Annotated in this window: 57 protein-coding genes and 1 pseudogene (2 of these 58 only partly in view); 39 read left to right on the plus strand and 19 right to left on the minus strand. The window is 41.7% G+C overall.

Annotated features, from left to right (window positions below):
* A protein-coding gene (gene thrS / locus ACQY1Y_RS08640; protein ID WP_430014400.1) for a threonine--tRNA ligase crosses the window boundary here: on the minus strand, positions 1–309 show its beginning. The gene continues 1491 nt to the left of window position 1, outside the view; the window shows 309 of its 1800 coding nt (coding positions 1–309); the start codon lies at positions 307–309; its stop codon lies beyond the left edge, outside the window.
* A gap of 134 nt (positions 310–443) precedes the next feature.
* On the opposite strand from thrS, the gene ACQY1Y_RS08645 reads away from it, so the two are divergent.
* Positions 444–1364, plus strand: a complete 921-nt coding sequence (locus ACQY1Y_RS08645) for a metal ABC transporter solute-binding protein, Zn/Mn family (protein WP_042791092.1) — start codon at positions 444–446, stop codon at positions 1362–1364.
* Between the two features lie 302 nt (positions 1365–1666).
* Here ACQY1Y_RS08645 and ACQY1Y_RS08650 read toward each other — a convergent pair whose 3' ends face one another.
* Together ACQY1Y_RS08650 and ACQY1Y_RS08655 are read right to left on the minus strand one after the other, a co-directional pair.
* The gene (locus ACQY1Y_RS08650; protein WP_069474780.1) at positions 1667–2770 is read right to left on the minus strand and encodes a CobW family GTP-binding protein; all 1104 of its coding nucleotides are present in this window, start codon (positions 2768–2770) and stop codon (positions 1667–1669) included.
* A gap of 102 nt (positions 2771–2872) precedes the next feature.
* A complete protein-coding gene (locus ACQY1Y_RS08655) occupies positions 2873–3310 on the minus strand; it encodes a DUF4079 domain-containing protein (RefSeq protein ID WP_045362843.1) in 438 nt (145 codons plus the stop codon).
* Positions 3311–3314: 4 nt separating this feature from the next.
* Here ACQY1Y_RS08655 and ACQY1Y_RS08660 point away from each other — a divergent pair, with 4 nt between their 5' ends.
* Complete coding sequence (locus ACQY1Y_RS08660) at positions 3315–5951, plus strand: M1 family aminopeptidase (RefSeq protein WP_430014401.1); 2637 nt, start codon at positions 3315–3317, stop codon at positions 5949–5951.
* Positions 5952–5982: 31 nt separating this feature from the next.
* On the opposite strand, the gene ACQY1Y_RS08665 is transcribed toward ACQY1Y_RS08660, so the two are convergent.
* Positions 5983–6600, minus strand: coding sequence for a 7-carboxy-7-deazaguanine synthase QueE (locus ACQY1Y_RS08665; RefSeq protein ID WP_123231030.1), 618 nt, complete (start codon positions 6598–6600; stop codon positions 5983–5985).
* Between ACQY1Y_RS08665 and ACQY1Y_RS08670 the strand changes: the two genes are divergently transcribed.
* The 10 genes from ACQY1Y_RS08670 to ACQY1Y_RS08715 all read left to right on the plus strand — a co-directional run bounded on the left by ACQY1Y_RS08670 (position 6577) and on the right by ACQY1Y_RS08715 (position 13127).
* Complete coding sequence (locus tag ACQY1Y_RS08670) at positions 6577–7134, plus strand: Ycf51 family protein (protein ID WP_002789277.1); 558 nt, start codon at positions 6577–6579, stop codon at positions 7132–7134. The genes ACQY1Y_RS08665 and ACQY1Y_RS08670 overlap by 24 nt on opposite strands.
* Positions 7135–7153: 19 nt before the next feature.
* Positions 7154–8263: an iron-containing alcohol dehydrogenase family protein gene (locus tag ACQY1Y_RS08675; RefSeq protein WP_430014402.1), complete on the plus strand. Its 1110-nt coding sequence runs from the start codon at positions 7154–7156 to the stop codon at positions 8261–8263.
* A 171-nt stretch (positions 8264–8434) separates the two neighbouring features.
* Positions 8435–8644, plus strand: a complete 210-nt coding sequence (locus tag ACQY1Y_RS08680; protein WP_002750184.1) for a type II toxin-antitoxin system HicB family antitoxin — start codon at positions 8435–8437, stop codon at positions 8642–8644.
* 22 nt (positions 8645–8666) lie between these two features.
* Complete coding sequence (locus ACQY1Y_RS08685; protein WP_223210750.1) at positions 8667–8741, plus strand: type II toxin-antitoxin system HigB family toxin; 75 nt, start codon at positions 8667–8669, stop codon at positions 8739–8741.
* Between the two features lie 28 nt (positions 8742–8769).
* Entirely contained in the window at positions 8770–8991 is a 222-nt protein-coding gene (locus tag ACQY1Y_RS08690; protein WP_430014403.1) for a hypothetical protein, read from the plus strand.
* Between the two features lie 289 nt (positions 8992–9280).
* On the plus strand, positions 9281–10414 hold the full coding sequence (locus tag ACQY1Y_RS08695) for a HetZ-related protein 2 (protein ID WP_430014404.1): 1134 nt from the start codon (positions 9281–9283) through the stop codon (positions 10412–10414).
* Between the two features lie 110 nt (positions 10415–10524).
* Positions 10525–10683, plus strand: coding sequence for a hypothetical protein (locus tag ACQY1Y_RS08700; RefSeq protein WP_287232087.1), 159 nt, complete (start codon positions 10525–10527; stop codon positions 10681–10683).
* A 2-nt stretch (positions 10684–10685) separates the two neighbouring features.
* On the plus strand, positions 10686–12200 hold the full coding sequence (locus ACQY1Y_RS08705) for a cryptochrome/photolyase family protein (protein WP_430014405.1): 1515 nt from the start codon (positions 10686–10688) through the stop codon (positions 12198–12200).
* A gap of 108 nt (positions 12201–12308) precedes the next feature.
* Positions 12309–12650, plus strand: coding sequence for a translation initiation factor (locus ACQY1Y_RS08710; protein WP_002740237.1), 342 nt, complete (start codon positions 12309–12311; stop codon positions 12648–12650).
* Positions 12651–12659: 9 nt separating this feature from the next.
* Entirely contained in the window at positions 12660–13127 is a 468-nt protein-coding gene (locus ACQY1Y_RS08715; protein WP_002739978.1) for a TspO/MBR family protein, read from the plus strand.
* A gap of 365 nt (positions 13128–13492) precedes the next feature.
* On the opposite strand, the gene cobM is transcribed toward ACQY1Y_RS08715, so the two are convergent.
* Positions 13493–14281 (minus strand): precorrin-4 C(11)-methyltransferase, encoded by a 789-nt coding sequence (cobM, locus tag ACQY1Y_RS08720; protein WP_002750163.1) that lies wholly within the window; start codon positions 14279–14281, stop codon positions 13493–13495.
* A 178-nt stretch (positions 14282–14459) separates the two neighbouring features.
* On the opposite strand from cobM, the gene dnaB reads away from it, so the two are divergent.
* The 3 genes from dnaB (at position 14460) to ACQY1Y_RS08735 (ending at position 19205) form a co-directional block, all read left to right on the plus strand.
* Positions 14460–16217, plus strand: coding sequence for a replicative DNA helicase (dnaB, locus tag ACQY1Y_RS08725; RefSeq protein WP_430014657.1), 1758 nt, complete (start codon positions 14460–14462; stop codon positions 16215–16217).
* Between the two features lies 1 nt (position 16218).
* Positions 16219–17796: a glycosyltransferase family 39 protein gene (locus ACQY1Y_RS08730; RefSeq protein ID WP_430014406.1), complete on the plus strand. Its 1578-nt coding sequence runs from the start codon at positions 16219–16221 to the stop codon at positions 17794–17796.
* Positions 17797–17888: 92 nt separating this feature from the next.
* Positions 17889–19205 carry a family 10 glycosylhydrolase gene (locus ACQY1Y_RS08735; protein ID WP_430014407.1) on the plus strand — a complete coding sequence of 439 codons (1317 nt, stop codon included), beginning with the start codon at positions 17889–17891 and terminating at the stop codon, positions 19203–19205.
* Between the two features lie 371 nt (positions 19206–19576).
* On the opposite strand, the gene ACQY1Y_RS08740 is transcribed toward ACQY1Y_RS08735, so the two are convergent.
* On the minus strand, positions 19577–21997 hold the full coding sequence (locus ACQY1Y_RS08740) for a phosphoketolase family protein (RefSeq protein WP_002739607.1): 2421 nt from the start codon (positions 21995–21997) through the stop codon (positions 19577–19579).
* A gap of 554 nt (positions 21998–22551) precedes the next feature.
* On the opposite strand from ACQY1Y_RS08740, the gene gap reads away from it, so the two are divergent.
* The 3 genes from gap (at position 22552) to ACQY1Y_RS08755 (ending at position 25140) form a co-directional block, all read left to right on the plus strand.
* On the plus strand, positions 22552–23586 hold the full coding sequence (gene gap, locus ACQY1Y_RS08745) for a type I glyceraldehyde-3-phosphate dehydrogenase (protein WP_045362416.1): 1035 nt from the start codon (positions 22552–22554) through the stop codon (positions 23584–23586).
* Between the two features lie 175 nt (positions 23587–23761).
* Entirely contained in the window at positions 23762–24130 is a 369-nt protein-coding gene (locus tag ACQY1Y_RS08750) for a hypothetical protein (RefSeq protein ID WP_002743680.1), read from the plus strand.
* On the plus strand, positions 24127–25140 hold the full coding sequence (locus tag ACQY1Y_RS08755; protein WP_430014408.1) for a YgfZ/GcvT domain-containing protein: 1014 nt from the start codon (positions 24127–24129) through the stop codon (positions 25138–25140). The genes ACQY1Y_RS08750 and ACQY1Y_RS08755 overlap by 4 nt, the downstream gene beginning before the upstream one ends.
* Before the next feature lie 383 nt (positions 25141–25523).
* On the opposite strand, the gene ACQY1Y_RS08760 is transcribed toward ACQY1Y_RS08755, so the two are convergent.
* From ACQY1Y_RS08760 to ACQY1Y_RS08785, 6 genes are all read right to left on the minus strand, one after another.
* The gene (locus ACQY1Y_RS08760) at positions 25524–27182 is read right to left on the minus strand and encodes an NAD+ synthase (RefSeq protein ID WP_430014409.1); all 1659 of its coding nucleotides are present in this window, start codon (positions 27180–27182) and stop codon (positions 25524–25526) included.
* Between the two features lie 12 nt (positions 27183–27194).
* Positions 27195–27923 carry an NrtR DNA-binding winged helix domain-containing protein gene (locus tag ACQY1Y_RS08765; protein ID WP_430014410.1) on the minus strand — a complete coding sequence of 243 codons (729 nt, stop codon included), beginning with the start codon at positions 27921–27923 and terminating at the stop codon, positions 27195–27197.
* Positions 27920–28486: a nicotinate-nucleotide adenylyltransferase gene (locus ACQY1Y_RS08770; protein WP_316577873.1), complete on the minus strand. Its 567-nt coding sequence runs from the start codon at positions 28484–28486 to the stop codon at positions 27920–27922. The genes ACQY1Y_RS08765 and ACQY1Y_RS08770 overlap by 4 nt, the downstream gene beginning before the upstream one ends.
* 557 nt (positions 28487–29043) lie before the next feature.
* Positions 29044–30252 (minus strand): RNA-guided endonuclease InsQ/TnpB family protein, encoded by a 1209-nt coding sequence (locus tag ACQY1Y_RS08775; RefSeq protein WP_430014411.1) that lies wholly within the window; start codon positions 30250–30252, stop codon positions 29044–29046.
* Positions 30253–30582: 330 nt separating this feature from the next.
* Entirely contained in the window at positions 30583–31023 is a 441-nt protein-coding gene (locus ACQY1Y_RS08780; RefSeq protein ID WP_430014412.1) for a hypothetical protein, read from the minus strand.
* A gap of 2 nt (positions 31024–31025) precedes the next feature.
* On the minus strand, positions 31026–31262 hold the full coding sequence (locus tag ACQY1Y_RS08785; protein ID WP_016515387.1) for a hypothetical protein: 237 nt from the start codon (positions 31260–31262) through the stop codon (positions 31026–31028).
* A gap of 210 nt (positions 31263–31472) precedes the next feature.
* Between ACQY1Y_RS08785 and ACQY1Y_RS08790 the strand changes: the two genes are divergently transcribed.
* The 3 genes from ACQY1Y_RS08790 (at position 31473) to ACQY1Y_RS08800 (ending at position 34623) form a co-directional block, all read left to right on the plus strand.
* Positions 31473–31622 (plus strand): hypothetical protein, encoded by a 150-nt coding sequence (locus ACQY1Y_RS08790; protein ID WP_016515388.1) that lies wholly within the window; start codon positions 31473–31475, stop codon positions 31620–31622.
* A gap of 386 nt (positions 31623–32008) precedes the next feature.
* A complete protein-coding gene (locus ACQY1Y_RS08795) occupies positions 32009–32509 on the plus strand; it encodes a hypothetical protein (RefSeq protein WP_430014413.1) in 501 nt (166 codons plus the stop codon).
* 41 nt (positions 32510–32550) lie between these two features.
* Positions 32551–34623, plus strand: coding sequence for a pentapeptide repeat-containing protein (locus tag ACQY1Y_RS08800; protein WP_430014414.1), 2073 nt, complete (start codon positions 32551–32553; stop codon positions 34621–34623).
* A gap of 78 nt (positions 34624–34701) precedes the next feature.
* Here ACQY1Y_RS08800 and ACQY1Y_RS08805 read toward each other — a convergent pair whose 3' ends face one another.
* Positions 34702–34908, minus strand: a complete 207-nt coding sequence (locus ACQY1Y_RS08805) for a hypothetical protein (RefSeq protein ID WP_002740011.1) — start codon at positions 34906–34908, stop codon at positions 34702–34704.
* Between the two features lie 230 nt (positions 34909–35138).
* Between ACQY1Y_RS08805 and ACQY1Y_RS08810 the strand changes: the two genes are divergently transcribed.
* On the plus strand, positions 35139–35750 hold the full coding sequence (locus tag ACQY1Y_RS08810; RefSeq protein ID WP_002793139.1) for a Uma2 family endonuclease: 612 nt from the start codon (positions 35139–35141) through the stop codon (positions 35748–35750).
* Positions 35751–35867: 117 nt separating this feature from the next.
* Here ACQY1Y_RS08810 and ACQY1Y_RS08815 read toward each other — a convergent pair whose 3' ends face one another.
* Complete coding sequence (locus ACQY1Y_RS08815) at positions 35868–36122, minus strand: hypothetical protein (RefSeq protein ID WP_002776534.1); 255 nt, start codon at positions 36120–36122, stop codon at positions 35868–35870.
* A complete protein-coding gene (locus ACQY1Y_RS08820; RefSeq protein WP_002739886.1) occupies positions 36119–37825 on the minus strand; it encodes a potassium channel family protein in 1707 nt (568 codons plus the stop codon). The genes ACQY1Y_RS08815 and ACQY1Y_RS08820 overlap by 4 nt, the downstream gene beginning before the upstream one ends.
* Before the next feature lie 150 nt (positions 37826–37975).
* Here ACQY1Y_RS08820 and ACQY1Y_RS08825 point away from each other — a divergent pair, with 150 nt between their 5' ends.
* From ACQY1Y_RS08825 to ACQY1Y_RS08880, 12 genes and pseudogenes are all read left to right on the plus strand, one after another.
* Positions 37976–38914 (plus strand): DUF4351 domain-containing protein, encoded by a 939-nt coding sequence (locus ACQY1Y_RS08825; protein ID WP_103111508.1) that lies wholly within the window; start codon positions 37976–37978, stop codon positions 38912–38914.
* Between the two features lie 85 nt (positions 38915–38999).
* The gene (locus ACQY1Y_RS08830) at positions 39000–39371 is read left to right on the plus strand and encodes a hypothetical protein (RefSeq protein WP_430014415.1); all 372 of its coding nucleotides are present in this window, start codon (positions 39000–39002) and stop codon (positions 39369–39371) included.
* A gap of 201 nt (positions 39372–39572) precedes the next feature.
* Positions 39573–39832, plus strand: a pseudogene (locus ACQY1Y_RS08835) (element excision factor XisH family protein); the annotation flags it as partial.
* A 161-nt stretch (positions 39833–39993) separates the two neighbouring features.
* Positions 39994–40380 carry a hypothetical protein gene (locus ACQY1Y_RS08840; RefSeq protein WP_430014416.1) on the plus strand — a complete coding sequence of 129 codons (387 nt, stop codon included), beginning with the start codon at positions 39994–39996 and terminating at the stop codon, positions 40378–40380.
* Positions 40381–40850: 470 nt separating this feature from the next.
* Entirely contained in the window at positions 40851–41543 is a 693-nt protein-coding gene (locus tag ACQY1Y_RS08845) for a PEP-CTERM sorting domain-containing protein (protein ID WP_430014417.1), read from the plus strand.
* Between the two features lie 85 nt (positions 41544–41628).
* The gene (locus ACQY1Y_RS08850; RefSeq protein WP_002750124.1) at positions 41629–41850 is read left to right on the plus strand and encodes a DUF433 domain-containing protein; all 222 of its coding nucleotides are present in this window, start codon (positions 41629–41631) and stop codon (positions 41848–41850) included.
* Positions 41850–42182, plus strand: coding sequence for a DUF5615 family PIN-like protein (locus tag ACQY1Y_RS08855; RefSeq protein ID WP_271992614.1), 333 nt, complete (start codon positions 41850–41852; stop codon positions 42180–42182). The genes ACQY1Y_RS08850 and ACQY1Y_RS08855 overlap by 1 nt, the downstream gene beginning before the upstream one ends.
* A 276-nt stretch (positions 42183–42458) precedes the next feature.
* Positions 42459–43268, plus strand: coding sequence for an ATP-dependent sacrificial sulfur transferase LarE (gene larE, locus ACQY1Y_RS08860; RefSeq protein WP_430014418.1), 810 nt, complete (start codon positions 42459–42461; stop codon positions 43266–43268).
* 278 nt (positions 43269–43546) lie between these two features.
* Positions 43547–44557: a permease gene (locus tag ACQY1Y_RS08865; RefSeq protein ID WP_002793150.1), complete on the plus strand. Its 1011-nt coding sequence runs from the start codon at positions 43547–43549 to the stop codon at positions 44555–44557.
* A gap of 24 nt (positions 44558–44581) precedes the next feature.
* Positions 44582–45373, plus strand: a complete 792-nt coding sequence (locus tag ACQY1Y_RS08870; RefSeq protein WP_430014419.1) for a TIGR03943 family putative permease subunit — start codon at positions 44582–44584, stop codon at positions 45371–45373.
* 39 nt (positions 45374–45412) lie between these two features.
* Positions 45413–46891: a hypothetical protein gene (locus ACQY1Y_RS08875; RefSeq protein ID WP_430014420.1), complete on the plus strand. Its 1479-nt coding sequence runs from the start codon at positions 45413–45415 to the stop codon at positions 46889–46891.
* Between the two features lie 31 nt (positions 46892–46922).
* Positions 46923–48299 carry an aldehyde dehydrogenase gene (locus ACQY1Y_RS08880; RefSeq protein WP_430014421.1) on the plus strand — a complete coding sequence of 459 codons (1377 nt, stop codon included), beginning with the start codon at positions 46923–46925 and terminating at the stop codon, positions 48297–48299.
* 11 nt (positions 48300–48310) lie between these two features.
* On the opposite strand, the gene ACQY1Y_RS08885 is transcribed toward ACQY1Y_RS08880, so the two are convergent.
* From ACQY1Y_RS08885 to ACQY1Y_RS08895, 3 genes are all read right to left on the minus strand, one after another.
* Positions 48311–49720: an isochorismate synthase gene (locus tag ACQY1Y_RS08885; RefSeq protein ID WP_430014422.1), complete on the minus strand. Its 1410-nt coding sequence runs from the start codon at positions 49718–49720 to the stop codon at positions 48311–48313.
* A 236-nt stretch (positions 49721–49956) separates the two neighbouring features.
* A complete protein-coding gene (locus tag ACQY1Y_RS08890; RefSeq protein ID WP_002739790.1) occupies positions 49957–50361 on the minus strand; it encodes an NIL domain-containing protein in 405 nt (134 codons plus the stop codon).
* Positions 50362–50393: 32 nt separating this feature from the next.
* Positions 50394–50660 (minus strand): hypothetical protein, encoded by a 267-nt coding sequence (locus tag ACQY1Y_RS08895; protein ID WP_430014423.1) that lies wholly within the window; start codon positions 50658–50660, stop codon positions 50394–50396.
* A gap of 103 nt (positions 50661–50763) precedes the next feature.
* On the opposite strand from ACQY1Y_RS08895, the gene ACQY1Y_RS08900 reads away from it, so the two are divergent.
* From ACQY1Y_RS08900 to ACQY1Y_RS08910, 3 genes are all read left to right on the plus strand, one after another.
* Entirely contained in the window at positions 50764–51315 is a 552-nt protein-coding gene (locus ACQY1Y_RS08900; RefSeq protein WP_002750106.1) for a thioredoxin family protein, read from the plus strand.
* 111 nt (positions 51316–51426) lie between these two features.
* Entirely contained in the window at positions 51427–51780 is a 354-nt protein-coding gene (locus ACQY1Y_RS08905) for a hypothetical protein (RefSeq protein ID WP_002739676.1), read from the plus strand.
* Positions 51749–53665: a hypothetical protein gene (locus ACQY1Y_RS08910; RefSeq protein WP_430014424.1), complete on the plus strand. Its 1917-nt coding sequence runs from the start codon at positions 51749–51751 to the stop codon at positions 53663–53665. Before ACQY1Y_RS08905 ends, ACQY1Y_RS08910 begins: the two co-directional genes overlap by 32 nt.
* A 266-nt stretch (positions 53666–53931) precedes the next feature.
* On the opposite strand, the gene ftsH is transcribed toward ACQY1Y_RS08910, so the two are convergent.
* Positions 53932–55896: an ATP-dependent zinc metalloprotease FtsH gene (ftsH, locus tag ACQY1Y_RS08915; RefSeq protein WP_287232125.1), complete on the minus strand. Its 1965-nt coding sequence runs from the start codon at positions 55894–55896 to the stop codon at positions 53932–53934.
* A 132-nt stretch (positions 55897–56028) separates the two neighbouring features.
* Between ftsH and ccsB the strand changes: the two genes are divergently transcribed.
* Together ccsB and ACQY1Y_RS08925 are read left to right on the plus strand one after the other, a co-directional pair.
* Positions 56029–57015: a c-type cytochrome biogenesis protein CcsB gene (gene ccsB / locus ACQY1Y_RS08920; protein ID WP_002750103.1), complete on the plus strand. Its 987-nt coding sequence runs from the start codon at positions 56029–56031 to the stop codon at positions 57013–57015.
* A gap of 128 nt (positions 57016–57143) precedes the next feature.
* A protein-coding gene (locus ACQY1Y_RS08925) for an aspartoacylase (protein ID WP_430014425.1) crosses the window boundary here: on the plus strand, positions 57144–57161 show its beginning. It continues 876 nt past the right edge of the window; only the first 18 of its 894 coding nucleotides appear in the window; its start codon is at positions 57144–57146; the stop codon falls past the right edge of the window.

The raw sequence follows: 57161 nt of genomic DNA on the forward strand, positions 1-57161 counted from the left end.
TTCATTAATCGCTTTAATGCGCTTTTCCGCCTCTTCCCGAGAAACTTGCTCGCGAATCACCGGCAGTTTTTTATTGATAATTTTGACCATCTCTTTTTTGATGTCCTTGAGATCCTTATCGGTAAAAGGTTCCGGCACATCAAAATCGTAGTAAAATCCGGTTTCAGTCCAAGGCCCGATAGTAACTTGGGCTTTCGGGAATAATTTCTGCACCGCCATGGCCATAACATGGGAGGTGGTGTGACGAATGCGCTTGAGGTGGTCGGATTCGCTGGTTTTCGGTAGTTTAATCGGGGCTTGGTTATCCATATCTCTTCAATTTACACCTTCTCTATTCTCTATTTTAATGGTAAAAGGAGTCTTTAGTCAGGAAAAAAATCAAGATAGATATCAATGCCATTTACCCTCATCTCTAACCCCTAAACCCTCATCTCTATTTCTCGATGAAAAAACTAATTTTATCCTGTTTATTTTTGGTATTGGTTGCTTGTCATGCCTCGGTTAATACTACTGATAACCAAAAACCCAAGGTAATCTCCACTAGCACAATTATCGCCGATTTAACCGCACGAGTGGGCGGTGAAGAAATTGACCATCAAGACATTTTAAAACCCGGGGATGATCCCCACGTTTATGAACCAGTTCCCGCCGATAGTGTGGCTTTAGAAAAAGCCGATTTAATTCTCTATAACGGTTATAATCTCGAACCGGGGTTAATTAAAATGATCAATTCTACGGGAATTAAAGCTAAAAAAGTGGCTGTGGGAGAAGCAATCAAGCCTTTACAATTGGAAAAAGAGGGGCAGAAAGTCCCCGATCCCCACGTTTGGGGTTCAGCAAAAAATGGTATAATCATGGTGGAAAAAATCCGAGATCAATTGATTGAATTAAGTCCCGAAGATAAAGAGATTTTTACCCAAAATGCCGCCCAATTAATCGCAGAATTAGAAAATCTTGATCGCTGGATTACTGTGGCTATTGAAACTATCCCCCCTTCCCAAAGACAATTAGTCACCACTCATGACGCTTTTCAGTATTATGCTCATGCCTATGGTTTAAAAGTATCGGGAACTTTAATTGGTATTAGTACCGAAGAACAACCAAGCGCCCAAACGGTGAAAAATTTAGCCGATGCTATTAAAAATCTCAAGGTTGCTGCTATCTTTGCCGAGACGACTATTAATCCCGCTTTAATTACCACTGTAGCCGAAGAAGCGGGGGTGAAATTAGCACCACAACAATTATATTCTGATTCGATCGGTGCGGTGGGTACTAGAGGGGATAGTTATGTAAAAATGCTCAGGGAAAATACTCGCTCGATCGTGGAATCTTTAGGAGGAAAAGTACCTCAAGAAGGTCAATAGACCTCTTGTAAAAATCAAAAAATTGTCCTTAGAGTCAGGAGTTAGGAAGGCAGAAATACCGACAATCAGCAATTATCGGTGACTTTTAGATGATGACAAATAGATCAGCAGCTGCCTGTAAGCATCCCACCGAAAAGCTAATGCGCGGGGGGTTTGGGGGCGGCGCCACGCCCCCAACGGGGGGTTTGGGGGGTAGAACCCCCCAAAAGCTTGGATTGAGGGAAAAAATCGAAAGTAACGCCCGACTTTAGCAGAGAGTTTCCCCTTAAAAATCCCAACTTAGTAGATTTACAAAGCGGGGTTTATTTCCCAAATCCTTTACCGCGATTGACAGCAGGTAAACTGAGACAATTGTTAATCTGTTCTTTTAGGGTTTCATGATCGAGATTTTGACCGATAAGAACTAGCTGATTTTTGGGAGTACCTTTCCATTCGTCATCTTCGAGAGTGAAACGCTTACCACTGAGGTGGAAAATATGACGTTTAGGACTTTCATCAAACCAGATAATACCCTTAGCGCGGAAAACGCTTTCTGGTAACTGATTATCGAGGAAATATTGGAACTTCCGAATCGAAAAAGGTTGGTCACTAGCAAAGGAAATAGAAGTAAATCCATCCACCTCTAAATGATTGGAATGGTCGTGATGATCATGATCGTGATCGTGGTGGTGATCATGGTCGTGATCATGATCGCAATGCTCGTGATCGTGGTCGTGGTGATCATGGTCGTGGTGTTCTTCTTCTGTGTCGAAATATTTATCCGATTCAAATAGTCCGACGCTGAGAATTAAGGGTAAAGGGACTTGACTTTTGCTAGTACGAAGAATTCTCGCTCCTTCCTTCATGTCCCGGATTCTTATTTCTAAAGAATCCACATCCGCTTCATCCACTAGATCGGTTTTATTGAGAACAATAATATCACCGTAGGTGATTTGACTTAAGGCCGCTTGCGAGTTGAATAAATCAAGACTAAAATTGGCACAATCCACCATAGTGACAATGGAATCTAAACGGGTCATTTCCCGTAATTCCGTCCCTAAAAAGGTTAAAGCTACCGGTAAAGGATCGGCCAATCCCGTGGTTTCTACGACTAAATAATCGATTTTTTCGGGACGTTCGAGAATTTTATAAACTGCTTGAATTAAATCCTCGTTAATCGTGCAGCAAATACAGCCATTATTTAATTCTACCATGCTGTCATCACTGCTGATAATCAGTTCGTTATCGATACCGATTTCACCGAATTCATTGACAAGAACAGCAGTTTTTAATCCCTGTTGATTGCTGAGAATATGATTGAGGAGAGTAGTCTTACCACTACCAAGAAACCCAGTAATAATTGTTACCGGTAGCCCTTTTTTTGGCACTGACATCGTGTTAATAGCTTGTGATTCGACGGTTTGCATAATGATTTGGGGGTGAGTATTCTGTCACTAAAAAGCGATTTTTCGGGATGAGATGGCTAGTTTTTCTTGATCAAACAGTCTCCACTCGATCGCCGACTATTTTTATTGTAGATATTTTTGGACCACATCCCATCCTGTTAGGGTAACAAAAAGAAAACCCAGAAACAATAAAAGATTAGTGCCGATGTGGAGAGACCGCGCTAGAGGTGGACGAGTTGTAATGTTCAGGCCGCTAATTGCCGAAACAAAAACCAGAAAAACCACCGATAAACCCGCTATCAGGTGGGAAGAGTGGCCTAAACTGCCATAATGACCGATTGTTCCCACTAATCCGATTCCCAGCAGAATTAAGACCAAAGCAACCATGATCAGGCCGCTGAGGAGATGAAAGGGTCTTAACCATTTCGGTCGAGATTGGCCCGCAAGTCGTCGATAACCCATGTTTACCCCCGAAACTGCCAGTAAAAAATAGGCAAAGAGGGTAAATCCCATCGACCAAGCGGCAATTTTCCATAACCAGAGAAAGGAGGGGAGATTCATAGGGGTGGGATTATTGTTAGCAAGGAAAGGGACGACCGATCGTGTTAATTTAAGTTTACCGGACAAAAATCAGCAAGTTAGGGCTAATATGTCTCATCTCACCATCGACACGGAAAATAATCAGCGTCAACCCTTTGAATTACCCGGGGCTAAACCCCATTATAACCCCGATCGACCCGGACAAGTTAATCATATTTTTCTCGATTTAATTATTGATATTCCCCGACAAAGTTTTCAGGGCAGCTGTCAGATTACCCTCACCCCCATTCGTCAGGGAATTAGCAGTTTAACTCTGGATGCGGTGGATCTAAATATTAATTCTGTGTTCATTGAAGGTATCAGTCAACCCTTTGACTATGATCGTTCTCTTCTGACCATTCATCTGCTACAACCCACCACCGATAAACCGATTATCCTGACGATTAACTATCAGGTTAAGCAACCGCAACGTGGATTATATTTTATCAGACCCGACGAATACTATCCCGATAAACCGATGCAAGTTTGGACCCAGGGAGAAGAGGAAGATTCTCGCTTTTGGTTTCCCTGTTTTGATTACCCTGGCCAATTAGTCACTTCTGAAATTCGGGTTAAAATTCCCCAACCCTATATGGCTGTTTCTAACGGGGAATTAATCTCAGTGGAACCCGTTGGTGAAGACAGAATTTATCACTGGTCACAAAAGCAAATTCATCCTACCTATTTAATGACTCTTGCGGTGGGAGATTTTGCCGAATTATGCGACTCATGGAATGGTGTTCCTGTCACTTATTATGTGGAAAAAGGACGGGAAGAAGAGGGACAAAGAAGTATGGGTAAAACTACCCGCATGATCGAGTTTTTTAGCCAAAAGTTTGGTTATCCCTATCCCTATCCCAAATACGCGCAAGTTTGTGTAGATGATTTTATTTTTGGTGGGATGGAAAATACTTCCACCACAATTTTAACCGATCGCTGTTTAATTGATCAAAGAGCCAGCATCGATCATACTTGGACAGAAAGCTTAGTTGCCCATGAATTAGCTCATCAATGGTTCGGTGATTTAGTGGTGATTAAACACTGGTCTCACGCTTGGATTAAAGAGGGAATGGCTTCCTATTCTGAGGTTTTATGGACAGAATCGGAATACGGAAAAGCTGATGCTAGTTATTATTTATTAGGGGAAGCAAGAAGTTATTTAGAAGAAGATACTTCCCGCTATCGTCGTCCGATTGTTACTCATGTTTATCGAGAAGCGATCGAACTTTATGATTGTCATCTCTACGAAAAAGCTGCTTGTGTTTATCACATGATCCGCTCTATTTTAGGGGAAGATTTATTCGAAAAAGCGATTCATACTTTTGTGCGGGATAATGCCCATAAAACCGTAGAAACCGTGGACTTATTACGGGCGATCGAAAAAGCGACCGGGTACAATTTATTATTCCTCTTTGATCAGTACGTTTATCGCGGTGGTCATCCCGATTATAAGGTGGCCTACAGTTGGGACAATCAGAATAATTTAGCCCAATTAACTGTCACCCAAACCCAGGACGAAAAGGAACTATTCGACTTGAAAATTCCCGTCGCTTTTGCCTATCTCAACTCTGAGGATATTACCTACAATCTGCGGATTCACCAAAAAGAACAAAGTTTCTATTTTCCCCTAGCACAAAAGCCCGATTTTGTCAAGTTCGATCGGGGTAATAATTTCCTCAAAACCGTCACTCTTGAGTATCCCATAGGCGAATTAAAAGCGCAATTACAACAGGATCCCGATCCAATTTCCCGTATCTATGCAGCGACGGCCATTGCTAAAAAAGGCAGTTTAGAAGCGATCGAAGCTTTAGGGACATCCCTAGAAAATGAGCCTTTTTGGGGGGTGCGTGTGGAGGTTGCCAAACAGTTAGCAACTCTTGGTTTAGATCAGGCAGTTACTGCTTTAATTAAAGGTTTAAACGACGAAAAAGCACAAGTACGTCGGGCAGTTGTCGAGGGATTAAGTGAAATTAAAACCTTAGATAGTTATAACGCGCTTAAATCCCTACTAGAAGCTGGAGATGCTAGTTATTATGTGGAAGCGGCCACAGCGCGAGGATTAGGCTCCATGGCCGTGGGACAATTGCAAAATCAAGAAGGGGAAATTATTGACCTGCTCAATCATATTTTACAGTCAAGAAAGGGGTGGAATGAGGTAGTAAGAGCGGGCGCAATTGGCGGTTTAAGCCAGTTAAAAACCTCGCCGGCGGCTTTAGAGTCAATTTTGACCTACACGGCTTTAGGCACGCCTCAACCCCTGAGATTAGGAGCTATCCGCGCCCTAGGAGCGATTTCTTCCGGACAAACCACCGACAAATTAACCGTAATTTTGGAACGTTTAGAAACCATTGCCAAGGAAACTTTTTTCTTGACACAAGTGGCAGTGTGTAACGCTTTAGGACAGATAGAAAATGCCAAAGCTATCGCTATTTTACAAGCTTTGAGCGATCGAACTCCCGATGGTCGCGTTCGTCGTGTAGCGGAGGAAGCAGTACAAAAAGTCCAGAAAAAATTAGGTTCCGACAAAGCAATTCAGGAAATTCGCGAGCAATTAGAAAAAATGAAACAGGAAAATCAGGAACTTAAAAGTCGTTTGACCAAATTAGAGGCGAAAAATAGTTAGTTAACCTGAGTTATCAGTTATCAGTTATCAGTTAGCGGACTCCTAAAAACTTATGGGTTTGGAGACTGAGACGCCATTGGGGATGCCGAAGAACATAATTAAAGACTAACTCTTTGCTTTCTGCTGTATTCCATTCGGGTTGTAGATATTTAATCACCCCTTCCGATAACTTACTTTCCTGCATAGCTGCCCAGTCTAAATCCTCTGGATGAGCCACGACAATTTTTAACTCATTTACCCGTGCATAAATACTAGGATCGGGCATTTTATAAGTTTTAGGAGAAAAAGTCACCCAATCGAAAACCCCGGTAAAAGGATGAGCGCCAGAAGTTTCTAAATGTACCCGTAAACCCTGATTTTTTAATTCCTTGGTCAAAGGATCAAGATTGTGCATCAAAGGTTCACCCCCGGTAATCACCACCATAGCGGGGTTAGCCCCTTTTGCCATCTCAACCAATTCCCCCAGGGATTTTTGGGGATAACGGTGGGCATTCCAAGACTCTTTTTGGTCGCACCAAGGACAATAGACATCGCAACCTCCCAAACGGAGGAAAAAAGCATTGCTTCCCGTCCAAAAGCCTTCGCCCTGCACAGAATGGAAAGTTTCGACAACAGGATAGGTACAATGGTTTATGCTAACCGTTTTCATAGAATTAGTATTATAGAAAATATGGACATTCCCCTGAACTTTGCCAAATACATCCAATGGTCTGGTATTGCCACGCTGGTTTTTTTGGTACTCACGATTATCGCTTTTCTCGTCGGTTGGGGAATCCGCTTTCGTCTCGTCGGTGTCACTAGCTTTATGGCTGTGTTGACGGTGGGGATTTTCGGTCTTGGGTTAGGATTATTTACCCGTACCGAAATTCCTGGAGCAGTGAGATTCTCCCTTGTCTATGATAACGGAGCTAATCAAGCTGTTATCTCCCTGCCCAATACTGTTACTCCCGAGCAGGTGGAGGCAACCCTAAAACAAGCCGCTAGTGACTTGTTTTCCTCCGGTCGCGCCGGTGCTGGCGGTAATAATCAATTTATCATTAGCGCTCGCACTCTGGTTCATCCTCAGCCCGGTTTATCCGCTCCTTTGTACCTGGGACAGATTAAAAAATCCTTCTCCGCCCCGGGGGATAATACTCCTGAACTACAGCTTTTTCCCGAAAGTTTCGCTAAAATTAGCCAATAATCCTTGAGGTTGTCAAAAAATGTCCAATGCTGTCGCTGTTTTGCCCCTGTTAATCGCCCCCGCACAAGTGATTCGGGGTGACAATGCCCTAGAAGAATCCACCGGCAAGTTAGCGGATTTGGGTAAACGTCCCCTGGTGGTGGGCGGCGATCGCAATTTAGCTTTTTTGTCATCTCCCCTGAAAAATCTCACCCCCAGCTATCACAGTTACGCCCCCGATTGTTCGGAAAATTCCTTAGCATATTTAAAGGCATCTGTCAAGAGTCATGAGGCAGATTTTATCATCGGTGTGGGTGGCGGCAAGGCCCTCGATACGGCCAAATTACTCGCCCATCAGTGCCATTTGCCGATCGCCACGATTCCCACCTCCGCCGCCACTTGTGCCGCTTGGACAGCCCTATCTAACGTCTATTCCGACGCGGGGGCGTTTCTTTACGATCTGTCCCTAGCCCGTTGTCCGGATTTATTAATTCTCGATTACGGTATTATCCAAACTGCCCCGAAAAGAACCTTAATCGCTGGTATTGGCGATGCGATCGCTAAATGGTACGAGGCCTCCGTCAGTAGCGGTCATTCCACAGAAACCCTGATCATTGCCGCTGTCCAACAGGCCCGGGTTTTGCGGGATATCCTTTTCCAAAAATCCCCGGCAGCTCTGGAAAATATCGGCGGGGAGGACTGGAAACAGGTGGTAGATGCCACCGTTTTATTAGCCGGAGTAATTGGTGGTTTAGGGGGCGCTAATTGTCGTACCGTGGCCGCCCATGCAATTCATAATGGTTTAACCCATATTCCCGCTTGCCATCACGCGCTCCACGGGGAAAAAGTCGCCTACGGAATTCTCGCCCAATTGCGTCTAGAGGAAATAGTTTTGGGTAATCAATTAGCAGTATCGGCCCGGGGGCAACTAATCCAGTTTTATGAACAAATTGGTTTACCGAAATCCCTAGAGGATTTAGGATTAAAAGATGTTTCCCTTGCCCAGTTGCGCCACGCGGCCGCAATTGCCTGTCAGCCTAATTCGGACATTCATCGTCTGCCTTTTACGGTTTCCCCCGAACAAGTTATGGCGGCCATGGTTTCCACTACCACTGCCGATACAATGGGGCAGAAAGTTAAAGCTAATTAAGGGCAATATTTTCGGGATTTATGGCTTTGTCTGCTGCGGGTGAGTAGTGATTTGATTGTAGTGGTGATAGCTCAAACCTTTGCTTTGTTGGTCGAAATCCAGCGTTGATGTTCCTATTGGGACTCTTAAAAATATATGGCGACAAGCTCAAATTGAGGAGGACAAAATATAATGCGATATGCAGTTGTTATTGAAAAAGGAGAAAATAGCTACGGTGCTTATGTTCCCGATCTTCCCGGATGTGTTGCGGTTGCAGAAACATTAGAAGAAGTTAAACAATTAATTGCTGAGGCAATAATTTTTCATTTGGAAGGCTTAAAAGAAGATGGATTAACTGTTCCTGAATCAGTGTCGATCTGTGAGTATGTAGATGTAGCTTAGGGGGTTCCAAGGTGGAAATAAGATTAGACTCATAGCGGCGATTCATTACAAGCGACAAAAAATTTATATTCGAGAAGTTTTAACTCATGCTGAATAGGACAAAAATAAATGGAAGGAGTAAAAAAATGCCGACGATAGATATAGAGAAAACACGGCAAGCTTGGACAAACTTAAAGCAAATACTCTTTATACCCCGTAGCGAATCAGAATATGAACAATTAGTAATTATGTTAGATAATTTGATAGATGAAATAGGAGAAAATGAAAATCATTCTCTTGCTTCTTTAATGGAAATTTTGGGAATATTAATAGAAAATTATGAACAGGAAAATGTTCCCGAATTATAAATGGTAGGGGTGGTGCGTTCCCAAATATTGGTTAACCTTGAAATTGTCATGTTTTCAGGGAACACACCCTAGGAAAGAATGCGCACCGCAAAGCGGAACTCTTCGAGATCGCCCTAAATCATTATCTGGCCAAAGACTTAATTGATTAGTTCGTTCTAGTCGGGTGTTGGGTAAAATTGGCAGCGATAGGCTTTCTCCATGGCTCAGGTTTTAGCATATATCGTGTAAATGCGCTAATATTCAAACTAAAGCCGTCCTAAAAAGACGGGGTTTGGAACTCAATTTTTCGATGACGACAATAATCGACGAGTTAAGGCAACAATGGCAAGATCGCCTCTCTCAAACAGAGGATTCCTTAACCGATCGCCAACGGGATACCATTATCAATTGGTTACTCGGTGAAGATAGCCAACGTTGGGAAAATTTAGACGAGAGAGATTTAGAAATCGCTAAACGGGGATTAGTCTATCTTTGGCAAATTCTGCGGCAACGCTATCTCAAGGTTAGTCCCACCCGCGCCTATCGTAACCTGATCGATCGTCTCGGTGCTTGTGTCACTCTCCGGCAAAAAATTCGCACTTGGGTTTCCTTAAGTCGCGATCGTCGGCAAGCGGTGGCCGATGTCTTGCAAGAAATTATTCAAGAAATGTTAAATAGCGATCGCTATCTGCAATCCCAGTTAGCATGGATCGCTCGTTGTACCAACGATCAAGCTACTCGTGATCAGCTGCTGTTAGCCACCCTAGAGGAATACGCTCTGCGTCCGATCCGCAATCAACCCCTGTTAGCCTATCGTTTTGTTAATTATCTCCGTCGTCAATCGAGAAGCGGTATTACTAACGTGCCGCAGCAAGAAATGATCCGGATTCTCTCCGATGAAATTAGTGGCGATGAGGGGGAAACTAGCTTAAGTTTACTGGATCAAAATGCGATCGCTACCTACGAAGATCAACGCACTTGTCAAGAAGCGCAAATTCAACGGGCAAAAGTTCAAGAGAGTTTTGCCAAGTATCTAGGGGAAAATGTTAGTCGGGAGGCGGTGACTTGGTTTAACCTCTATCTAGGAGGCGAAAGCCAAGATGAGATCGCCTTGGCGATGAATATTCCCGTCCAACGGATTTATCGTCTCCGGGAAAAAGTTGGCTATCATGCGATTAAGGTTTTTGCCCTCAAGGAAGGGACAGAATTAATCGCTGAATGGTTAGAAATCAGCCCGAAAGAGCATAATTTTGGCTTAACTCTCAGTCAATGGCAAAGTTACTATGCTGGCCTTTCTCCCACGGGTAAAAGCGTTATCGATGGCTTAAAAGCGGGTAAAACCCTTGAGGAAATCGCTGGCGAATTAAACTGTAAACGCACGCAAGTGGTCAAAGAATGGACGAAACTTTATCTAAGCGCCCAAAGTCTCAGGACAAAAACCTAATCAGTTATCAGTTATCAGTTATCAGTTATCAGTTATCAGTTCACTGAGAAAACACCCCACACCCCACACCCCACTTCCCATCCCCTTTTTGATTTTTGACTTCAAGAAATATGTGGATTATTAGCAAAAAAGTCGGGGTATTTACCCATTATTTAACCCCTATGGGGACATTTACCCCCAGCATCGACAAAGCCAGTAAATTTTCTGCTCGGGAAATGGCGGATATTATGGCTAAAAAATACGGGGGAATAGTCGAGGCAATGAAATAATTATGACCATTGGTATTTGGATTTTAGGTGATCAATTATGGACAGGACAAGCGGCCTTAGCTAATCGTCAAGCCTATGCACAGGAAACGCCGGTTATTTTAATTGAATCCCACAATCATATTCGACAAAGACCCTATCATCAGCAAAAATTAGTTTTAATCTGGTCGGCGATGCGTCATTTTGCCGAAGAATTAAAAACTTTAGGATGGTCTGTAACCTACGAAGTTACTGAAGATTTTGAGCCGATTTTATCTGCTTGGATTAAACGATTAGGTATTAAAGAATTACAGATTATGATGCCTAATGATTTACCTTTTCTTAGATTAATCAAAAATCTTAATTTAGACTGTGCTATAACCCTAATTGATAATAATCACTTTCTCTGGACTAGGACAGATTTTAATAATTGGGCTAAATCTCGTAAAAGACTATTACTAGAGGATTTCTATCGAGAAAGTCGCAAAAAATGGCAGATTTTAATCGAGGATAATCAACCCATAGGAGGACAATGGAACTTTGATAAACAAAACCGCAAACCGCCCAAGGATGGATTAAAAACTGCTGCTCCTCTTTGGTTTGAACCCGATGAAATTACCCTTCAGGTTATCGCTGATGTGGAAGCTTTAGATATTCCTAAATATGGAAAAATCAAACCTTTTCCCTGGGCAGTAAACCGCAGACAAGCTTTACAGGTTTTGGAGCATTTTATTACTAATTGTCTGCCCAACTTTGGACCCTACCAAGATGCGATGGTAACGGGAGAAGAAACCCTCTGGCATTCCCTATTATCTCCCTATCTTAATCTAGGATTACTAACGCCGTTGGAAGTGATTCAAGGGGCAGAAATTGCCTATAAAAAAGATAATTTAGCCCTAAATAGCATCGAAGGATTTATCCGTCAGGTGTTGGGATGGCGGGAATATATGCAGGGTATTTATCATTATTTGGGAGAAGATTACGCTAATCATAATTGGTTTGAGCATCAACAACCCTTACCGGCTTTCTTTTGGGATAGTAACCAAACCGAGATGAATTGCCTCAAACAAGTATTATCACAGGTGGAAAATACCGGTTATGCCCATCATATTCAAAGATTAATGATTTTGAGCAATTTTGCCTTAATTTTTGGTTGCTCTCCCCAAGAGATTGAAAACTGGTTTCATAGTGTTTTTATCGATGCCTACGATTGGGTAATGCAGACTAATGTGTTGGGAATGGGACAATTTGCCGATGGGGGAATTCTCGCTTCCAAACCCTACGCCGCCTCGGCCAACTATATTGATAAAATGAGTGATTATTGTCGGGGTTGTCTGTATAAAAAAAATGAACGAGTCGGGGATTTAGCCTGTCCTTTTAACTTTCTTTACTGGGATTTTTTGGCACGACATCGAGAAAAATTAAAATCCCAAGGTCGAGTTAATATGATTTTAGGTCATCTCGATCGAATGTCGGCAGCTGAACTTAATCAAATGCGCTGCCAGTCCAACCAATTAAGAGCTATCAGCAGTCAGCTTTGAATCAGTTATCAGTTATCAGTTATCAGATGCTGGTTTTCAGTTCACTGATTACTGTTTACTGTTTACTGGTCACTGAAAAACCCCCAAACCCAGTATGATAATTGCTATATGAGTAAATCTAAGGAAAAAAACCGGATTGCCTATCAGGAATTTGGAGATCAAAGCAATTCTCAAGCTTTTGAGCGTTCCATCCCTGAATTACCCCCAAATCAGCAGAATTTGCGAGTACAAACCTCCCGCTCTGGTCGTGCGGGAAAAACCGTTACCATGGTTACAGGTTTTCAATGCCAAACCGAAACTCTGACGAAATTATTAAAACAGTTAAAAACTGCTTGCGGAACGGGTGGTACAGTGAAAGAAAATGCCATTGAGATCCAAGGAGATCATCGCCAAAAAATTCTACAAATTCTCATTGAATCGGGTTACAAAGCCAAAATTAGCGGAGGATAGCTTAAAATCATGATTCCCTCTTGGTTGCTTATCGGTGTCGTGGGGTTTTTGGTAGCGTTAGCTGGGGGATTACTCAATTCTCGCGATGTGCGTTGGTTTGCGCGTTTGCGTCGTCCCGATTGGTTAAGCTTTGAAAGATTAATCCCTCTTATCTGGACAATTATCTATATTTGTGGCGCAATTTCTGCTTATTTAGTCTGGGAAGCTCAACCGGCTAATCGCTGGTTTTTGATGGCTTTTTATCTGTTGGTGGAATTGACTATTAGTGCCTATACTCCCGTCACCTGTAAACTACGCAGTCTCAAAGCGGGAACGATTATCGGAGGTACGGGTTTTTTCTTGGGTTGTCTTCTGGCGCTCTTGGTTTTCCCTGTTTCTTCTTGGGCGGGCATCCTACTCCTACCCTACCTGATTTGGAGTCCGATCGGTACCTATGTGACTTGGGAAATGAGCCATCTCAATCCTCGGGATGTCTAGACAGGTAAAGTGGGGTGGGTTAAAAATTAACCCATCCCACAGATATTATTGCCATCTACCAACTTAAAAATCTAGACTGTTTTTTCCGCTCTAACTCGATCTACCCTGCGAGGAATGGAGCAATCAAGGAAGTTAGGAACCTCCTGACGACAGTGAGGACAATACCAGTAGGCACGACTAGCTACAAGGTGACGAAGGGTAATTCCCGAACAAATCGGGCAGCTGTGCATGGATTGTTAGAGGAATTTTAAACGTTTTTAAAATTGCCCTACCTCCCACTGCGATTTTAAACAAAATCGCCGCTCTTTAAATCTATCTTTAGGTAGAAACCCAGTGTTTCTTTCGATAGATTCCCCAGAAAATACCTAAGGATGAGGACGGAAAAGATGGGAATGTTGCGGGTGATAAAGTTGCGATCGAGTTCCTGTAATCTGGTTTAAAGCGGGACTAATGAGATAAAGGGTAGTTCTAGTTAAATTTTCCCGATGGGTTAGTTTGGCCATCTCTGACAGGGGGACAACCCAGATTTTTTCGTCAGGCCAACCGAGACGGAAACAAACGGCCACCTGTTGCTCTGCCGGATAGTATCTTAGGAGTTTTTCCTGGGCTTTGTCAACATGACGGGCGGCTAAATATAGGCATAAACTGGCTTTATGAGCGGCTAAAGAGGCTAATTCTTCACTTTCTGGCATGGGAGAGGCTTTTCCTTCCACCCGGGTTAGAATAATTGTCTGGACTAATTCCGGAATCGTTAATTCTAGGGCCAATTTGGCCGCTAATCCTTGAAAGGCACTAATTCCGGGGATTAGCTGAAAGGGTATATCTGCTGCTGTCAAAAGCTCAATTTGTTCTTGGATGGCACTATAGAGACTTAAATCCCCCGATTGCAGTCGCACCACCGCTAAACCCCGACGCACGCGATCGATCATTAAAGGGATAATTTCCTCTAGGGTGATGCTACTGGTGGGAATTAACTCGGCATCTTTAGGAGTGTCCTCAAGAATCTGTTTGGGGACGAGGGAATCAGCAAAGACGATAACATCGGCTTTTTGGAGAATTTTATAGGCTTTTACCGTCAATAATTCCGGATCTCCGGGGCCCGCACCAATAAAATAGACGGCCGGGGAGAGCGCCGAGGAGTCAATTAAAGTCATACTAAATCCTGTTTAAAAGGGGTGTGGGGTGTGGGGTGTGGGGATGTGGGGATGTGGGGAGAATAAATAAAAATAATCTCCTGACTCCTGAATACTGAATCCTATCATTAACCTGAACATTTGTATTTAATTAGGGTGAATGACTATAATTAATGATAAAGCACAGTCAGCATTGACAATGATTAGCGATCAATCCCTCCCCCCCCAAAATATTGAAGCGGAAGAATCTATCTTAGGTGGTATTTTACTAGATCCAAAAGCGTTAGGTAGAATCAGTGATTTTTTAATTCCAGAAGCTTTCTATGTAAAAACCCATCAAGATATTTATCGTGCGGCACTTGCTTTACAAGGGAAGGGAAAACCGACGGATTTAATGACGGTTAGCAGTTGGTTACAGGATAATCATCTGCTGGAAGGAATCGGGGGAATGCCGCGATTGTTACAATTAATTGAGCGCACTGTCTCGGCTGCCAACATCGATCGCTATGCTGAATTAGTGATGGATAAATATATGCGTCGTCAGTTAATTTCCACGGGGGGAGAAATTATCGAGTTAGCCAGGGATACGACGCTAGAATTAGAAAATGTTTTCGATGAATCGGAACAAAAGATTTTTCGTCTCACCCAAAAACGACCCCAGGAGGGTTTAATTTTTCTGGGGGATACTTTAATTGAAACTTTTAACGAAATTGAGAAGATGCAGGAGACCACCACTCTACCCGGTATCGAAACTCAATTTTATGATCTCGATGCGATGACCAGTGGTTTACAACCCTCGGATTTAGTTATTATCGCGGGTAGGCCTTCCATGGGAAAAACTTCTTTTGCTCTTAATATTGCCTATAATATCGCTCAACAGAATTTACCCGTGGCTGTCTTTAGTTTGGAGATGTCTAAGGAACAATTAGCCCAACGTTTGTTATCGAATGAGGCTAAAATCGAAAGTAATCGGATTCGATCGGGCCGTTTGGGACAAAATGATTTAGAGAAGGTTCTTGGGGGACTAGAAAAGTTATTAAATTTGCCCATATATATCGATGACAGTGCCAATTTAAGTGTGATTCAAATGCGTTCCCAAGTGCGGCGTTTACAGGCAGAAAAAAAAGGACAAATGGGATTAGTTTTAATCGATTATCTGCAATTAATGGAAGGGGGAGGTGATAATCGTGTTCAGGAACTTTCTAAAATTACCCGCAGTCTTAAGGGTTTAGCCAGAGAAATTCATGCTCCAGTAATTGCTCTTTCTCAGTTAAGTCGCGCTGTGGAATCTCGCAATAATAAAAGACCGATGATGTCCGATTTACGCGAGTCAGGATGTTTAGCGGGTGATAGTTTAGTTGAGTTAGCCGCTCCTCGTGCTAAAGTGCCAATTTGTCAGTTAGTGAATTGCTCTAATTTTACGGTTTTTGCTCTTAATGAGGAAACAATGAAATTAGAAAAAGCACTGGTAACTAAAGTCTTTTCCACAGGATTTAAGCCAGTTTTTCGATTAACAACTCGTTTAGGTCGCACGATTAGAGCTACAGCCAATCATAAGTTTTTGACTGTCCACGGTTGGCAAAGATTAGATGAATTAAATATTGGTAATTATATCGCTTTACCTCGCTCTCTGAGTAATTCAGACCTAACTTTTAATTGGGATGAAGTTATGGCAATTCAAGCGGATGGAGAGACAGAAGTGTATGATTTAACAGTAGATAAATTGCATAACTTTATTGCCAATAATATCATCGTCCATAATAGTATCGAACAGGATGCGGATTTAATTATGATGTTATACCGAGATGAATATTATAACCCCGATAGTCCCGATCGAGGTGTGGCCGAAGTAATTATTACTAAACACCGTAACGGTCCCACCGGCACAATTAAGCTACTTTTTCAACCGGAATTTACCAAGTTTCTTAATCTTAAACAAAGTCGCTCTAATTATTAAAATGAAAGCAAATATTAATTATACAAAGACCAATTGGCTCTTAATACTTTTGGTAATTATCCTAACTCTCGGTGTCGTTTTTCGTTGGGCAAATATCGATAAAAAAATCTATTGGCATGATGAATCCTACACCACCATTAGAACCACTGGTTATCAAGCAAAGGAAATCGCTGATACTATCTTTCAAAACCGTCTTTTATCTACCACAGAATTAGGACAATTTCAACAACTGAAACCCGAAAGCAATGTTTTTGATACGATTCAATCTCTCGCTAAAGAAGACCCTCAACACCCACCTTTATACTTTATGATCTCTCGCTATTGGGAAAAAATATTCGGTTTTTCTCCCGTTTCTTCCCGCAGTTTAGCGATTGTTTTTAGTCTTCTCTCCCTGCCATTTATTTACTATCTATCCCTAGAATTATTTGCGTCAAAGTTAACGGCAATTTTAGCGGTAATTTTATTGGCACTGTCCCCAGTTGATATAATATTTGCTCAAATGTCCCGTCAGTATAGTCTTTTAGTTTTGTTAACGATAATCAGTCAATTAATGCTGTTAAAATGCCTCAAAAAAAGAACTCTTGTTAATTGGTCTTTATACACCTTATCTAATACTCTCGGACTCTACACCCATCTCTTTTTTATTCTCAACTTATTTGCTCAAGCAGCCTTGATAATTTGGTATCTTGTTATGAAACCAGAGCGAAAAAATAACTTGATATTTTTCCTGTTATCTGGGTTAACAATGATAATTTTATATATACCCTGGTTACAGGTTTTTTTAACTAACTCTCAAAGAGCCTTTAACTCCACCAGTTGGGCTGCCGTTAACTATCTCGATTGGGGATTGTTCGGTAAATTATGGCTCTTAACTTTTACTTCTCTATTTAGCGATAGCGATTTTGGTTTTAATAACATCTTCACCTATATATATAGAATGATTTTTTTAATCTTAATTATCTATGCTTTTGAGCGAGTTTATCGCTACAATAACCCGATAGTTTTTACTTTTCTGATTACCTCAACCCTAGTACCTTTCCTAGCTTTAGTCATTCCCGATCTAATTTTGACCACCACTAGATCAACTGTCACCCGTTATCTAATTGCCTCCTTTCCCACTATCTATATAACTGTGGCTTTTTTCTTGTCACAATTGCTTAATCAAGGTAAATTTTTAGGTAAAATTATCTTGACTTTTTTGTTAACTGCTAGTATAGTATCGAACTTTAATAATGCTCTTTCCGAAACCAGTTGGGCAAAAGTTCCTAGTTATTGGAATGGCGAAGTTGCCAGAAAAATTAATGCTGTACCCAATGCCATTATTATCAGCGACGAAGGTAATGACTGGACTAACTTAGGTGATTTGCTTTCCCTTAATTATCGTCTTAATGCTGATGTACAATACTTCCTGACTACCACTAACCCCGATACCGATAAGTTAAAAGAAGTCCTAGAAATTCCCCAGGCCAACTTATTTCTTTTTCGTCCTTCCAATAGGTTATTAGTGGCCTTAGATCAATTCGATATTCGTCTTGATTATTTCTATCCTCAAGGCCAATTGTCGCGAGTGAAGAAATAGGTAAATATATATTTTGGGTCAATCTAGCCTCAAAGAGTTGAGCAAAGCTGTTATTATAACCAGTTAAAACCGTTAATCTTCACCCTAAAGAAATGACTTTTCTAATTCCGACTAGCGTTTGGCGGCAAATTCTTAAAAAGTTCCCTATACTACTATTCTTAGCATCTTTTCTGATAGTCGTATTCTTAGGCTATTTTTCTACCGCTTTCTCTCAAAGTCGGGATACCGATATTCGCGGTGTTTGGATTACCACCAACGATACTGCGATGCTGATGGACAGGGATAAACGACAACAGGCGATCGAGCAATTAGTTAATCTTAATTTTAATGCTATCTATCCCGTGGTCTGGAATTCCGGTTATGCTCTCTATCCTAGCGCGATCGCGAAACGGGAAGGAATACAGCCTTTTGTGCCTACGGGAGCGCAGGGACAAGATATCTTGGCAGAATTGGTGGAACAGACCCGTGGCAGGGGATTATTGGTCATTCCTTGGTTTGAATTCGGATTTATGGCCCCTCCCACCTCAGAATTAGCCTTAAAACATCAGAACTGGTTAACCCAAAAACGCGACGGGGGGACCACTTGGGTGGGGGCAGCCGGTGAGGTGGTGTGGTTGAATCCTTTCCGTCCCGAGGTGCAGAATTTTCTGCGGGAGTTAGTCTTGGAAGTGGTGGGACAATACGATATTAACGGCATCCAATTCGACGATCATCTGAGTTTACCGAATGAATTCGGCTATGATCCCTATACTATCGCCCTTTATCAACAGGAAACGGAAAAAACACCTCCGGCTAACCCCCGGGATCCCGAATGGACAAAATGGCGGGCCGATAAAATCACCGCTTTTCTGGCTAATCTCAAAGAATCAATTCAGGCAGTTAAACCGAATATACTGCTTTCGATCGCCCCTAATCCCTACGAATTCGCCTATAATGGTCATTTACAGGATTGGCTCGCTTGGGTGCGGCAAGGATTAGTCGATGAGTTAATCGTACAGGTTTATCGTCCCGATCTGCCCAGTTTTCTCAAACAATTAGAGCGTCCCGAAATTCAAGAAACCCAGCAAACTATCCCCACCGGTGTGGGGGTTTTAACCGGTTTACGCAATCGACCGATTGCCCTACCCTTGATTGAAGAAAAGGTATTGGCTGCTCGTCAACGGGGTTTAGGGGTGATTTTCTTCTTTTATGAAAGTCTCTGGCAGCAAGCTTTGGAACCTCCAGAAACCAGAAAAGCGGCAATTCAAGCAATGTTTTCGCAACCCATTACTCCCCGTCTTCCCGTGGTGGACAATCTCCCCTTAGTTAGTACGCCTGAACCTGTTTATCAGCCAGAACTAACCCCCCCACCTCCCCCCTTAGCGCCGGACGGTATCGAAATTCCTGTAATTCCCCCTCCGGGTAGTTAATAGCAATTTTTGCCCAGAGAAATTACAGATCAAATCATCGAATTTAAGTCCCCCTTTTTCCCTTTTTTTAAGAGGGATGGAGATGCTGGGGGGATGAAAATTTTTTTAGTCAGATTTTGGAGAATTGGTATGAGTTAGACTTACTCATTCTCCCCATTGACATCTCAAACTGAATTGCTATGGTAAATCCCTTGATAGATAGGCATTTCAGTGTTTCAATCGGGACTCACTTCTGTGAAAACCGCTATATACAAACTCTATTAATTGCACCATAATTAAACTCAAATAATATTTTATTTAGGTGGAATAGGAAGATGAAATTTATCGATAAACTAATAAATTATCATCACCTAAACCACTTCTTAGCCTAATTAATAAGGCCATTTCCAGTTAGTAATCTCGTCCTTATCGATGCCATTGGTAAAAGCATAATCGAGATTATCGATAATGGCATTTTTCATTCGTTCTTTCACATGACCGGCAGCAGAACCTAATTTTGGCACGCGATCAATCACATCAATTACTAGATGAAAACGATCAACTTGGTTACGAATCGCTAATTCTAGGGGAGTATTAATATTCCCTTCTTCCTTGTAACCGCGCACATGAATACGTTCCTGATTACTGCGACGGTAGGTAAGTTTATGAATCAGCCAAGGATAACCGTGGAAATTAAAGATAATTGGCTTATCAGTGGTAAATAAACTATCAAAATCCCGTTCCGATAAACCATGAGGGTGTTCACTTTCCGACTGTAATTTAAACAGATCAACCACATTGATAAAGCGAACTTTTAAGTAAGGGAATTCCTCCCGCAGAATTGCCGTGGCCGCTAAAGATTCTTTAGTGATAATATCCCCACAGCAAGCCATAATTACATCTGGTTCATCGGGATTTGTTCCGTCATCATCGTTACTTGCCCAATCCCAAATACCGATACCTTTAGTGCAGTGTTTAATTGCTTCTTCAATGGTCAAGTATTGCAGGTGTTTCTGTTTATCAGCAACGATAATATTAGTGTAATCCTTGCTCTTGAGGCAGTGATTAGTCACACTTAATAAACAATTCCCATCGGGGGGAAGATAAACCCGCACCACGTCGGCACTTTTATTGGTTACTAAATCGATAAAACCAGGGTCTTGGTGACTAAAACCATTGTGATCCTGCCGCCAAACCACCGAGGATAATAACAGATTCCAAGAGGAAACAGAAGCACGCCAAGGCACATGATTTTTGCAGATATCGAGCCATTTAGCGTGTTGGTTGAACATGGAATCGATAACGTGGGCAAAAGCCTCGTAGGAGTGAAATAAACCGTGACGACCGGATAATAAATAACCCTCTAACCAACCGACTAAAGTATGTTCACTCAGCATCTCCATCACCCGACCATCGGCAGATAATTGGCTACCATCTAAATCCTCCGGATAGGTATCAGCTAACCAAGCTTTTTTAGTCACTTCATAGAGAGCTGCTAAACGATTAGAAGCAGTTTCATCGGGACCAAAAACGCGAAAATTAGTCATATTATTTCGCATTACATCCCGCAAAAATACCCCCATCACTCCCGTGTTTTCCGCTTCCACTTGGCCCGGGTGGGTGACATCTACGGCATATTGACGAAAATCTGGCATTTTTAGGTCTTTACGCAGCAATCCGCCATTAGCGTGCGGATTAGCACTCATGCGACGATGACCAATAGGAGCGAGTTCTTTAAATTCCGGCTTAAATTGACCCGTGGCATAGTCAAATAATTCCTCCGGGTTATAGCTTTTCATCCACTCCTCTAATTTTCTCAAGTGGTCCGGGTTTTCGTGCATGGCACCCATGGGGACTTGGTGAGCGCGCCAGAATCCTTCCACTTTATGACCATCAACCTTTTTTGGACCTGTCCAACCCTTGGGAGACCGGAGGATAATCATCGGCCAGGGGTAACGTTTAGCCACTCCTGTGCTGCGAGCTTCCTGTTGATAGGAGCGAATCTGATTGATACAGTGTTCTAGGGTAGCGGCCATTTTTTGATGGCAGTGCATGAGGTCTTCATCCTCCTTACATTCGACGATGTAGGGAGTGTAACCGTAACCAACAAAGAGACTTTCTAACTCGTGGGTCGAAATACGGGAGAGAATGGTGGGATTAGCGATTTTATAACCGTTTAAGTTTAAAATTGGCAGTACCGCACCATCGCGAATCGGGTTAAGGAATTTATTCGAGTGCCATGCGGTGGCAAGGGGGCCGGTTTCTGCTTCCCCATCACCCACCACCACGGCCGTAATTAGGTCGGGATTGTCAAAAACAGAACCGTAGGCATGGGAAACACTATAACCCAGTTCGCCGCCCTCATGGATAGAACCGGGGGTTTCGGGGGTGACGTGACTACCGATGTGACCGGGAAAAGAAAATTGTTTAAAGAATTTTTGTAATCCTTCCTCGTCTTCACTTTTATCGGGGTAAATTTCCGAATAGGTTCCTTCTAGATAAACCGGACCGAGTACCCCCGGCGCCCCATGGCCGGGACCGGCCATAAAAATCATATCGAGGTCGTATTTTTTGATTAAACGGTTGAGGTGAACGTAGGTAAAACTTAAGGCCGGACTCGCTCCCCAGTGACCAAGTAAGCGATACTTAACGTGTTCGGGTTTAAGATGTTCTTTGAGCAGGGGATTATCGCGCAGATAAATCATACCTACAGCTAAATAGTTACAAGCGCGCCAATAGGCATGGGTTTTATAGAGTTCGTCTTGAGAAAGGGGATTTTGCTCTGTTAAGGGTCTTTCTGGTGCGGATACCATGAATATTTCTCCGATATCTATGAAGGATGAGATTAAGAGAGTTGATAGACAATTTCTCCAGATTATCGAGAGGGTTAACCCTCGGTCAGTTTTCAAACTGTAATCAAGAGTCTAACCTTTCGGAGCGTAAAAAACTATTAAAATAAGCTATATTTTGCCAATCCGGCCAGGGGAATTTATGTCAGTCGGGCGGCGTTTTTAAATCGCTTTTAAAGGAAAATTAATATCTTCTTAACTTAGGTAACAATAATTCTCAGAAAAATTTTAATTATTTTTTAATGTCAGCTTTTCCCAAAATACTATATGGTTACACCCTAGTTTGTCGGGAAGAGCCTAATTAGGCCTTCTCGATGCCGGTGGTGAGGACTACTAGGATAGCAAATTGATGATTTTTTATCTTGGAAGGACTGAAACTTAAAATCTTTCTATACTTCATCTAGCGAGCAACAAAAGCTGATTAGCATATATAGTGATTCTCTAGAGGCCAATCAATTCTCAAATTATTGTTTCTTGATCGTGCCTAAGCTTATCGCAGCTGCAAAGGAGTTTTTTTCATGACAAAAGTAAGAGTCGCCATCAACGGATTCGGTCGTATCGGTCGCCTCGTTTTTAGGGCGGGTATCCAAAATCCTGATTTCGAGTTTGTTGGTATAAATGATCTGGTTCCCTCCGATAATATTGCCTATCTGCTCAAATACGACTCCACCCACGGACGTTTTCAGGGTACGGTAGAAGCAAAAGAAGATGGCATCGTCGTGGATGGTAAGTTTATCCCCTGTTACTCGATTAAAGACCCTGCTCAACTGCCCTGGGGTGCAACCGGGGCCGATTATGTGGTCGAGTCCACCGGTTTATTTACCACCGCGGAAGGGGCAGGAAAACACCTAGAAGCAGGGGCCAAACGGGTAGTTATCTCCGCACCCACCAAAGATCCCGACAAGATTCGTACTATTGTACTGGGCGTTAACGATAATGAATACGATCCCGCTAAGGATCTGATCGTCTCTAACGCTAGTTGTACCACCAATTGTTTAGCCCCGATCACCAAAGTTATTAACGATAACTTCGGACTAGCGGAAGGATTAATGACCACGGTACACTCGATGACCGCCACTCAACCCACCGTGGATGGTCCATCGAAAAAAGATTGGCGCGGTGGTCGCGGCGCCGGTCAAAATATTATCCCCTCCTCCACGGGGGCAGCCAAAGCAGTAACCCTAGTTATTCCTTCCCTAAAAGGCAAATTAACCGGTATGGCCTTCCGTGTACCAACTCCCAACGTTTCGGCGGTGGATTTAACCTTTAAAACCGAAAAAGCCACCAGTTACGAGGAAATCTGCGCCGCTATGAAAGCCGCCAGCGAAGGTCCGATGAAAGGTATCCTCGGTTATACCGATGAGGAAGTGGTATCGAGTGACTTTATCACTGACCCCCGTTCCAGTATCTTTGATGCTAAAGCTGGCATTCAACTTAATGCCAATTTCTTTAAGGTCGTCTCTTGGTACGATAACGAATGGGGTTACTCCTGCCGGATGTTAGACCTGATGAAAATGATGGCAGCTAAGGAAGCAGCCCTAGTAACAGCTTAAATCAGTTATCAGTTATCAGTAAACAGTAACCAGTGATCAGTAAACAGTAAACAGTAACCAGTGAAAAGACAGCACTGTTAATGCCTTTATCACTTAATCCTCAAATCTGATAAATGCCTTTATCACTTAATCCCCAAATCTGATAACTGATAACTGATAACTGATAACTGATTAGATGAATCCAAAATTTAAAGATATTACCGCTTGGGAACAGGCACAATTATTAATGCAGCCGGCATTTATTCGGGTGCTGGATAATCTGCGTAAACAGTTAGAAAATTCCCTCTGGAAAGGAACTTATACAGAAATTCAAGATCCCTATCCCAGTTATCTGCTCTGTTTGACTTATCTCGATCGCTCCGTTACTGTAAATATTTGGGAACTTTGTTTTCAAGTCTGTTTTCTCGATTATCCCACCGATGAAGGAGAGAGCGTCACCATCGATACCAGCCTCCTCGATCCCACCGGTGAACTGGATTGGCAGAGTTTGGAAACGAAAACCGAGCGCATTATTAAGCAATTATTCGCTAATTTACCCCAATGAAAGCAGATTTAGAAACGATCAAGGCAGAGTATGCCGCTAATTTTCTCAAAGATTACAGCAATGATCCCCAAAGTTTAGCATCCCAAACAATTTTAATCGATCGCTCCGATTGGGGTTTATTAGAATTAAAAGGCCAGGACCGACTGCGTTTTCTCCACAATCAAACCAGTAACGCGATCGATCGCCTGAAACCGGGTCAGGGTTGTGAGACAATTTTCCTTAACTCTACCGGTCGTACCCTCGATTTTGTCACAGTTTACGCCGGCGATGATTCCCTCCTCATCCTCGTTTCTCCCCAACGTCGTCAATTTTTACTGGAATTGATCGATCGCTATATTTTCCCCTTCGATAAAGTGGAAATTAGCGACTTAACCGATAATTTTGCCATTGTCACCCTAATCGGTGCTGAAAGCGGGCAATACCTGCAAAAAATCGCCATTCCAGAGCAGATTTTAACGGGGGTGCAGCATAGTCATTATCTCCTTTCTGACCCCCCCCTGAGAGTGGCCGTCGGTACCGGCTTAGATCTGCCCGGATATACTTTAATCGTTGCCGCCGCCGAAGCCGGTCTCCTCTGGGAAAATTTAATTAAAAATGGCGTTACTCCCGCAGATGAGCAGGTGTGGGAATACCTGAGAATCCATCAGGGCCGACCGGCAGTCGATCGAGAATTAACCGAAGATTATAACCCTTTAGAGGCCGGTTTATGGCGAGCGATTGTCTTTGATAAGGGCTGTTATATTGGTCAAGAAACTATCGCCCGTCTCAACACCTATAAAGGCGTAAAACAAAGACTTTGGGGCATAAAACTTAGCCAATCCGTCCCCAGCAATACCCCGATTATTTTAGAAGCGCAAAAAGTCGGTTTACTCACCAGTGTGCTGGAGGATTTTGGCTTGGGTTATGTGAAAACAAAAGCGGGAGGAGAGGGTTTAAAAGTACAAATCGGCGAGGCAACAGGAGAATTAATCCCTTTACCCTTCCTCTCTCACGAATACCCCTTTCAGTGAACAGTAATCAGTAAACAGTGATCAGTAATCAGTAATCAGTGAAAAGACAGTGGCAAACGGGTGCATCTCACATTTGCAGAAATACCGACAATCAGCAATTATCAGTGACTCTTAAATTAGTACAAAAATATGAACAATCGCGTGTAAGCATCCCACCGAAAAACTAATGCGCGGGGGGTTTGGGGGCGGCGCCACGCCCCCAACGGGGGGTTTGGGGGGTAGAACCCCCCAAAAGCTTGGATTGAGTGATAAAATCGAAAGTAACGCCCAATTTTAAAAGAGAGTTTCCCCTTAAAAATCCCAACTTCGTAGATTTACAAAAACGAGATACACCCGTAGAAAACTGCTATTTAATACTGATAACTGATAACTGAAAAACCCCCCTAACCCCAGCGACTAGCGATAGGCATTCGCCAACCAGTGCCAAAAGCGCGATCGCTAATTTTTAGTCCCGGGGGAGCTTGTTTGCGCTTAAATTCGGCATTTTTAACTAATTTAATCACTTTCTGCACAATTTCAGCCTCAAAGCCGGCGGCGATAATTTGTTCGGCGGATTGATGGCGATCGATTAATAGTGCTAAAATAGCATCTAAAATCTCGTAGGGAGGTAAAGAATCTTGATCCTTCTGATTGGGTTTTAATTCAGCACTAGGAGCTTTATTAATCACATTAAGGGGAAGAATTTCCCCGTGCCGATTTAACCAGCGACAGAGGGAATAAACGCGGGTTTTCGGCACATCAGCAATCACTGCTAAACCACCATTCATATCACCGTAAAGGGTGCAATATCCCACCGCCATTTCTGATTTATTGCCAGTGGATAATAGTAAATGACCGAATTTATTAGAGAGAGCCATCAATAAATTACCGCGAATGCGTGACTGAAGATTTTCTTCGGCAATACCGAAATCAGTCCCAGCGAAAAGACCATCTAAAAGTTGATCATAAGCGGTCATAATTTCTTGAATTGCTAACTTCTCACTTTTGATACCTAAATTATTAACTAAAGCCACTGCATCGCTAATGGAATGGTCGGAACTATAGGGAGAAGGCATCATCACAGCGAGAACATTTTCTTTACCTAATGCGTCCCTGGCAATAGCGGCAACTAAACTGGAATCAATGCCACCACTCAAGCCGAAAATTACCCGTTTAAAACCGCATTTCTGCACATAATCTCGCACTCCTAAGACTAAGGCTCGATAAATTTCCTCATCTTCATTGACAGGTAAAGGATGAATAACTGCGGGTAACAAATCTTGATTAAACTCGATTAATTCTAGGCTAGAAGTAAATGCTTGGGCGCGATAAATCACTTCTCCTTGTCTGTTAAAAGCCACGCTGTCACCATCAAAAATTAAATCATCATTACCTCCCACTTGATTGACATAAACTATAGGTAAATTATATCTAGTGGCACTATGGGATAATAAAGATTCTCGCAATTTTTGCTTACCGACACTGTAGGGAGAAGCGGAAAGATTAACGATTAAATCCACTCCTAAATTAGCTAAATCGGCGATGGGATTAACCGCGTATTGACGCTGACCCCAAAATTGTTCATCATTCCAAACATCTTCACAGATAGTTACACCGATTTTTACATTATTTTCTGTTAGTTGAAAATATTGACTTTCTTTCCCAGAAGCAAAGTAACGATCCTCATCAAAAACATCGTAGGTAGGCAATAAACGTTTAGTAAAAATTTGTTTAATTTCTTGACTTTTCAACAAAGCTATGCTATTAAATAGCGGCTTTTCTCCCCTGACCGTTGCCGAGGGATTTTTTTCGACAAAACCGACTAAGACGGCTAACTTTTCTGGTAATTGTTGGGACAATAATTGCAATTGTCGAGACATTTTCTCCACAAAACCCAGATTTAATAACAAGTCTCTGGGAGGATAACCACAGAGGGATAATTCCGGAGTTAAAAGTAATTCTGCTCCCTGATTAAATGCCGTTTGAGCGGCCTCTAAAATTCTTTGGGCATTTCCTTCGATATCTCCAACAATGGGATTTAATTGAGCGATAGCAATTCTCATGTTTTTTCCTATTTAAACAAAAACTAACGGTTGCTCTTTAAAGGGAGCAAAAGCTTTTTCATCAAAGCGATATAAACTAGCAGGACGACCGGCACCACGAGAGACTTTTAAACCCATATCCTTGAGAAATCCTAATTTCAATAGCCGATTTCTGAAGTTAGAATAATCACTAAAATTTTTACCTAAAATTGTCTCATAAAATTGATAAAGATCATTTAAAGTAAATAATTCTGGTAAAACCTCAAAAGCGACGGGACTATATTCTACTTTATTGCGTAATCTTCGCCAGCCATATTCCAAAATTTGACCGTGATTAAAGGCTAAATCTGGCACTTTATCAATCATATACCAAGTGATATTATAATCCCGTTCAGTGATTAACTTTGCTTCTTCAAACCGCACTAAAGCGAAGTAACTCACCGATAGATAACGTTTCCCAAAACTCTCGGCCGCTGCCAGGGAATCTCCCTCTGGACTGCCAAAAGTATATAACTGTTCTAGATAGAGATTATTGACACTAATTTTCTCGGCTAAAATTCGATAGGCTGCCGTTTCCAGTGATTCCCCATTTCTAACTAAAGTTCCGGGTAAACTCCAGTAATTACTAAAAGGTTCTTCCCGTCGTTTAATCAGAAGCACCAGCAGCCGATTTAATTGGGTATCAACGGAAAAGATCACGTTATCAACTCCCACTTTAAAATCAGCTAGAGATTTATTAACTAGGGTATTTGGCGATTTCATGCGTAAAGTTTTTGACCTTCGATATAATCTTTAATCGGTGCGGGAACAGCCTGTTTATCGCCTTTTTCTCGATAATCTGTTGAGGATACAGCCGGAGCAAAGACATCGGCAATCAGACAATCACCCCCTAATGTTTGCAGTTGTTTAATATCATCTTGGTTAATAGGATATCCGGGACGAGGAATCACGAGAATTTTGACTTTTTCTAGTAATTCTTGGCTACGATACCAGTGCCTAATTTGTCCAGCTAAATCAGAACCGATGACTAGGGTATATTCCTCCTGTTCTCCCCAAATTGTTTGCGCTTTTTCCACACTAATTAAGCTACGTCGATCGCTTAATTCTCGTCGCAGTTGTATATTATCCCTTGGGGGTTGAATATCCCGGATGAGCAAATTTAACATCCTCAGACGATGTTCGAGACTGGTTTGATGATTTTTAAAGGGATTATCGGCAGCCCAAACCGCAACGATATCGTACTGTTCCGATAACCATTTTAGTATGGCTTGATGACCGGCAGTAGGAGGATCGGCACTGGTTCCAAAAAGGGCAATTTTAAGCATAGGATTCAATTGCTTGCTCACTGAGGGATTGGTTTAAGTCTGCTCAAGCTTGGCAAAAATTAACTTCTCCCCATTATAGTTGATTTTACCAAAATAGGGCAAGAGGATCAGTCATCTCCTGCAAAAGTAAGTTATCGAGCCGCTATCGGGTCAAAATATCTAAAACCCCGGATAAATTCGACATAATTTTAGGTTTTATGAATAGGATAGTTAGGGACTTGCGCTTTGATAATGTACCTTTTGGGCGAACGCAGTTCGCCCCTACATTGTGGACAAAATCCGTTACTGTAGGGGCGCAATGCTTGCGCCCTCCGATCGATCAGGTTTGCTGATCACCCTAAGTAGGGGGAGAGCCTTCGAGGTGTTAGGGACTTGCGCTTTGATAATGTGCCATCTGGCTGGTCTGGTTCTTCTACAGAGCGATTTTCTGGCTGGGATATTATTCCTACGCAAGTCCCTTATCTCTTATCTTTTGTCTGCTACTGAAGATTTTTGATTCTTGCAGGAGATATTATTTTTTTTGACACTCCCATCGCTAAAAGCGAGGGATTCTTGGTTCACTGAGTTTCCTTAATCTGGCAGGACGTATCCAGCCAAACCAGAGGGAATCTCTCCCCAAGCGTATTAGTTTCGGTGTGTCCCACCGTACTTAGTCCCTTTTTGAGAATGTTGATAGCGGCGTTAATGTCTCTATCTTCTACATAACCACAATGGGGACAAGTATGGGTTCTCGTAGATAGAGATTTAGGGACTTTTTGACCACAATTAGAACAATTTTGACTCGTGTTATGGGGGGCTACTGCTACCGTAGCCTTACCATATTTAAAACCAAAATATTCTAACCATTGTCGAAAAATAGACCAAGCCACATCATTAATAGATTTAGCAAGTTTAGAGTTTTTTACCATGCTTTGAATATTTAAGTTTTCGTAGGCGATGAAATCGTTAGATTTAATGACGCGCAATGCCTCTTTTTCGACAAAGCCTTTACGTTGCCTACTTACTCTTAAATGCTTTCTAGCATATCTCTTTCTAGCTTTTTGGTAGTTGTTTGATTGGGGTTGACCTTTTCTAAACTTTTTAGATTTCTTCCGATTCAGTCGATTTAATCTTTTTTCTGCCTTGCGATAGTATTGCGGTATCTCTACCGTTTCCCCATCACTGTTAGCGTAGAAAACTTTTAAACCTACATCCAATCCCACACATTTCTTTGTTGGTTCTAGGGGTTTAGCATATTCCCGAATATCAACACTTAGACAGAATTGGACATAATAACCATCCGCTCGTTTAACAATCCTAACTCGTTTAATTTGGTCTAGAGGGCAAAAGTTTAAGTCTCTGGTTCCTTTCAGTTTAACCGTGCCAATATTTTTCTTATCTGTGAAAGTTATTTTCTTTCTATCCTCCGATAGTTTCCATCCGGAGTTTTTATATTCCACAGAACGATTATTTTTCTGAAATTTAGGATAACCTTTTTTTCCTTTAACCTTTTTCTGACAATTATCATATAAACGGGCAATAGCTGACCAAGCTCGTTCGGCCGATGCTTGTCTGGCCGTAGAATTTAGAGTATCGACAAACTTGAACTGTTTGGCGAGAACTGCACAATATTTATTGAGAGAATATTTATCGATTTTGTCTTCTCTCTTGGCATCCATCCAAAGCCTTAAAGCCTTATTACGGATGAATTGTACTGTACGAATAGCTTCATCAATGGCAGAACATTGACTTGGTTTGACCGCGGCTTTCATTTCTAAGACAATCATTGTTTATCGACCTCAAACAACTTATTTTATTCTAACTTGTATAGCACAAATTGTCAAGATTTTGTAAACACTGAGCTTTTACATTGAGCCTTTACATTGAGCCTGTCGAAATGTGTCGAAATGTCGTGCTTCGTGTCACTGAGCTTTTACATTGAGCCTGTCGAAATGTGTCGAAGTGCTGTTTTATACTGGTCGGGGTTTCATCCCGTCGCTAAAAGCGAGGGCTTCGGCCGTGAGCTCAGCCGAACGGTCTTCACCCCGACATTCAAGATAAAATTGGTGAACTAATTCTCAAACGTACTAACCCACAAACAGAAGGAGGCAAACCCATTACGCTGCGCTATGACTCCCGTAGCACTTAGCGGCCAAAACCACTGGCTCGATTTCTCCCTTTTGGAGTTTTTCTAGCGGGGTTGCTCCCTCTAAACGAATATCACCCGTGAGCAGAAAGAGCATTTGTGTCCAAGCACCGTCTTCTTTTAAAACGGCTAACACTTGGTCTAAACCAGACAAAACTTTGCCATCAATAAATTGCCAAGCAGGATAAACTAATTCTTCGTTGACAGATAAACCTAAGACCTGATGATTGAGCCTCATAGTTTCTAATTCCAAAGAACTACAGGCTAAAACACTACAAATCTCAGCGCTGGTTAAGGTTCCGCCTTGCTTAGATAGGAACCGCTTCTTCGCTTCTTCGCCTCGTTTAATGGCAGCTGCCAACGGAGGGGCCAAAGCTAAAGGAGATTGTGCTTTTTGTATGGATTCTAACATTTTTAAGCAACCCTACCACCGTCAACAAGACCTGTATAAAACAAATATAAGTCTCCCTTCAAATGTTTAGTCTCTTGTATCAGCTTACTTTTATCGTCTGAATACCCAATAACCTTACCTTTCTCTGGCCAGCCATATTTGTCGCGACCAGTGATCTCTAAGACCACCCATTGATCGGGGTAATAGGATGAGACATCGGCTATACTCAAATCTTCTGTTTTGTGGCTAAGTGTCTTCATGGCTAAGGTGGCAGTTGATTTGATCAGGATCTTTGTTTTTGCCTACCTAATAAGCTAAGATGCGGGGATGATAATGATGAGTAAAGAGCCAGCACCCGCAAGGGTACTGGCCCTCTCCTAGCTTCGCATCATCGAGATTAGCCCTCTCAACAGCCCACCAGGAGACTTAAAAACCTTATTAGTCGACTCAAGAAGCCAGGAGGTCAATCAATGAAGCACTTACTCACTGTCATGCTCCTAAGCTCCCTTGCTTACGGCGTAGCTGTCGGGAAGATTCATCCCTACGACTACGTTTTTATCTACACCATCAACGAACTAGCAAAACGTCAGGGTGGAGATAATCAAGACGGGAAGCGGTAGGTAGAACGTTTACCGAATTCAAGCTGGGCAGTGCGCCAACACTCGATCCAGCTTTTTTGCCTTTACTATATCTCCATCGGTAGGTAGATCGTTTACTTAATTCAAGCTGGGCAGTGCGCCAACACTCGATCTTTTTTGTCCTATCACTCTATCTCGTTCGGTTAGGGGGATTCTCGTTCGGTTAGGGGGATCCTCGATCTTAAGGTAATCAACATAGCTGTATTTGTAGTTACCGATACTTTTTCAAAGTGGATTACAACAACCGGAAAGTTATGTTGCTACTAGGATTACATGAGACAAAAGAGAATTCAACCAATAATTGTCGGTGCTCCATTTCAAAATATGCTAACTAGCTCGAAAATACAGCCATGAAGACGCTCTCGTCAATGCCCCAAAACCTATCCGAAATGCCCCAAAACCTATCCGATGCCGAAAGGCAGGCAAGAAACTGTAATACAGCCATGAAGACGCTCTCGTCAATGCCCCCATCACTGTGTGATGCCCAAAAGCAGGCAAGAAACTGTGGTTTGGATATACCCAAACTAGAAGCTTTATTGGCAGAAATCGAACCCCTATCTGAAAAATACAAAATTATGTTCTATCTGGCGGCTACAGGGCTTTATTCCGCTGATGATTTGGCTGAAATGTTCAATCATAGCAGCGGCAAAAATCTAAACGGAGATTTCAACAGATATATAGGAGACAATCTTAAACCTTTCCTTGATTTACATGAAAGTGATCGTCTGGGAATTACTTCCCTAAGAAGGATTCTCTTTAAAAAGGGCTATTTTGTTGACATTAATGACGATGAATCAGTGGAAGTTTTGCCAACACGCTACGCTGAAAATTCTCAAACAGAGCAGTCTTTTACTGTCAGACAAAATTAGTGCGGATGAGAAGACCACCAATCAAGGAGATTGATTTAAAAATGGAAAACACCATTATTAATGGGTTGTTAGCTCAACTAGACAATGAACAGGATAGCGATCGCCGTGCTGAAATCATAAGGAAATTAGGGGAATATCCTGAGCCTCAAGTGATTAAAAAACTTTGGGATTTGAGAAATAATCTCGAAAGCGAATCTGATGATTTTGTGCAGTACGAAATCAAGCTTAGTTTGCGTAAAGTGACTAATCATCCTAGTATAAATATTGATTTTTTTCTTGATAACTTAGAGGTATTCCAATCAAAAGATAACAATTCTCAAGCTCCAAAAGTCTTAATTGATGCTGATCTAATTGAAGAGTTTTTATTAAGAAATCAGACGACTCTTAACAGTGAAGCTACTAGGGTTATGGGACTTGTTTTAGAAGGAAAAATTAATCCTTACATCGGCGAAATGGGATTAATCAAAATTTGGCATAATATCAAAAATCTGAAATCTAGAGAAGATGCCAATCGTTCGATAATTGAACTTCTGAGCAAGATTAACGTCGGCCAAGTTAACTTGAAAGAAATCGACCTAGAAAAATATCCCAACGTTAATTTAACAACGGCAATTCAAGTTGAGATTGCCAGAAAGTATAGCCTAGCAAGTATTATCACCATCGCAGATCGAGAATTCATTGCCAGTGGGTATCCTTTTGTGGGTTCTCCTGCCTTATTCTTACAGTTTTTAGGGAAAGATACCTCGCCAGCTTCTATCGAAAGAACTCTCAAAAATCTCGGTAAAGCTGCCATGGAAAATGAAAAAGTAAAACTCAATCAGCTTTTAGAAAACGAGCCTCAACACAACTTATTCTTTGAAGATAATCTTTTGCTTTTTCAAGGCTGGAAAATTGAGAACTTTGAAATTCTTTGTGCCAATAACAATTTAACTTCCGCGACAGTTATCCTATGTAATACAAAAACCCAAGAGCGTTACACTGAATCGGCCTTTAAAAAAGGTTTATCAGATGCACTTTTTACTGCTTTTAATGAGGCTCTAGCTCATTTAGTTGAGGTTAAACATACCCTTAAATCTATCTATGTGGCTAACTTGACACCGGGTCAAAAAGGAGTAGTAACTGTCAAGGCGTTGGTTGAGTATGATGGTAAAGAAGTGATTACCATCTACACCCATGAAAATATTCTCAAGGCTTATTTTTTCGCCTACGTCAAAGCGATGATTGCCGTTTATGCACCCGATGAATATCACCCCGATATTCATAGCACAAAAGAATTGACATATTTGCACAAAATTGGCGAACGAGATTTTCGGGGACTGAATTTCAGCCAAGTCAATTTAATGGATGGTGAGGCCAATCTTTCCGATGCAAAATTGATGGGATGTAACTTCAGTCAGGCTAATCTTTTGGGGGTTAATTTAACTAATGCTGATTTAACAGGAGCCGATTTGAGTCATGCCAATTTGAGCAAAGCTAATCTAACGGGAGCTAACTTGACCGATGTTAAATTAGATGAAAATAATCTAACCCTCCTTGATGGCACAATTTTGACTAACACAATTATGCCTGAAATTAACATTGAAATTAGCGGCGAATCCCGTTTAGAAAAGGTTGCTCAACTACTCAAACACATTGATCCTCAAAGTCAATCTCGAATCTTGGCTGTTCACTCCATGACAGATTCTATCTGGTGGGATAATCCCCTTGGTCAAAAATTCTGGGAAGTTAACAAAGAACTAATCGAGAGGTGGATTTCTATTCAAGGAGTCTTTATTCTTCCTGAAGTTCCGACTCCAAAGCATTTACAGGTGATTCAGGAACAACTTAACTTTGGCATAGAAGTTGCTTGTATTTGTCAGGAAAAAGCCAAAGATGTTGAAGAAGGCTATTGTTGGGATGATACCAACCTATTGATTAGCGAAAACTTATCTGTTCCAAGAAATTCTTTTACAGCGAGAAGAATTATGAATGGTCAAACAGAAACAGGTTATATTTCCTATCAAACAAGAGTTGTCGAGACAGATAAAAGTATCTTTAACGCTCTATGGGAAAAATCCGAAAAACTCTCTACTCAAGCTAATATTCAGGAACAATTAGCAAACCTGAATACCTGACCCCGAACTTTATTGTTTTATTAACTGATGCTCACAATGCGATCGCTTTTTCTATTTTGTTTTCATAAAAAGCGATCGCTAAAAAGAAATTTCTCGGTCGTTTGTCACACAATCCTGAAGATATAAATCAATTAGTTCCTGATAAGAAATTCCTTTTTCTTTTGCTTTTTTTTCAAAGAAATCAATGACATCAATCCTTAAAGGTAAAGTGACCTGCCGCTTGAGTTGTTGAGCAAAAGGATTAGGACGACTTTTCATATTAGCGAGATCATACTCTGATTTCATAAACAATAACCTCGATGAGGACAGTATAGTATTTTGTTTAAATTTAACGACTCAATTATAGTACATACAATCAAATTAACGATAGTTTGCTCTTAAAAAGTTTTTCTCTCTCACCTCAGAAAAACTGCGATCGCCGTTCTAATTCTATTTTGATAAAAAGCGATCGCTTCCCCACAATCCCTAAAAAATAACCATAAAATTAATTAATAGAATATCGGAGAAAGACAAAGATGATTATCGCTCAAGAAAAACCAACTATTGCGACAGTCACCAAAACCCCTGTCACCTTGGAAGCATATCGGGCGATCGCTGAAACTTCTCAGGAACGTTATGAATATTGCCATGGAGAAATGATTCTTATGCCTGGAGGAACCGCAACCCACAGCGCGATCGCGATCAATATCTCGGTTTTTTTGGGATTTTTATTGAGAGATAGGGATTTTCGTCTGTATAACAGCGATCTGCGGTTGTGGATTCCTGAATATCATTGTGGAACCTATACCGATCTCATGGTTGTTAACCATGAACCGGAATTTAACGGCGATCGCAAAGACGAAATTCTTAATCCTTTATTTATTGTAGAGGTGCTTTCCCCCGCCACAGAAGCCTATGATCGAGGTGATAAATTTAGAAAATATCGTTCCCTGCCAAGTTTTTGTGAATACCTGCTCGTTAGTCAAACTGAACCCTACATTGAGCAATATTTCAGACTCGCACAGAGCGATCGCTGGCAACTACAAACCTACGATCAACTTAGTCAAATAATCCCTCTGGAGAGTTTAAACGTTGAACTTCCCTTGCTAGAAATTTATCGTCGCGTTAGTTTTGCCGCAGCCTCATAAATCCCTTAATCCGATTAATAACCTTTCTATTTTGTTTGCATAAAAAGCGATCGCCCCACAGTTTAAACTCAAAAAACCGCCATCGACAAAGAAGCGGCGAGTAGTAGTTCATTAGAACTACTCTGGATAGTTAGGCAGAGAATGATATTGAAAGATGCCAAATATACTGCCGACACTGCCGATACTGAGAATACTGCCAACACTGCCAATACTAAGAATACTGCCGACGCTGCCAATACTGAGCATACTGCCGATACTAACCAGACTTAAAATGCTGCTGGCACTAGCGAGACTTAAAATACTGCCGGCACTGCCTAAACTCAAGATACAGCGATAACTAGCTTTGCTCAGATAATTAAGACCGGAAATCATTTTAAATCGGGGAAAGATTGGGGAATAGTTAGGGAAGTATTTTGCCAAACCTGTTGTAAACGCATAGCCGGCATAGTTAGATAAAGAATATCACCTTGATCGAGAGTGATTTCTAGTAATTGCCAACCGTGGATAGTTTGACCTTGTTTTTCTAAGTAAAGTGGCACAAAATCGGCATTCATCGCCGCTTCCTTGATAATTTGCCCCATAAAAGGATGATTAGGTGTGATTAATGTAGCCAAAGCAACCCAGAGGAGATCATCGGTCATGCCATTACCGAGAATTCTACCGCCCAAAGCGGCCGCAGCGAAGGAATAGGTAGCTAGATCCCGGGGACATAATACCGTATCAAAATCAAAAACCTCTTGAATCGATCGCCCGAATTGTTCCTGAGAGCAGCGTAAAACTAGATTAATTTTAGGAGCGATCGCTTTAGCAGTGAGGGCAATCTCCACATTAATCATATCCTCGTAAGTAACCACGATCAAAGATTCGGCGTTGTTAATATTAGCGGTTTCTAGGGTAGCCACTAGACGCGCATCCTCGATGATAACGGGGATTCCCCAGGAGCGCACGGAATGCAAAAATCGATTATTGGGGTCCGATTCGATCACCACCACTTCACAGCCTTGGTCGTGCAATTGTCGCACGATCCGGGTGCCGATACCTCCTAAACCACAGATAATGTGATGATTGCGGACGGGAATGCGGGTAGCATCCCAAAACTGCTTAAAGCGACTACCGAGAATAAAATCGTTGAGGAGAGCATAACAGATACCAATAACCCCCGCACCGACAATCATCATGACCACGGTAAAAATTTTGATACTATCGGGGGTAGATTCGGCCACTTTTTCGTTACCTCCGGCACCGGTAATCATCCCGACGGAAAAATAGAGGGAATCGACGAGGGAAATTTTTTGATTAACGCTGAGATAGGTAATGGTAGCAAGGGAAATCATCCCCAAGAGGGAAAGGGTGACAAGAATTACTGGTTGGACATAGTGCTGATAGGGACGGAGATTGAGTAGATTTCTCAGCCACTTTTGCAGTTTAAAACGCTGTTTTGCCTTAATTGTCGGTTTATTGCCGATAATGAGATGATCGCCAGTTTGGAGTTTTTTGCCTAAAAGAACTGCTGAAACCAGATCGATTTCGTCGTGAGCGGGGAGATAATAGATTAACATTCGGGCCGGATCGTCCCAAAGTTCGTAGAGGGGTAATCCCCACCAAGGATGATTTTCCTCGATAATTATCTCTTGAATTGGCCAAAGGCGATCGAATAGCTGTAATTGACCGATAGCTTTATTACCAAGGGCAGCAAAGGAAAAGATCGGGGCTGCTAGGGAAGCAACGCTCATGCTAACGTGAGCAGGGAGGGTTTGATCGAGTCTTTCTCCTAAAGTTTCGTTAAATAGTCGGTTAACTATCCGAATTTTCGGGTTAATTATCCTTGCGCGGGTGAGAATTTCCAGATTGAGTGCGTCGTTATCGATGGCCAAAACTAGGGTTTCTGCATCTGGAAGGCCAGCTTGCAGGAGAGTTTTAGGAGAGCAGGGATCGCCGATAATAATATCAGACTGGTATTCACAGACCATTTGGCGATCGCTAATCGCTACTACTGCCGCAGATTGTTGTTTGAGTAAACAAAAGATTTTATAACCCGTGCGACCTAATCCACAGACGATGATTTGCGGTTTCATTCGTCGAGCGCGTTTTTTGCTGATTAACCTTTCAGTTCTAGCGCAAAAACTAGGAAAAATCTGTAACTAAAGCTGCAATGCTGCCAATTTTCCTAATCAGGCTTTGAAGATGATAAAATAACCCTGATCATCGATTGAATCACTTCAGCCTTGACTCGCTTTCTTTGGGATAAATTTAGTAAAGATTACCTCGAAACTTTTCTCGCTTCTTGCGGTGACGTGAAAACTAGCCTTGATGTGACGGCAGAAACTCAAGAAATCGATGTGTATTTTCGACCGACTTCCCCCAAAATACCGCCCGAATTAGGTTTATTAGGCCGATTAGCTCAAACCCCTTGTCTATTGGAACCCTATCGCAATCCGGTCACGATTGAGGGAATTCTCGCTTGTTTATCTAAACTGTTGACGGTGCGGGAACAATTACAAAGAGAAGCTCACCGCAATCAACAACCCTTATTAGCAGAAAATATCCCTAGACTGTGGATACTAACTCCTACGGCCAGTCAGAGGATTATAACTGCTTTTTCCGCTCTCAATAACCCAGATTGGGGAGAAGGAATTTATTTTTTACCTCCAGCATTAACCACATCCCTTATTGTCCTGCATCAATTACCTGAAACCCCTGAAACCCTTTGGTTAAGATTATTAGGTAGAGGAGGAACCAGAAGCAGAGCGATTGATGAATTAGAGGCCTTGTCTCCTCATCATCCCTTTAAATCAGCTTCCTTAAAATTATTATACAATTTAAGTAGGAACTTGCAAGCCTTACCCAAAAGAACCCAGGAGGAGAGAAAATTTATCATGCGTTTAGCCCCTTTATACGAACAAGATAGAGAAAAAGCTATTCAACAAGGAGAAGCTATCGGACTTCAAAAAGGTAGAATCGAAGGGATTCAACAAGGAGAAGCTATCGGACTTCAAAAAGAAGCATCCAAGTTAGTGCTACGTCAACTAAAGCGACGTTTTGGTGAATTGCCCCCGCATATCACCGAAACTATTCAAAAACTCTCAGTAGAAAAATTAGAAGACTTAGGAGAAGCATTACTAGACTTTGAGACTCAAGCTGACTTAATTAATTGGCTGAACTAATAAATAGGCTTTGAAGATGATAAAATAACCATCATCATTGATTGAATCACTTCGGCCTTGACTCGCTTTCTCTGGGATAAATTTAGTGAAAGACTACCTCGAAACTTTTCTTGCTTCTTCCGGTGACGTGAAAACTAGCCTTGATGTGACGGCAAAAACTCAAGAAATCGATGTGTATTTTCGACCGACTTCCCCAGAAATACCGCCCGAATTAGGTTTATTGGGTCGATTAGCTCAAACCCCTTGTTTATTGGAACCCTATCGCAATCCGGTCACGATTGATGGCATTATTGCCTGTTTATCTAAACTGTTTACTGTGCGGGAACAATTACAAAGAGAAGCTCACCGTCATCAACAACCCTTATTAGCAGAAAATATCCCTAGACTATGGATACTAACTCCTACGGCCAGTCAGAGGATTATAACTGTTTTTTCCGCTAAAGAAAAGTTATTATAAATCCAACAAAAAAGATTACAAGGAAGAGCGACTATTCCCGCAGCTGAGGTGGATAAAATATATGGGATAGAACCTTAAATGAGCTATTCTGTTACTTTTGAACCAGAGTCGATAACTGACTTAGATTTGATCACCGATTTTATCAGACTTAGGATTGTTAATAAAATTAAATATAACTAATGAAATTACTTTTTTAGAACCATGCCAGCAAAAGATATTTACCATGAAGCCGTGAAAAATGCCTTAATTAAAGACGGTTGGACTATTTTAGCTGATCCTTATAAAATTAAATATAAAGATGTTGAATTTTTGCTGATTTAGCAGCAGAAAAACCTTTGGCTGCTGAAAGAAATGGACGTAAAATTGTTGTGGAAATCAAAAGCTTTTTAAGTCCCTCACCTATGAGATATTTTGAAATAGCTTTAGGACAATATATTTTATATCGAAATTTAATCAGTCTTGCCGTGAGTTAAGTTATCGGTAAATCTTGCCTCGAAATCTGAGGTTGATAAAAGAAGCTTAAAGAAGCTATTCTGTTACTTTTGAACCAGTTTATCCCTATGGGTAACAAAAATTTGAGGTATAATCATAATATCTCTATAACCCCACATAAAAAAGGCTTATGGCCATTTCAATTACTTTAACCCTACCTGATGAGATTTTTAATCTAGCTCAATCCTTAGCCCATTCAATTAACCGTGATCTTAATGATATATTAGTAGAAGCGATCGCTTTTTCTATTAGTCCCAATTATCAAGGCGAAAAAATCTCATCCCTAAATTCATTATCAGATGAAGAAATTATCAAATTAACTCAATTACAAATGGCATCGGAACAGGATCAAAGATTAAGCGAGTTGCTCAATCAACAACAAGAGAGGGATTTATCAACCTTTGAAAATACGGAAATTTGGTCATTGATGCAAATTTATCAAATAAACTTGTTAAAGAAGGCACAAGGATTAAATGAAGCGGTTAAAAGAGGATTAATTTCACCATTAGAAGCATGAATCCTAGCCCTATTCCCGACTATATTAAAGATAAAATTCGCCAACAAGCTAATACTAAATCTGGTTATTAAAAACTGATTATTTATTCCCCCTTTTGCATGAGGTTCTCTCCTTTATAAGTAGCCTATACTCAACGGATTTAGTATAATTGCTGATTGTCGGTATTCCTGCAAATGTAAGATGCACCAGGTCAATTTATTGCGGGGGAACCTAGGAGCGAAGGTGATCATTTCGGTCAAAGAAATAAGTATAGGTAGAACCTCGCTTATCTGCATTCCAAGCTATAACCTTACAACGAGTCAAAAATATTTATATAACCCAGAACTATTTTAAATATAAAAATCAATAAAAAATTATGATCACATAGCCCTTGACTTCCCCCCCCCTTGTGATATTTTTCCAGTGGGATATTGGCGCAAAACTAGCGTTAAATATGACCATAATTTTCTCCTATTACTGTCATCAAATCCATGAAAAAATTACTGACAATTTTAACCCCCTTGACTCTGATGGGGTTAGCTGGGGTTACTCCTGCTCAAGCGGCAATAGTAGCTGGTTGGAATCATTTTAATGCTTCTACCGCGACCTATCCCAGAGCGGCGGATACTGTAGGTGCGAATATAACCAGCACTGGGTTAGATACCGCCGGGATAACTCGGGTTTCGAATAGTACTTCCTTCCGTTTGGGTGGTTCTACTAACTCATGGAATACAACTAGCACCGTCAGCACCAACCAATACGTGGAATTTGCCGTGCAACCCGGTGCAGGTTTTCAAGTCGATTTTACTAACTTGCAACTCAATGCGTCGAGGAATAGTCTGGGCGTGCTAGATTTAGTCTTGCGCTCTAGTGTTGATGGGTTCACCAATAATTTAGGGACACAAGTGAACTTAACAACTAGCTTTAATACCTACAGCTTTGACCTAAGCAGTTTAGCACCCCAAACCGGACCGGTGCAGTTCCGTCTCTATGGACTGAATGCTGACTCCTCCACTATCTGGTTCTATGCTGAAAACTCCGCTAATGTTGCCGGGGGTGGGTTTGTGGCTCTTAATGGGGATATCACTCCTGCTCCAACGGTTTCAACCCCCGAACCTAGTGGTATAGTGAGTTTAATCGCTGTTGGTGCGTTGGGTGCCGCTTCCCTTCGTCGTCGGGGATAAATTATCCTTGGCAGGGGCAACTACAGAGGAGTTGTCCCGAAATGCTATCATCAATTTTAGATTTGATCACCAGTTAATCAACATTATGTCATACAAAGATATTATTACCATAGAACCGGGAAAAAGGAGCGGAAAACCTTGTATTAGAGGAATGAGAATTACTGTTTATGATGTTCTCTCCTATCTGGCTTCGGGAATGACTTATGAGGAAATTTTAGAAGATTTTCCTTACTTAACCAAGGCGGATATTTTAGCCTGTTTGAGTTATGCCGCCGAGCGTGAACGTCAAACCATTTTAGTTAACTAATGAAATTACTTTTTGATCACAATTTATCACCTCGTTTAGTTAGTCTATTAGTTGATATTTATCCCGATTCTAATCATCTTTACTTGCTGGGATTAGACCAAGAATCTGATTATTATGTCTGGGAAATCGCTAAAATACAAGACTATATTATTGTCACTAAAGATTCTGATTTTAATGAATTACTAATTTTTAAAGGGTTTCCGCCTAAAGTAATTTGGATTCGTTTGGGAAATTGCTCTACTAAAACTATAGAATCATTGTTAAGAGATAACTACGAAGCTATTTTATCTTTTGAGCAAGATCAAAATCTTGGTATCATCGCTTTATCCTAATCCTTTGAGATCAGATCAAGTATTCGCTTGTTTACATTCCTGTGGGGAGGGTTATTGCGCGGCGCTATAGGAGCGAAGGAAATAATTAGGGTTTGCGGCAAAAAGTTTCAACGCCTATCCTTAGAATAGCGAGATTATTTTCTAGTAAAAATTGCCAAAGACAGCCCAATTATTGACAAAATTATGGCAGCATAAATCGAGGGGTAGCCCTGATTAATTACGGCACGGCATATAATAAAAAACGGTCTCCCTAAACCAGTTGCTAAAATCGCCGCCATGGACAGTCAATTACTTGATAAACTCGGACAATTACAAAACCTCTTACAAACCAGTGAAAAGGCTCTGATTGCCTATTCTGGGGGCGTGGATAGCACCCTAGTGGCAAAAGTGGCCTATGATCTGCTAGGGAGTCAAGCATTGGCAATTACGGCGGTTTCCCCCTCCCTACTGCCGGAAGAATTGGAAGAAGCGATCGCTCAGTCCGATTATATCGGTATTCGGCATGAATTGGTGGAAACCGAGGAAATGAATAACCCTAATTACACCAGTAATCCCGTTAATCGCTGTTATTTCTGCAAAAGTGAGCTACACGACACCCTTAAACCCCTTGCTCTCGCTCGTGGTTATTCCTACGTCATCGATGGCGTTAATGCTGATGATTTAAGGGATTATCGTCCCGGGATTCAAGCAGCTAGGGAACGCGGCGCTCGTTCACCTTTGGCGGAAATTGCTATCACAAAAAGCGAAGTTCGTCAACTATCTCGTTACTTAAATTTACCTTGGTGGGATAAACCGGCGCAACCCTGTTTAAGTTCCCGTTTTCCCTACGGGGAGGAAATTAGCCTGGAGAAATTGCAAAGAGTCGGACGGGCGGAGATTTATCTGCGAAAATTAGGTTATCGTCAATTACGGGTGCGATCGAGCGGCGATACGGCACGGATTGAATTACCGGCAGCAGAAATTCCCGACTTTATTAATCGGACAAATTTAAGCGAATTAGTCGCTGATCTGCAAAAATTAGGCTTTATCTATGTCACCCTCGATCTAGAAGGTTATCAAAGCGGCAAGCTTAATCGAGTCCTCTAGTTCAGTGATCAGTAAACAGTAATCAGTGGACTGAAAACTCAAATCTGCTCTAACAGTTATCTTAATGGTGAGGTACGAAGTTTTCCTTTTGGGGAGCCGGTCGCTGGTCGTCAATACCAAATTGAGTTATACTTCATCTTGACGAGAAAGGCTGTAACGGATAACGGATAACTGGTCACTGATAACTGATAACTGGTCACTGATAACTGATAGATGAACCTTTTTCTAGGGTCCCTAAGTCTTTACCCTTAAACCTCTAATTGCCAAGGCGAGGATAGATGAGTCAACTACAAAATGCCTTTACCCTATTCCTGAGCCTGTTGGTGGAAGCGATGCCTTTCTTACTGCTAGGGGTGATTCTCTCTAGTATTCTTTTAATATTTGTCGATGAACGTCGCCTAGTTGCCTTGATGCCTCGAAATGCTGTTTTAGGAGCATTTGTGGGGGGATGTATTGGGTTTTTGTTCCCCGTCTGCGAGTGTGGCAATGTGCCAGTGGCGCGACGTTTACTTGTGCAAGGAATGCCGAATGCAGTAGCGGTTAGTTTTCTCTTAGCAGCGCCGACAATCAACCCGATTGTTATCTGGTCCACCTGGGTAGCTTTTCGCGATCAACCGGAAATTGTTTTCTATCGAGTTATCTTTTCTTTGTTCATCGCTACGGTTATCGGGATTATCTTTAGTATCCAAAAAGATCCGCGACCACTCCTCCAAACCTCTTTGGCAAAAAGTCTCAATTGGCAACCGCAAACACCGGAAAAAGAATCTATCCCACTACTACTACAATCCGGTTCTTTTCTGATCGGTAATTCTGGGCAAACTTTGCGCTTAGACGAAAGTTTTGCCGCTACTGCTGTCCTACCGGCAGTGCAAGCTATCCCGATGAAAAGGCGCTGGTTAACTTTTCTGGAAAACGTGGTGATGGAATTACGCGAATTAGGAGGAGTGTTAATCTTAGGAAGTGCTATAGCGGCAGGTTTACAGGTGTTTGTTCCCCGGGAATTTGTGCTTAATTTGGGTCAGGATCCGATTACTTCGATCTTGGCCATGATGCTGTTAGCGGTCATTGTTTCGATTTGTTCCACGGTTGATTCTTTTTTTGCTCTCTCCTTTGCCTCTAGTTTTACCAGTAGTTCCCTGCTGGCTTTTCTAGTGTTTGGTCCAATGATTGACCTGAAAGGGATTGGTTTAATGTTGTCTATTTTTAAACCGAGAATGTTAATTTATCTCTTTGCTTTAGCAGCGCAAATGACTTTTTTACTCACCTTGGCTCACAGTTATTTATTTTAGGTCAGTACCCGGATAGTTTTTCCCATGAATTCATCACGTCTAAAAATAATTGCCCCCCAATTTATCGATATTATTGCCCTAATCGGTTGGGGTTCATTACTATTTAAATACTGGATAACTGGACAGTTAAATTTACTGATCCATCCTAATTATTTTTTTCTGGTTCTCATCACCAGTATTGCTTTATTTATTCTGGGAATAGTCAAGCTTTGGACATTATTAAAGCAGTGGCAAAAAAAGATTAATTTAGATAGTAACGATAATCGATCGCATATTACCATTCTTCCTCAACATTTTGGCTCAGGTTTATTAGTAATAACTGCCCTTTTAGGCCTATTTATCGCTCCGCAGCCCCTCAGTAGTCAAATCGCATTACAGAGGGGAATTAGTGAATCTTTACCCCTAACTCGCGTGCAAACTCAATCCTTTGGTACTACCGTTAAACCGGAGGATAAAAGTTTAATTGAATGGGTAAGAACTTTGAATGCTTACCCTGAACCTGATGCTTACACAGGACAACCGGTAAAAGTCACAGGTTTTGTGGTGCAATTGCCCCAATTACCCGATAATTATTTATTAATTAGTCGCTTTATCCTTACCTGTTGTGCCGTGGATGCTTATCCCGTGGGTTTACCAGTGAAACTATCAGGAAGTCGCAGTCAATATCCCAATGATACCTGGTTAGAAATCACTGGAGAAATGGCCACGGAATCTTTACCCGTAGAGGTAGGAAAATCAACCACCAGAAGACAATTAGTAATTAAGGCCAAATCCGTGAAACCTATACCCACTCCTGCGGATCCCTACGGATATTAACAGTTAACTGTTATCAGTTGTTTCTAACCATCTACTATAATGCTGAAAACCTTACAACTACAACCGATTGATAAATTAGCGATAACATTAATTGTATCCCTAACCTTAGTAATTGGTGGCTTAATTTGGTTAGGTAATAGCTGTGGTAATCAATGTCTTTTACAAACTGGTCCAAGAGTCAAGGAATTTAGCTGGGAAAATCGAGAAATTGGAGCGGAAGATCAAGCATTTATTATCACTTTTGATCGCCCCATGGATCATGCTAGTGTAGAAAAAAATCTAGTTATCGATCCTGCGCTCCCGGGGAAGTTTAGTTGGGCCGGAAGACGATTAGCTTATACCCTCACCTCTCCCATTCCCTACGGAGAAAAATATCATCTGCAAATTGAAGGTGCGCGGGAACAATTTCCCAGCGGTAATCGATTAGGACAAACCCTAGCAATTTTTGAAAGAGAATTTAAAAGTCGCGATCGTGCTTTTGCCTATATTGGCACTAATGGGGAAGAACAGGGAAGATTAATTTTTTATAACTTGACCGAGGAGAAGAAAACCCTCTTAACCCCCGCAAATTTGACCGTTATGGCTTTTGAATTCTACCCTGATGGTAAAAAAATCCTCTTTTCGGCCGTGGCGAAAAATCAGGGAATACAGGGAATTCGTGAACTACAGCTTTACCAAGTTGATTTTGGCCAATCTTCCCCAAAAATTGAGTTAGTGCTAGACAATAAAGATTATCAAAATAATCATTTTGATTTATCTAAAGATGGGGAAACTATTGTCGTGCAGAGAATTGAGCGCCGCAATCCGATTAACTTCGATTTATGGGCAGTTAAATCGGGGGAAAAACCCAAACAATTAAACATTCAAGGTGGAGAATTTTTGATTGCACCTGATAGTAAAACTTTGGCTGTCACCCAGGGGGAAGGAATCGCACTTTTGCCTTTAAAAACCGAAACAAAACCCCTGGATTTTTTACCAAAATTTGGGCGAATTTTGAATTTTTCTGCTGATGGTACGGCTGCGGCAATGGTGAATTTTAATACTGATAATGCCAAAATGCGTTATATTCGATCGCTTTTTTATGTCAATAATCAAGGATTACAAAAACGCTTACTCAATCTACAAGGTTCGATTATAGATTGTCAATTTAATGCCACTGGTAGTGATTTATATTGTTTGTTAACTGAGTTAGTTACTAACAGTCAAGAGTACAAAGAAAAACCCTATTTTGCTAAAATAGATGTGAAGACTGGTCAAGTGACTCCCCTACTGGAATTAGCCGATTATCGTGATATTCACATTAGTTTATCTCCCGATAGTTTAGCGATTATTTTTGATCAACTTCGCACCAGTTATGATACTAATCCGACTAATCCCTTGACTACTGACTCAGGAGAAACAATTATCGGTGGTCGTTTGTGGATGTTAATTCCTCCCCTACAAGATGGAGTGAAAGCAAGTAAATCTGATTTAATTGAATTACCTCTAGCGGGAATTCGTCCCCAGTGGATGCCATAGAATTACCATCATTAACTTAGGAATTATTTCGATGCTGTCAAACTCAGAAAAATTAGCCAAATTGCGTCAGTATTTTGTTAGTGGTGCCACTCGTTCCTATCAATTCCGTCGTCAGCAGTTAGAGAAGTTAAAACAGGCAATTATTAAATATGAAGGAGAGATATATCAAGCTTTATATAGGGATTTAAAGAAAAGTCCCGAAGATTGTTGGATTACTGAAAATGGTTTCCTTTTGGGGGAAATTAATAACGCTTTAAAAAATTTGCGCTCATGGATGCAACCCAAACCTGTTAAAACTAATCTCTTAAATTTTCCTTCCTCCAGTCAAATTATTCGGGAACCTTTGGGAGTGGTGTTAATTATTGGTGCTTGGAATTATCCCCTCCAATTGTTATTAGTGCCTTTAGTTGGTGCTATTGCTGCCGGTAACTGTGCGGTATTAAAACCGAGTGAATTTGCCTCAGCGACGGAAAAATTAGTAATTAAAATAATTCAAGAAATATTCCCTGAAGAATATGTGTTAATTGTACCCGGAGATGGTGCGGAAGTAATTCCGAATATGTTAGACAGTTTCACCTTTGATCATATATTTTTTACTGGCAGTACAAGGGTAGGAAAAATTATTTATCAACTAGCGGCAGCAAAGTTAATTCCTGTTACTCTAGAATTAGGGGGAAAAAGTCCCTGTGTTATCGAAGCTGATGCTAATATTTCCGTGGCAACTCGTCGCATTGCCGTGACAAAATTCTCTAATTGTGGTCAAATGTGTATCGCAGCTGATTATGTTTTAGTACATCAATCCCAGCAGGAGAATTTGATCAGAGAATTAGCTAATACTATTGTTAATTTTTTTGGTGAAGATGCCAGATTAAGTGCTGATTATGGTAAGATAATTAATGATAAACAATTTGATCGCCTGATTGACTTGCTCAAAGATGGTGAGATTGTTTTTGGTGGCAAAACTGATCGAGAAAATTTATATATTCAACCAACTTTATTAACTAATGTTTCCCTTGATGCTCCTATTATGCAAGGGGAAATATTCGGTCCAATTTTACCGATCATTGCCTTTAGCACTTTTGAGGAAGCTTTAGCAATTATTGCTAAAAATCCTAACCCTCTAGCTTTTTATCTGTTTACTACCAAGGCAAAGACTGAAAAGAAATGGTTAGAATCAGTCCAGTTTGGGGGAGGTTGTATTAACAACAATAGTTTTCATTTTACTAATCCTAGTTTACCCTTTGGTGGTCGAGGAAATAGCGGTATTGGTAGCTATCATGGTCGTTTTTCCTTTGAGAATTTTAGTCACCAAAAAGCGATTATGAAAACACCTCTTTGGTTCAATCCTGTTTTAAAATATCCGCCTTTTAAGGGTAAATTAAACTTATTTAAGTTATTAGTTCGCTAAAAAGCTACAGTTTAAGTTAAAGCTTTTAAGAGAGCTTGAAATTTCAGCTGAATTTCTGCTAGTTCTTTTTCTGGATCGGAGCCGGCAACAATACCCGCACCGGCGTATAATCGCGCTTGATCGCCTTTAATTAATGCCGAACGAATACCAACAATAAACTCACTATTATTGTGACAATCAATCCAACCCAAAGGAGCGGCATAAAGAGAGCGATCGAAGGTTTCATAATGACGAATTTGTGCTAAAGCGATCTCGGTGGGAACCCCAGCAACAGCAGGAGTGGGGTGTAGTTGGGCAACAATTTCGAGGGGATGGATAGAGGGTTTTAGTTTGGCATGGATAGGAGTCCAGAGATGTTGAATATTGGAGAGTTTTAACAATCTAGAGGGAGAATTTTGCGGATTTAAGCCAATTTGTCGCAGTTTTTGGTTAATAAAGTCACTAACAGCCCGATGTTCCCGTTGTTCTTTTTCACTAGCGAGGAGTTTATTGGCAAAGAGAGCATCTTCGATCGCATTTTCTCCCCGGGGGGCGGATCCCGCTAAAGCATCGGTGATTAATTGCCCCTGATGGACAGTTAGCAAGCGTTCGGGACTAGCGCCGATAAAATGATCTCCCCGTCCATTGCCGAGGGAAAAAGTGTAGCAATCGGGATGACGCTGACGCAAATTATCGAGACAGTTTACTAGATGAAAAGGACGAGGAGAAATCACGTCAAGAGCGTGAGCGAGGACAATTTTGCTAAATTTTTGAGCATGGATAGATTGGATGGCATCGGCAACAGCCGCTTGAAAATTATAGGTAGGATGAATATAATAACTACAGGGAGCCTGATGGGGATTTTGGCGACAATTGCTCGAGTTATTTTGGATAATTTTGAGGTTGTTAATAGTTTCTTCGAGGGAGTTTTCTATTTCTTTTTCGCCGGTGATTAAGAGATTAGTCAGGAAAAAATATTCCGATTGTTTTTTGATAATTTGAAACTTAGGCAGGGTTAGGGTAGCTGAGGGAAAGGGGGTAGCTGTTGCCGAGTCGAAAAAAGTGAAACTACAAAAGATGCGGGGAGTAATCTCGCTATAGTTATCAATTTTAATAATTCTTTGTTGACAGTTTTCAATAAATTTTTGAGCTTTTAAAAAACGTTGTTTGCCGTGGAAAGTAGCAGTAAAAGCGATGCCGTAGCCGAGAAAAGCAGTTTCTCGTTCGGGATTTTCCCAATAACAATGGGTGGGATAGCTAGAAGCAATCCGAGAGAGAATTTCTAGGAGATCAAGGGGGGAAATTTTTTGACAAAAACTGACGATCGACCGATTTCCCTTTTCTGCGGCTAACAGTTGCGGGTTGAGGATAAAGTTATAGAGGTCGCGAAGATCAGCAATCGGACTATCAGGATAGGAAAGGCGAGGAACGGCAGAAGTCATGTCAAGTTTTTTGTATTTTTTGCAAAAAAAACCATGATTAATGGTATGTAATCCCCACAGATGTGGCCAGAGTCAAGGCTCTCTTTTTAACTATGGTATCGGAGAAAGGGTCTTTAGGCAGAAAGCGAGCGGGATATTTGTGGCGATTAACCTCCTTGGCAATACATCAAGGCTTAAAATCTCCAGAGATGGCTATTATTTAAATGGGCAAAAAAATTAATTTAATAATTTCTATTTTACAAGTTTGTGGAAATTGCCACCACGGGACAAGTGGGGATACATTGTTCACAAACCACACAACGGGAACGCAAAAACTTAAGACGAAAACTTTCGGGATCAAGGGTTAAGGCTTCCGTGGGACAAACTCCCGTACATAAGCCACAATCGACGCATTTTTCTTCATCAATAACGATTTCGCGACTAACTTGGGAAACGCCAATATTTTGTAATTGTAACCATTCGATCGCCGCTTCTAACTCATCGATATCTCCCGATAATTCTAATACTAATGTTCCCACTTGATTGGGGGCAACTTGGGCGCGGATAATATTAGCGGCGACGTTAAAATCCTTTGCCAGTCGATAGGTAACGGGCATATGGACGGCTTTTTTGGGAAAAGTGAGAGTAACGCGTTTTTTCATGCAGCCTTTCCAATCAAAGAATCTTTTTTTGCTTATTTGCCGAAAACGGCTGGAATTACAATAGTAGCAGTGACGGCAACGATCAGACCAAAAGCCAAATTAACTACCTGTTGATCAGCTTTTTGGTAGGTATCGATGCTAAGACTAAGTTCACGGATTTGGTTGATCACGTCTCCTAGCTTTTTTTCAATGTTTTGAACGTTACTTTCTAAAGTTTCTAATCGCCCCTCAATTGTATGAACGTCCCCTCCTAGCCTTTTTAGCTGTCCCTCTATTCGATCGAGTCTTTCTTCTGTCATAATTATTACCCATCTCTAACTTAATTGTAACTCAATCGACACCAATACTAAAAGAGCGCAGCAGTCGTTACAATAGGACAAAGTAAACTTTGATTAAATATCCATGACAGCCACCACACCCACCAACAAAACCAGAAATCTTCTGCTGGCAGTAACGGCAGTTATCCTTAGTGTAGCGATTTTCTTCGGCTTTCAAACCACCGCTAGTTCCGTATCTTTGGAAGCGCAAGCGGAAAAAGCGACACCTTTCGATCTTGCCGTCAGCAATGGTAAACCCACCCTGACAGAATTTTATGCTAATTGGTGTACCAGTTGTCAGGCGATGGCCCCTGAAATTGCCGAAATTAAAAAACAATACGGTAATGCCATTAATTTTGTTATGCTCAACGTTGATAATAATAAATGGTTGCCGGAAATTCTCCGTTATCGTGTGGATGGGATTCCCCATTTTGTATTTTTAAATAACCAAGGACAACCGGTTGCCCAAGCGATCGGAGAACAACCAAAATCAATTTTAACTGCTAATTTAGAAGCACTTTTAACTAATTCTACCCTACCCTATGCCACCACTACGGGAGAGACTTCTGATTTTAATATCCTTGTGGGTGCTAGTCAAACCGATCCCCGCAGTCACGGCAGTCAAGTTAAGCAGTAAGCAGTAAGCAGTAAGCAGTTATCAGTTATCATTGGAAAGCTTAGGGCTGAAAGCTATCATTCAAGAGTCAACTATCAATCAGTACATTTCATTGACTAAAACCTTTTAACTATGGCGATTATTGTTCAACATTTGACCACAGGTAACGAATATATATTCCTAGGAGTTAGTGGGGGTGAAAGTAAGAATATTTTACCCACCAAAATGTTAGGAGATTTCTTCGCAACCGAGACTCCAGATAAATCGCGATCGGTGACTGTTTGTGATGATCAAGGCCGGATACTTTGGTTTCCCGTCACAGAAATAATTGTGGTGGAGGTAGATGGTCAAAAACCCGAAGAATTATTACCAGAAATTATCGCTCCTGAACCAGTTCCTTTACAATTAGATAAAGAGAATCAAACTCAGACCCCAGAAAATCAAGGAAACATCGATGAATTTGCCGAAGATGACGATTGGATCTAGAATTAAATATCTAATTTTAGCGGGAATAATTGCCCTATTTACTGTAGGCTTTAATTCCCTCTCTTCTGTTTCTCAAAACTTGATCGCTTCCTTCCCTGTTGCCGAAGTTGAAGCCCAATATCTTAACGATTGGACACCGGAATTAGAGGCAGAATTTCAACAAAGGGCAAAGCAAGTTATTAACCATTTTGCTGGGGCAGAAAGTTATGGCAATTTGTGGGGAGAAAACGAGAAAAAATCCTATGCTATGGCCATGTTTGATTTCTTGGCAGGAAACAGGCAAAAAGCCCTAGATTTCCTGCAGCAGGATGACCCACAAAAACGGGAACAGTCCCACACTGATTATATAGATTATTATTTTTCTTTTACCCTAAAAGGACAAATTAGAAAATATTTTCTGCTCGGAAAGTATCTCGATCCAGTTTATCGTCAGAGAATGTATAATGCGGCGAAAATTTGGACAGAAACCGACCCTTTACAACGGCCCCATCCTATCCACGGCACCGGCCAAGGAACGGGTAATGATTGGAGTATGAAAAGACGGGGTTTATGGGTAGATAGTCGCAATACTGATAACCTGCGAGCGATGCGCGAAACATCGGTTTATCTGATGGCCGAAGAAACAGGAAATGAGGCAACTCGTCAACTTTATAAAAGTAAAATTAAGCGCTACGTTTCAGCTTTATATAACATCGGGATGGGAGAATGGGATTCAGAAGTTTATCAAGGTCATACCTTTGCTGCCTATCTCAATCTCTACGATTTTTCTCAAGATACGGAAGTTAAACAATGGGCAAAAATGGCCTTAGATTGGTTATCCATGGCCGCTAGTGTTAAATATTATCGGGGTGGTTGGGGTGGCCCTGTAAAACGTGATTATGGTGATGGCCATGGCGTAATGCGATCACACGCAGGTCGCACTTTTTGGTTATACTTTGGTGATACTCCCGTCACCAATAATCGTCCAGAATTGGACTCTCTTTATCTAATTACCAGTGGTTATCGTCCTCCTTTAGCAGTGATGGAATTAGCCCGAAAAAACTTTAATAAACCGGTAGAAATTCTCGCCAGTAAACCCCTATATGAAAACTGGAAACCGGGCAATAATCAGAGTCCGGGTTATTGGGAAACTCAATTTATTGGGGCTAGTTATCAAATGGGTAGTCTGACGGGAACTTTCCCCGATGGCGATGTGGCTCCGTTTAAATTAATGGCCTTTAATCAACACAAAGGAGTGGATTTTTTTGTGGCTAACACTGGCAAAAATGGCGTAAAACCGGGCAAAAATCCCGGGGATGAAATCGGACAATATCGTAATCTTTTAATCTGGTTACGTCCAGCAGACCAAGCTTTTTTCTGGCAATTACCGAAAACTGCCAAGGTAGAAAAAGATGATAATATCTGGTTTATTCAATTAGAAAAAACTTGGTTAGCCCTGAGATTAATAAATCTTTCTTCTCCTGAAATGATCGAGATTCCTAATTCCCCTTATCCCGATGATAATACCTACCAAGCTTTACCCACAGGTAACAATTATGCGGGTTTTGCTCTGGAAGTGGGGGAAGCGGCAACCCAGGGTAGTTATGAGAATTTCAAGAGCATATTTAAGCAAAAAAGTCAAGTAAATTTAACTCAAATTAAGCAAGGCAGGGTTTTATTTAAAGGCAGTCAAGGGCAGAGTTTACAATTTACCTATAATCAAATCAATCTACTGCCGATGTTAATTCGTAACGGTCAAAAGCACGATTGGTCAAAAAATTTCGCCCTTTATAACAGTTTAAGTCGAGATAACTCTCCCGTTTCTTTGGGATGGAAAGAGGGCAAATTAACCGTCAAAGCAGGGAAATATCAATTTTCTAATGCTTTGATTCTGTCTTCTCCTTAAGTTAGATATTCTGGACTATTTATGAGGATTGCTGGATAAATCTAAAAACCTTTTTGGCTAATACTTTTAGACTTTTTGTCAATCAAAAAGTACCAGTTCTGGGAGTGATCGGGGGAAAATTAAGGTACTTTTTCTCTGAAAATTAGGTAATTGATCAGATAAGAATCTGTAAAAACCTACACCCCACACCCCACACCCCACACCCCACACCCCACACCCTGTCCCCACGAAAAACTTTTTCAGCAGACCCTGTTTATGAGGATTGCTCAGACCATTTGCGCTTGATTTAATAACTCTTGCAATTCTTCTCCTTCGATTACTTCCGTGGTCAAAAGATTAGCGGTAATCGACTCTAATAAATTGCGGTTATAACTAAGAATTGCTAGGGCTTTTTGGTAACTAGCGTCGATAATTTGTTTAACCTCTTCATCGATCACTTTCGCCGTATTTTCCCCGATCGAACGCCGGGGACTACCCTGATTATTACCTAAAAAATTAGCCTGTCCCGTTTTATCGTAGGCTAGGGGACCCAGGGATTTACTCATACCATAAATTGTCACCATTCTTTCCGCAATATCCGTCGCCCTTTGTAAATCATCGGAAGCACCATTAGTGACACTGCCAAAGATTAATTCTTCGGCTGCCCGACCGCCCAATAACATAGTAATTTGTTCTTTAAATTCGGTTTCTGTCATCAAAAAACGGTCTTCCGTGGGAATTTTCAGGGTATAACCCAAAGCGGATAAACCCCGGGGAACGATGGAAATTTTCTCGACGCGACCACCTCCCGGCATAACAGCACCAACTAAAGCATGGCCGACCTCGTGATAAGCGACGATTTTCTTTTCTTTTTCCGATAAAACCCGACTTTTCTTTTCTAAACCAGCGATAACTCTTTCTATCGCCTCTTTAAAGTCGATTTGACTGACTTTTTCCCGATTATTACGGGCAGCCAAGAGAGCAGCCTCATTGACGAGGTTGGCTAAATCGGCACCGGCAAAACCGGGGGTTTGGGTGGCGATCGCTTTGAGGTTAACATCTTCACCCATCTGGACTCGTTGGGCGTATATTTCCAAAATTGCCAATCTTCCCGCTAAATCGGGACGATCCACCAAAACTTGGCGATCAAAGCGCCCCGGACGCAATAAAGCGGCATCAAGAGTCTCCGGGCGATTGGTGGCGGCTAAAACGATGACGACGGCTTCTTTGGGGCTAAAACCGTCCATTTCTGTCAAAAGTTGGTTTAAAGTCTGCTCGCGCTCATCATTACTGCCGCTAGTTCCCGATCCCGAACTTCTTGATTTACCGATCGCGTCCAATTCATCAATAAAAATGATGCTAGGGGCATTTTTCTTCGCTTGGGCAAATAGATCCCGCACTCGGGCTGCCCCAGTGCCGACAAATAATTCCACGAATTCCGAGGCCGAAATGCTAAAAAAAGTTACTCCCGCTTCTCCCGCGACCGCTTTTGCTAAGAGGGTTTTTCCTGTCCCCGGCGGTCCGACCAAGAGAACACCCTTAGGAATACGCGCCCCAATTTTATTAAAGCGCTCGGCATCCTTGAGAAATTCGACGATTTCCTTTAACTCGGTTTTTGCTTCCTCGGCCCCGGCCACATCAGTGAAGGTAATCGGATATTTTTCGTCGTCTCCGTAAACTTTAGCGAGATTTTTGTTAAAAAGCAGCGATTTACGCGTGTCATCGTTGCGATAGAGCAGAAACTGCATAGCGGCGACTAAAATTAAGGGGGGAACCACCCAAGCGAGGAGAGTGCTGATCCAACTGTTTTCGGCTACGGGAATCGCCTCGAATATTACGCCTTTTTGCTGTAATAGTTGGGGTAATTGGGGGTTATCGACTGGAATTGTGGCCAATACTCGTCCGGGGGCTAGATTACTGCTTGGTTTGCTGGCCAGAGAACTAGAATCACTGTGAAAGGGATTACTTGATTCTGGGGGATTAAGGGGGGGATTACCCGGAATAGCCAGGGATTCTAAAGGATTTTTTAATTGATACAAGATGACTTGATTGCCAATTCTGACCCTACTGATGTCGCCCCGTTCCACTTTATTGATAAATTCGCTGTAGGGTTCGAGGGGAATATTGGATAATTCTGAGGGACGAGGGATAAGAAAATAGCCTAAAGCGGCAACACCAGAACAAATGATCAGGATTTTGCCTAACCGCGGCAACCGTGACCAGGAAAATTGATTATCTTCTTGATTAGTCATAATTTTTAGGGTGGGTCAGAGTGAAAATGCAAAGTTCATACTAACAATTCCCTATCTCGATCGCCTTACCGATGGGATAGGATAGAGGATGGAATACTTGGTAGCGAGCGAGCGACAAACGAGAGAAATCCCATGAATTTAGTTAGCTTAGAGAACTTTCTCGATAACACTTCTTTTTTAGTCCTGTTTTTAACCATGCTGGTTTATTGGGCCGGGACAGCCTTTCCTAGCATACCTTTGTTGCCGGGCCTGGGCAGCACAGGAGTGGCCATCGCTAACCTCTGTATCGCCGCTTTATTGGGAGCGCGTTGGTTAGAAGCGGGTTATTTCCCCATTAGCAATCTTTACGAATCTTTATTCTTTCTCGCTTGGGGTGTAACTGCGGTTCATTTAATTGCTGAGTACACTAGCCGCAGTCGCCTGGTGGGGGTGGTGACGACTCCTGTAGCCATGGGGATTACTGCTTTTGCCACTTTGTCCTTACCCGGAGAAATGCAAACTTCGGCGCCCTTGGTTCCGGCTTTAAAATCGAATTGGTTGATGATGCACGTTAGCGTCATGATGTTAAGTTATGCTGCTTTGATGGTGGGTTCCCTGATGGCGATCGCTTTTCTGATCGTCACGAGAGGTCAAAATATCGAGTTAAAAGGCAGTTCCGTGGGTACGGGGGCCTATCGTCTCCAAAATAAGTTATCTACCACTCTTTCTGCGCCAGTTTTCATGGAAACGGCTAACGGTGGCACAACCGCCCTTTTAACTCCCACCCTAACAGCGATGGCGACTCTTTCGCCCCAACGTCTTAGCTTGGCGGAAACCCTCGATAATATCAGTTATCGGGTCATTGGTCTCGGTTTTCCCCTTCTCACTATCGGTATCATCGCCGGAGCAGTTTGGGCGAATGAAGCTTGGGGTTCCTATTGGAGTTGGGATCCGAAAGAAACTTGGGCGCTAATCACTTGGTTAGTGTTTGCCGCTTATCTCCATGCCCGCATTACCCGGGGATGGCAGGGAAGAAAACCAGCTATTCTAGCAGCGAGTGGTTTTGTTGTGGTTTGGGTATGTTATTTAGGAGTGAATCTTTTAGGTAAAGGTCTTCATTCCTACGGTTGGTTTTTCTAAATCAGTTATAGGGGTGGGTTGGCAAACCTGCCCCTCTAGACTACCCTTTTTTAAGGCTTATAATTGTTATTTAATTACGGCAATTTTGCCCTAGATAAATAATTACAAATTCTCAAAACTTATAAAAAATGATCGATCAGAAAACT

This window comes from Microcystis ichthyoblabe FBCC-A1114 (assembly GCF_050500245.1).
In the GTDB taxonomy this organism is placed as follows: domain Bacteria; phylum Cyanobacteriota; class Cyanobacteriia; order Cyanobacteriales; family Microcystaceae; genus Microcystis; species Microcystis ichthyoblabe_A.

What these genes read in the sequence shown, in the direction of transcription:
- ACQY1Y_RS08800 (WP_430014414.1), top strand. Translation starts at nt 32,551, where the DNA reads ATGGAAAACACCATTATTAATGGGTTGTTAGCTCAACTAGACAATGAA.
- ACQY1Y_RS08670 (WP_002789277.1), top strand. Translation starts at nt 6,577, where the DNA reads ATGGTTTATGCTAACCGTTTTCATAGAATTAGTATTATAGAAAATATG.
- ACQY1Y_RS08785 (WP_016515387.1), bottom strand. Translation starts at nt 31,262, where the DNA reads ATGAAGACACTTAGCCACAAAACAGAAGATTTGAGTATAGCCGATGTC.
- ACQY1Y_RS08695 (WP_430014404.1), top strand. Translation starts at nt 9,281, where the DNA reads ATGACGACAATAATCGACGAGTTAAGGCAACAATGGCAAGATCGCCTC.
- ACQY1Y_RS08700 (WP_287232087.1), top strand. Translation starts at nt 10,525, where the DNA reads ATGTGGATTATTAGCAAAAAAGTCGGGGTATTTACCCATTATTTAACC.
- ACQY1Y_RS08840 (WP_430014416.1), top strand. Translation starts at nt 39,994, where the DNA reads ATGGCCATTTCAATTACTTTAACCCTACCTGATGAGATTTTTAATCTA.
- ACQY1Y_RS08900 (WP_002750106.1), top strand. Translation starts at nt 50,764, where the DNA reads ATGACAGCCACCACACCCACCAACAAAACCAGAAATCTTCTGCTGGCA.
- ACQY1Y_RS08770 (WP_316577873.1), bottom strand. Translation starts at nt 28,486, where the DNA reads ATGCTTAAAATTGCCCTTTTTGGAACCAGTGCCGATCCTCCTACTGCC.
- ccsB (WP_002750103.1), top strand. Translation starts at nt 56,029, where the DNA reads ATGAATTTAGTTAGCTTAGAGAACTTTCTCGATAACACTTCTTTTTTA.
- ACQY1Y_RS08875 (WP_430014420.1), top strand. Translation starts at nt 45,413, where the DNA reads ATGCTGAAAACCTTACAACTACAACCGATTGATAAATTAGCGATAACA.
- ACQY1Y_RS08680 (WP_002750184.1), top strand. Translation starts at nt 8,435, where the DNA reads ATGCGATATGCAGTTGTTATTGAAAAAGGAGAAAATAGCTACGGTGCT.
- ACQY1Y_RS08735 (WP_430014407.1), top strand. Translation starts at nt 17,889, where the DNA reads ATGACTTTTCTAATTCCGACTAGCGTTTGGCGGCAAATTCTTAAAAAG.
- ACQY1Y_RS08780 (WP_430014412.1), bottom strand. Translation starts at nt 31,023, where the DNA reads ATGTTAGAATCCATACAAAAAGCACAATCTCCTTTAGCTTTGGCCCCT.
- ACQY1Y_RS08665 (WP_123231030.1), bottom strand. Translation starts at nt 6,600, where the DNA reads ATGAAAACGGTTAGCATAAACCATTGTACCTATCCTGTTGTCGAAACT.
- ACQY1Y_RS08755 (WP_430014408.1), top strand. Translation starts at nt 24,127, where the DNA reads ATGAAAGCAGATTTAGAAACGATCAAGGCAGAGTATGCCGCTAATTTT.
- ACQY1Y_RS08715 (WP_002739978.1), top strand. Translation starts at nt 12,660, where the DNA reads ATGATTCCCTCTTGGTTGCTTATCGGTGTCGTGGGGTTTTTGGTAGCG.
- ACQY1Y_RS08730 (WP_430014406.1), top strand. Translation starts at nt 16,219, where the DNA reads ATGAAAGCAAATATTAATTATACAAAGACCAATTGGCTCTTAATACTT.
- ACQY1Y_RS08705 (WP_430014405.1), top strand. Translation starts at nt 10,686, where the DNA reads ATGACCATTGGTATTTGGATTTTAGGTGATCAATTATGGACAGGACAA.
- ACQY1Y_RS08885 (WP_430014422.1), bottom strand. Translation starts at nt 49,720, where the DNA reads ATGACTTCTGCCGTTCCTCGCCTTTCCTATCCTGATAGTCCGATTGCT.
- ACQY1Y_RS08750 (WP_002743680.1), top strand. Translation starts at nt 23,762, where the DNA reads ATGAATCCAAAATTTAAAGATATTACCGCTTGGGAACAGGCACAATTA.
- ACQY1Y_RS08740 (WP_002739607.1), bottom strand. Translation starts at nt 21,997, where the DNA reads ATGGTATCCGCACCAGAAAGACCCTTAACAGAGCAAAATCCCCTTTCT.
- ACQY1Y_RS08865 (WP_002793150.1), top strand. Translation starts at nt 43,547, where the DNA reads ATGAGTCAACTACAAAATGCCTTTACCCTATTCCTGAGCCTGTTGGTG.
- ACQY1Y_RS08710 (WP_002740237.1), top strand. Translation starts at nt 12,309, where the DNA reads ATGAGTAAATCTAAGGAAAAAAACCGGATTGCCTATCAGGAATTTGGA.
- ACQY1Y_RS08765 (WP_430014410.1), bottom strand. Translation starts at nt 27,923, where the DNA reads ATGAAATCGCCAAATACCCTAGTTAATAAATCTCTAGCTGATTTTAAA.
- ACQY1Y_RS08910 (WP_430014424.1), top strand. Translation starts at nt 51,749, where the DNA reads ATGAATTTGCCGAAGATGACGATTGGATCTAGAATTAAATATCTAATT.
- ACQY1Y_RS08870 (WP_430014419.1), top strand. Translation starts at nt 44,582, where the DNA reads ATGAATTCATCACGTCTAAAAATAATTGCCCCCCAATTTATCGATATT.
- ACQY1Y_RS08815 (WP_002776534.1), bottom strand. Translation starts at nt 36,122, where the DNA reads ATGATTTCCGGTCTTAATTATCTGAGCAAAGCTAGTTATCGCTGTATC.
- ACQY1Y_RS08645 (WP_042791092.1), top strand. Translation starts at nt 444, where the DNA reads ATGAAAAAACTAATTTTATCCTGTTTATTTTTGGTATTGGTTGCTTGT.
- ACQY1Y_RS08845 (WP_430014417.1), top strand. Translation starts at nt 40,851, where the DNA reads ATGAAAAAATTACTGACAATTTTAACCCCCTTGACTCTGATGGGGTTA.
- ACQY1Y_RS08890 (WP_002739790.1), bottom strand. Translation starts at nt 50,361, where the DNA reads ATGAAAAAACGCGTTACTCTCACTTTTCCCAAAAAAGCCGTCCATATG.
- ftsH (WP_287232125.1), bottom strand. Translation starts at nt 55,896, where the DNA reads ATGACTAATCAAGAAGATAATCAATTTTCCTGGTCACGGTTGCCGCGG.
- ACQY1Y_RS08880 (WP_430014421.1), top strand. Translation starts at nt 46,923, where the DNA reads ATGCTGTCAAACTCAGAAAAATTAGCCAAATTGCGTCAGTATTTTGTT.
- ACQY1Y_RS08655 (WP_045362843.1), bottom strand. Translation starts at nt 3,310, where the DNA reads ATGAATCTCCCCTCCTTTCTCTGGTTATGGAAAATTGCCGCTTGGTCG.
- cobM (WP_002750163.1), bottom strand. Translation starts at nt 14,281, where the DNA reads ATGACTTTAATTGACTCCTCGGCGCTCTCCCCGGCCGTCTATTTTATT.
- ACQY1Y_RS08805 (WP_002740011.1), bottom strand. Translation starts at nt 34,908, where the DNA reads ATGAAATCAGAGTATGATCTCGCTAATATGAAAAGTCGTCCTAATCCT.
- ACQY1Y_RS08790 (WP_016515388.1), top strand. Translation starts at nt 31,473, where the DNA reads ATGAAGCACTTACTCACTGTCATGCTCCTAAGCTCCCTTGCTTACGGC.
- ACQY1Y_RS08895 (WP_430014423.1), bottom strand. Translation starts at nt 50,660, where the DNA reads ATGACAGAAGAAAGACTCGATCGAATAGAGGGACAGCTAAAAAGGCTA.
- ACQY1Y_RS08905 (WP_002739676.1), top strand. Translation starts at nt 51,427, where the DNA reads ATGGCGATTATTGTTCAACATTTGACCACAGGTAACGAATATATATTC.
- ACQY1Y_RS08675 (WP_430014402.1), top strand. Translation starts at nt 7,154, where the DNA reads ATGTCCAATGCTGTCGCTGTTTTGCCCCTGTTAATCGCCCCCGCACAA.
- ACQY1Y_RS08850 (WP_002750124.1), top strand. Translation starts at nt 41,629, where the DNA reads ATGTCATACAAAGATATTATTACCATAGAACCGGGAAAAAGGAGCGGA.
- dnaB (WP_430014657.1), top strand. Translation starts at nt 14,460, where the DNA reads ATGATTAGCGATCAATCCCTCCCCCCCCAAAATATTGAAGCGGAAGAA.
- larE (WP_430014418.1), top strand. Translation starts at nt 42,459, where the DNA reads ATGGACAGTCAATTACTTGATAAACTCGGACAATTACAAAACCTCTTA.
- ACQY1Y_RS08855 (WP_271992614.1), top strand. Translation starts at nt 41,850, where the DNA reads ATGAAATTACTTTTTGATCACAATTTATCACCTCGTTTAGTTAGTCTA.
- gap (WP_045362416.1), top strand. Translation starts at nt 22,552, where the DNA reads ATGACAAAAGTAAGAGTCGCCATCAACGGATTCGGTCGTATCGGTCGC.
- ACQY1Y_RS08690 (WP_430014403.1), top strand. Translation starts at nt 8,770, where the DNA reads ATGCCGACGATAGATATAGAGAAAACACGGCAAGCTTGGACAAACTTA.
- ACQY1Y_RS08775 (WP_430014411.1), bottom strand. Translation starts at nt 30,252, where the DNA reads ATGATTGTCTTAGAAATGAAAGCCGCGGTCAAACCAAGTCAATGTTCT.
- ACQY1Y_RS08820 (WP_002739886.1), bottom strand. Translation starts at nt 37,825, where the DNA reads ATGAAACCGCAAATCATCGTCTGTGGATTAGGTCGCACGGGTTATAAA.
- ACQY1Y_RS08795 (WP_430014413.1), top strand. Translation starts at nt 32,009, where the DNA reads ATGCCCCAAAACCTATCCGAAATGCCCCAAAACCTATCCGATGCCGAA.
- ACQY1Y_RS08650 (WP_069474780.1), bottom strand. Translation starts at nt 2,770, where the DNA reads ATGCAAACCGTCGAATCACAAGCTATTAACACGATGTCAGTGCCAAAA.
- ACQY1Y_RS08810 (WP_002793139.1), top strand. Translation starts at nt 35,139, where the DNA reads ATGATTATCGCTCAAGAAAAACCAACTATTGCGACAGTCACCAAAACC.
- ACQY1Y_RS08760 (WP_430014409.1), bottom strand. Translation starts at nt 27,182, where the DNA reads ATGAGAATTGCTATCGCTCAATTAAATCCCATTGTTGGAGATATCGAA.